At 63.7% G+C, this 54,994-nt stretch carries 58 protein-coding genes and 1 pseudogene; 40 read left to right on the forward strand and 19 right to left on the reverse strand.

Going from position 1 to position 54,994, the window contains the following annotated elements; genetic code table 11:
• Positions 1–187: pseudogene (locus tag AC0L14_RS23005) on the forward strand (hypothetical protein); the annotation flags it as partial.
• A 247-nt stretch (positions 188–434) separates the two neighbouring features.
• Positions 435–722: a GIY-YIG nuclease family protein gene (locus AC0L14_RS23010; protein WP_473529685.1), complete on the forward strand. Its 288-nt coding sequence runs from the start codon at positions 435–437 to the stop codon at positions 720–722.
• 281 nt (positions 723–1,003) lie between these two features.
• Here AC0L14_RS23010 and AC0L14_RS23015 read toward each other — a convergent pair whose 3' ends face one another.
• Positions 1,004–1,150: a hypothetical protein gene (locus AC0L14_RS23015; RefSeq protein WP_473529684.1), complete on the reverse strand. Its 147-nt coding sequence runs from the start codon at positions 1,148–1,150 to the stop codon at positions 1,004–1,006.
• 228 nt (positions 1,151–1,378) lie between these two features.
• Here AC0L14_RS23015 and AC0L14_RS23020 point away from each other — a divergent pair, with 228 nt between their 5' ends.
• The 4 genes from AC0L14_RS23020 to AC0L14_RS23035 all read left to right on the forward strand — a co-directional run bounded on the left by AC0L14_RS23020 (position 1,379) and on the right by AC0L14_RS23035 (position 3,047).
• On the forward strand, positions 1,379–1,711 hold the full coding sequence (locus AC0L14_RS23020) for a hypothetical protein (protein WP_473488162.1): 333 nt from the start codon (positions 1,379–1,381) through the stop codon (positions 1,709–1,711).
• A gap of 357 nt (positions 1,712–2,068) precedes the next feature.
• Positions 2,069–2,374 carry a DUF1236 domain-containing protein gene (locus AC0L14_RS23025; RefSeq protein ID WP_473529683.1) on the forward strand — a complete coding sequence of 102 codons (306 nt, stop codon included), beginning with the start codon at positions 2,069–2,071 and terminating at the stop codon, positions 2,372–2,374.
• A 99-nt stretch (positions 2,375–2,473) separates the two neighbouring features.
• Positions 2,474–2,674, forward strand: a complete 201-nt coding sequence (locus AC0L14_RS23030; RefSeq protein ID WP_473529682.1) for a hypothetical protein — start codon at positions 2,474–2,476, stop codon at positions 2,672–2,674.
• Positions 2,675–2,795: 121 nt separating this feature from the next.
• A complete protein-coding gene (locus AC0L14_RS23035) occupies positions 2,796–3,047 on the forward strand; it encodes a DUF2934 domain-containing protein (protein WP_473529681.1) in 252 nt (83 codons plus the stop codon).
• A 74-nt stretch (positions 3,048–3,121) separates the two neighbouring features.
• Here AC0L14_RS23035 and AC0L14_RS23040 read toward each other — a convergent pair whose 3' ends face one another.
• On the reverse strand, positions 3,122–3,454 hold the full coding sequence (locus tag AC0L14_RS23040) for a hypothetical protein (protein WP_473529680.1): 333 nt from the start codon (positions 3,452–3,454) through the stop codon (positions 3,122–3,124).
• Between the two features lie 241 nt (positions 3,455–3,695).
• On the opposite strand from AC0L14_RS23040, the gene AC0L14_RS23045 reads away from it, so the two are divergent.
• The 9 genes from AC0L14_RS23045 to AC0L14_RS23085 all read left to right on the forward strand — a co-directional run bounded on the left by AC0L14_RS23045 (position 3,696) and on the right by AC0L14_RS23085 (position 12,050).
• Positions 3,696–4,421 carry a GntR family transcriptional regulator gene (locus tag AC0L14_RS23045; RefSeq protein WP_095493143.1) on the forward strand — a complete coding sequence of 242 codons (726 nt, stop codon included), beginning with the start codon at positions 3,696–3,698 and terminating at the stop codon, positions 4,419–4,421.
• Positions 4,422–4,423: 2 nt separating this feature from the next.
• Positions 4,424–5,473, forward strand: a complete 1,050-nt coding sequence (locus AC0L14_RS23050) for an ADP-ribosylglycohydrolase family protein (RefSeq protein WP_473529679.1) — start codon at positions 4,424–4,426, stop codon at positions 5,471–5,473.
• Positions 5,470–6,438 carry a PfkB family carbohydrate kinase gene (locus tag AC0L14_RS23055; RefSeq protein ID WP_473750861.1) on the forward strand — a complete coding sequence of 323 codons (969 nt, stop codon included), beginning with the start codon at positions 5,470–5,472 and terminating at the stop codon, positions 6,436–6,438. Before AC0L14_RS23050 ends, AC0L14_RS23055 begins: the two co-directional genes overlap by 4 nt.
• Positions 6,439–6,493: 55 nt before the next feature.
• Complete coding sequence (locus AC0L14_RS23060) at positions 6,494–7,555, forward strand: ABC transporter substrate-binding protein (protein WP_473488156.1); 1,062 nt, start codon at positions 6,494–6,496, stop codon at positions 7,553–7,555.
• Positions 7,556–7,579: 24 nt separating this feature from the next.
• Positions 7,580–8,449: an ABC transporter permease gene (locus tag AC0L14_RS23065; protein ID WP_473750862.1), complete on the forward strand. Its 870-nt coding sequence runs from the start codon at positions 7,580–7,582 to the stop codon at positions 8,447–8,449.
• Positions 8,449–9,237 carry an ABC transporter permease gene (locus tag AC0L14_RS23070; RefSeq protein ID WP_473750863.1) on the forward strand — a complete coding sequence of 263 codons (789 nt, stop codon included), beginning with the start codon at positions 8,449–8,451 and terminating at the stop codon, positions 9,235–9,237. Before AC0L14_RS23065 ends, AC0L14_RS23070 begins: the two co-directional genes overlap by 1 nt.
• Positions 9,237–10,304, forward strand: a complete 1,068-nt coding sequence (locus tag AC0L14_RS23075; RefSeq protein WP_473750864.1) for an ABC transporter ATP-binding protein — start codon at positions 9,237–9,239, stop codon at positions 10,302–10,304. The genes AC0L14_RS23070 and AC0L14_RS23075 overlap by 1 nt, the downstream gene beginning before the upstream one ends.
• A gap of 64 nt (positions 10,305–10,368) precedes the next feature.
• Positions 10,369–11,616, forward strand: a complete 1,248-nt coding sequence (locus tag AC0L14_RS23080; protein ID WP_473750865.1) for an aconitase X — start codon at positions 10,369–10,371, stop codon at positions 11,614–11,616.
• A complete protein-coding gene (locus AC0L14_RS23085) occupies positions 11,613–12,050 on the forward strand; it encodes an aconitase X swivel domain-containing protein (protein WP_473636574.1) in 438 nt (145 codons plus the stop codon). Before AC0L14_RS23080 ends, AC0L14_RS23085 begins: the two co-directional genes overlap by 4 nt.
• On the opposite strand, the gene AC0L14_RS23090 is transcribed toward AC0L14_RS23085, so the two are convergent.
• Complete coding sequence (locus AC0L14_RS23090) at positions 12,047–12,202, reverse strand: SIP domain-containing protein (RefSeq protein ID WP_473750866.1); 156 nt, start codon at positions 12,200–12,202, stop codon at positions 12,047–12,049. The two genes, AC0L14_RS23085 and AC0L14_RS23090, sit on opposite strands and share 4 nt — an antisense overlap.
• A gap of 135 nt (positions 12,203–12,337) precedes the next feature.
• Positions 12,338–13,369, reverse strand: coding sequence for a LacI family DNA-binding transcriptional regulator (locus AC0L14_RS23095; RefSeq protein ID WP_473529674.1), 1,032 nt, complete (start codon positions 13,367–13,369; stop codon positions 12,338–12,340).
• Positions 13,370–13,740: 371 nt separating this feature from the next.
• Here AC0L14_RS23095 and AC0L14_RS23100 point away from each other — a divergent pair, with 371 nt between their 5' ends.
• From AC0L14_RS23100 to AC0L14_RS23165, 14 genes are all read left to right on the forward strand, one after another.
• Positions 13,741–15,354, forward strand: a complete 1,614-nt coding sequence (locus AC0L14_RS23100; protein WP_473529673.1) for an extracellular solute-binding protein — start codon at positions 13,741–13,743, stop codon at positions 15,352–15,354.
• A 78-nt stretch (positions 15,355–15,432) separates the two neighbouring features.
• Positions 15,433–16,293 carry a carbohydrate ABC transporter permease gene (locus tag AC0L14_RS23105; RefSeq protein ID WP_473529672.1) on the forward strand — a complete coding sequence of 287 codons (861 nt, stop codon included), beginning with the start codon at positions 15,433–15,435 and terminating at the stop codon, positions 16,291–16,293.
• Positions 16,290–17,249: a carbohydrate ABC transporter permease gene (locus AC0L14_RS23110; protein WP_473488147.1), complete on the forward strand. Its 960-nt coding sequence runs from the start codon at positions 16,290–16,292 to the stop codon at positions 17,247–17,249. The genes AC0L14_RS23105 and AC0L14_RS23110 overlap by 4 nt, the downstream gene beginning before the upstream one ends.
• Positions 17,246–18,331 carry an ABC transporter ATP-binding protein gene (locus AC0L14_RS23115; RefSeq protein ID WP_473529670.1) on the forward strand — a complete coding sequence of 362 codons (1,086 nt, stop codon included), beginning with the start codon at positions 17,246–17,248 and terminating at the stop codon, positions 18,329–18,331. Before AC0L14_RS23110 ends, AC0L14_RS23115 begins: the two co-directional genes overlap by 4 nt.
• 4 nt (positions 18,332–18,335) lie before the next feature.
• Positions 18,336–19,415, forward strand: a complete 1,080-nt coding sequence (locus AC0L14_RS23120) for an ABC transporter ATP-binding protein (protein WP_473750867.1) — start codon at positions 18,336–18,338, stop codon at positions 19,413–19,415.
• 35 nt (positions 19,416–19,450) lie between these two features.
• Entirely contained in the window at positions 19,451–20,563 is a 1,113-nt protein-coding gene (locus AC0L14_RS23125) for a Gfo/Idh/MocA family protein (RefSeq protein ID WP_473529668.1), read from the forward strand.
• 26 nt (positions 20,564–20,589) lie between these two features.
• Positions 20,590–21,504: a sugar phosphate isomerase/epimerase family protein gene (locus AC0L14_RS23130; protein WP_473529667.1), complete on the forward strand. Its 915-nt coding sequence runs from the start codon at positions 20,590–20,592 to the stop codon at positions 21,502–21,504.
• 63 nt (positions 21,505–21,567) lie between these two features.
• Entirely contained in the window at positions 21,568–22,503 is a 936-nt protein-coding gene (locus AC0L14_RS23135) for a sugar ABC transporter substrate-binding protein (protein ID WP_473488143.1), read from the forward strand.
• Between the two features lie 85 nt (positions 22,504–22,588).
• Complete coding sequence (locus AC0L14_RS23140) at positions 22,589–23,569, forward strand: ABC transporter permease (RefSeq protein ID WP_244603137.1); 981 nt, start codon at positions 22,589–22,591, stop codon at positions 23,567–23,569.
• A complete protein-coding gene (locus AC0L14_RS23145; RefSeq protein WP_473488227.1) occupies positions 23,566–24,348 on the forward strand; it encodes an ATP-binding cassette domain-containing protein in 783 nt (260 codons plus the stop codon). The genes AC0L14_RS23140 and AC0L14_RS23145 overlap by 4 nt, the downstream gene beginning before the upstream one ends.
• A gap of 16 nt (positions 24,349–24,364) precedes the next feature.
• Positions 24,365–25,546: an aldose 1-epimerase family protein gene (locus AC0L14_RS23150; protein WP_473488141.1), complete on the forward strand. Its 1,182-nt coding sequence runs from the start codon at positions 24,365–24,367 to the stop codon at positions 25,544–25,546.
• Positions 25,547–25,637: 91 nt separating this feature from the next.
• Positions 25,638–26,726, forward strand: coding sequence for a fatty acid desaturase family protein (locus AC0L14_RS23155; protein WP_473529665.1), 1,089 nt, complete (start codon positions 25,638–25,640; stop codon positions 26,724–26,726).
• A gap of 44 nt (positions 26,727–26,770) precedes the next feature.
• Positions 26,771–27,082, forward strand: a complete 312-nt coding sequence (locus AC0L14_RS23160; RefSeq protein ID WP_473529664.1) for a MocE family 2Fe-2S type ferredoxin — start codon at positions 26,771–26,773, stop codon at positions 27,080–27,082.
• A 95-nt stretch (positions 27,083–27,177) separates the two neighbouring features.
• Positions 27,178–27,981, forward strand: a complete 804-nt coding sequence (locus tag AC0L14_RS23165; RefSeq protein ID WP_473488139.1) for a 3-methyl-2-oxobutanoate hydroxymethyltransferase — start codon at positions 27,178–27,180, stop codon at positions 27,979–27,981.
• 19 nt (positions 27,982–28,000) lie between these two features.
• Here the strand turns inward: AC0L14_RS23165 and AC0L14_RS23170 are convergent, their stop codons facing one another.
• The gene (locus AC0L14_RS23170; protein WP_473750870.1) at positions 28,001–29,482 is read right to left on the reverse strand and encodes an HAL/PAL/TAL family ammonia-lyase; all 1,482 of its coding nucleotides are present in this window, start codon (positions 29,480–29,482) and stop codon (positions 28,001–28,003) included.
• Positions 29,479–30,480, reverse strand: a complete 1,002-nt coding sequence (locus tag AC0L14_RS23175; RefSeq protein WP_473529663.1) for an ornithine cyclodeaminase family protein — start codon at positions 30,478–30,480, stop codon at positions 29,479–29,481. The genes AC0L14_RS23170 and AC0L14_RS23175 overlap by 4 nt, the downstream gene beginning before the upstream one ends.
• Before the next feature lie 243 nt (positions 30,481–30,723).
• On the opposite strand from AC0L14_RS23175, the gene AC0L14_RS23180 reads away from it, so the two are divergent.
• Positions 30,724–32,166, forward strand: a complete 1,443-nt coding sequence (locus tag AC0L14_RS23180; RefSeq protein WP_473750872.1) for a DHA2 family efflux MFS transporter permease subunit — start codon at positions 30,724–30,726, stop codon at positions 32,164–32,166.
• Positions 32,167–32,216: 50 nt separating this feature from the next.
• On the opposite strand, the gene AC0L14_RS23185 is transcribed toward AC0L14_RS23180, so the two are convergent.
• From AC0L14_RS23185 to AC0L14_RS23235, 11 genes are all read right to left on the reverse strand, one after another.
• On the reverse strand, positions 32,217–33,107 hold the full coding sequence (locus tag AC0L14_RS23185) for an amidohydrolase family protein (protein ID WP_473750873.1): 891 nt from the start codon (positions 33,105–33,107) through the stop codon (positions 32,217–32,219).
• Positions 33,104–34,180, reverse strand: a complete 1,077-nt coding sequence (locus AC0L14_RS23190) for a vWA domain-containing protein (RefSeq protein WP_473750887.1) — start codon at positions 34,178–34,180, stop codon at positions 33,104–33,106. Before AC0L14_RS23190 ends, AC0L14_RS23185 begins: the two co-directional genes overlap by 4 nt.
• Before the next feature lie 53 nt (positions 34,181–34,233).
• Positions 34,234–35,115, reverse strand: coding sequence for an AAA family ATPase (locus AC0L14_RS23195; protein ID WP_473750874.1), 882 nt, complete (start codon positions 35,113–35,115; stop codon positions 34,234–34,236).
• A gap of 9 nt (positions 35,116–35,124) precedes the next feature.
• A complete protein-coding gene (locus tag AC0L14_RS23200) occupies positions 35,125–36,129 on the reverse strand; it encodes a xanthine dehydrogenase family protein molybdopterin-binding subunit (RefSeq protein WP_473636583.1) in 1,005 nt (334 codons plus the stop codon).
• Position 36,130: 1 nt separating this feature from the next.
• A complete protein-coding gene (locus tag AC0L14_RS23205) occupies positions 36,131–37,498 on the reverse strand; it encodes a xanthine dehydrogenase family protein molybdopterin-binding subunit (RefSeq protein ID WP_473636584.1) in 1,368 nt (455 codons plus the stop codon).
• A 14-nt stretch (positions 37,499–37,512) separates the two neighbouring features.
• Positions 37,513–37,995, reverse strand: a complete 483-nt coding sequence (locus tag AC0L14_RS23210) for a (2Fe-2S)-binding protein (RefSeq protein WP_192359772.1) — start codon at positions 37,993–37,995, stop codon at positions 37,513–37,515.
• 50 nt (positions 37,996–38,045) lie between these two features.
• Positions 38,046–38,840, reverse strand: coding sequence for an FAD binding domain-containing protein (locus AC0L14_RS23215; protein ID WP_473526521.1), 795 nt, complete (start codon positions 38,838–38,840; stop codon positions 38,046–38,048).
• A 31-nt stretch (positions 38,841–38,871) separates the two neighbouring features.
• A complete protein-coding gene (locus tag AC0L14_RS23220; RefSeq protein ID WP_473526522.1) occupies positions 38,872–39,315 on the reverse strand; it encodes an SRPBCC family protein in 444 nt (147 codons plus the stop codon).
• A 121-nt stretch (positions 39,316–39,436) separates the two neighbouring features.
• Positions 39,437–40,264, reverse strand: a complete 828-nt coding sequence (locus AC0L14_RS23225; RefSeq protein WP_473485154.1) for an AraC family transcriptional regulator — start codon at positions 40,262–40,264, stop codon at positions 39,437–39,439.
• A 175-nt stretch (positions 40,265–40,439) separates the two neighbouring features.
• Positions 40,440–41,438, reverse strand: coding sequence for an ABC transporter permease (locus tag AC0L14_RS23230; protein ID WP_473485155.1), 999 nt, complete (start codon positions 41,436–41,438; stop codon positions 40,440–40,442).
• 40 nt (positions 41,439–41,478) lie between these two features.
• Positions 41,479–42,219 carry an ATP-binding cassette domain-containing protein gene (locus AC0L14_RS23235; protein WP_029351636.1) on the reverse strand — a complete coding sequence of 247 codons (741 nt, stop codon included), beginning with the start codon at positions 42,217–42,219 and terminating at the stop codon, positions 41,479–41,481.
• 426 nt (positions 42,220–42,645) lie between these two features.
• On the opposite strand from AC0L14_RS23235, the gene AC0L14_RS23240 reads away from it, so the two are divergent.
• From AC0L14_RS23240 to AC0L14_RS23255, 4 genes are all read left to right on the forward strand, one after another.
• Positions 42,646–43,635 (forward strand): sugar-binding protein, encoded by a 990-nt coding sequence (locus AC0L14_RS23240; protein WP_473485156.1) that lies wholly within the window; start codon positions 42,646–42,648, stop codon positions 43,633–43,635.
• Between the two features lie 134 nt (positions 43,636–43,769).
• On the forward strand, positions 43,770–44,567 hold the full coding sequence (locus AC0L14_RS23245) for a FadR/GntR family transcriptional regulator (protein WP_473485157.1): 798 nt from the start codon (positions 43,770–43,772) through the stop codon (positions 44,565–44,567).
• Positions 44,568–44,933: 366 nt separating this feature from the next.
• A complete protein-coding gene (locus AC0L14_RS23250) occupies positions 44,934–46,031 on the forward strand; it encodes a branched-chain amino acid ABC transporter substrate-binding protein (protein WP_473485158.1) in 1,098 nt (365 codons plus the stop codon).
• A 72-nt stretch (positions 46,032–46,103) separates the two neighbouring features.
• Entirely contained in the window at positions 46,104–48,569 is a 2,466-nt protein-coding gene (locus AC0L14_RS23255) for a PAS-domain containing protein (protein ID WP_473750876.1), read from the forward strand.
• Positions 48,570–48,926: 357 nt separating this feature from the next.
• Here AC0L14_RS23255 and AC0L14_RS23260 read toward each other — a convergent pair whose 3' ends face one another.
• Positions 48,927–49,859, reverse strand: coding sequence for an NAD(P)-dependent oxidoreductase (locus AC0L14_RS23260; RefSeq protein ID WP_473485160.1), 933 nt, complete (start codon positions 49,857–49,859; stop codon positions 48,927–48,929).
• Between the two features lie 155 nt (positions 49,860–50,014).
• On the opposite strand from AC0L14_RS23260, the gene AC0L14_RS23265 reads away from it, so the two are divergent.
• Together AC0L14_RS23265 and AC0L14_RS23270 are read left to right on the forward strand one after the other, a co-directional pair.
• Positions 50,015–50,911 (forward strand): NAD-dependent epimerase/dehydratase family protein, encoded by an 897-nt coding sequence (locus AC0L14_RS23265; protein WP_473485161.1) that lies wholly within the window; start codon positions 50,015–50,017, stop codon positions 50,909–50,911.
• 102 nt (positions 50,912–51,013) lie between these two features.
• Positions 51,014–51,790, forward strand: a complete 777-nt coding sequence (locus tag AC0L14_RS23270) for a FadR/GntR family transcriptional regulator (RefSeq protein WP_473485162.1) — start codon at positions 51,014–51,016, stop codon at positions 51,788–51,790.
• A 10-nt stretch (positions 51,791–51,800) separates the two neighbouring features.
• Here the strand turns inward: AC0L14_RS23270 and AC0L14_RS23275 are convergent, their stop codons facing one another.
• Positions 51,801–52,088 (reverse strand): DUF3175 domain-containing protein, encoded by a 288-nt coding sequence (locus AC0L14_RS23275; protein ID WP_123152037.1) that lies wholly within the window; start codon positions 52,086–52,088, stop codon positions 51,801–51,803.
• Between the two features lie 235 nt (positions 52,089–52,323).
• On the opposite strand from AC0L14_RS23275, the gene AC0L14_RS23280 reads away from it, so the two are divergent.
• From AC0L14_RS23280 to AC0L14_RS23295, 4 genes are all read left to right on the forward strand, one after another.
• Positions 52,324–53,496, forward strand: coding sequence for an MFS transporter (locus AC0L14_RS23280; RefSeq protein ID WP_473750888.1), 1,173 nt, complete (start codon positions 52,324–52,326; stop codon positions 53,494–53,496).
• Between the two features lie 193 nt (positions 53,497–53,689).
• Positions 53,690–54,013, forward strand: a complete 324-nt coding sequence (locus tag AC0L14_RS23285) for an ArsR/SmtB family transcription factor (protein ID WP_473485163.1) — start codon at positions 53,690–53,692, stop codon at positions 54,011–54,013.
• Positions 54,010–54,420, forward strand: coding sequence for an SRPBCC family protein (locus tag AC0L14_RS23290; RefSeq protein ID WP_473485164.1), 411 nt, complete (start codon positions 54,010–54,012; stop codon positions 54,418–54,420). Before AC0L14_RS23285 ends, AC0L14_RS23290 begins: the two co-directional genes overlap by 4 nt.
• Before the next feature lie 121 nt (positions 54,421–54,541).
• The gene (locus AC0L14_RS23295) at positions 54,542–54,763 is read left to right on the forward strand and encodes a hypothetical protein (RefSeq protein ID WP_027154326.1); all 222 of its coding nucleotides are present in this window, start codon (positions 54,542–54,544) and stop codon (positions 54,761–54,763) included.
• Positions 54,764–54,994 lie beyond the last annotated feature (231 nt).

Genomic DNA, 54,994 nt, shown 5'->3' on the forward strand with positions numbered 1-54,994 from the left:
GCAGCTGATCCAGAGCCGGCGCGCGATCGTCCTGACCACCGGCCGCAACACCTATGATCGATATGTCCGCCAATACGGCAATGAGTGCGACTGGCCCGAAGTGCCTGTCGCCTCCTATGTGATGACGCTTGACGGTCAATGCCGGGTCCATCGATGCGAGGAACCGGTTTTCGATTTCCCGGACTAGTTCCTCTGTGCCGAGATTTGGTTCTTTGGCTGAGCCCTGTGGACGGTCGCTGCCCGACCAGACTGCAACCGCCAGTCTCCAACGTCTGCGATTAGCCGTAAGCCCCCGCGCCTTCGTCATCCCAGGGCGAAGCAAGGAGCGAAGCGACGCGGCGCAGACCCTGGGATCCATTCCGTGACATCAGCCGAAGAATGCAGCGGCCAAGAACGGTGCTTGCATCCGCAACGGTGCCAGCTACCCTTCCACCATGACCGGCTATGCCTATATGACCGCGAGCCAGAAGCGTGGCACGATCTACATCGCTGTCACCAACGATCTCGGCCGCCGCATGCCGGAGCACAAATCTGGCGAAGGCTCGCGCTTCACCAGCCGCTACGGCGTGCAGCGTCTGGTCTGGTACGAGGAGCACTTCGACATTCGAGACGCCATCCAGCGCGAGAAGTCGCTGAAGCGTTGGCCACGCCAGTGGAAGATCGACCTGATCGAGAAGAGCAATCCAGAGTGGTTCGAGCACTTTCGCGGAACGGGGTGGTAGCGTTCGGTTCTGGTCCGCTGCATTCTTCGGCTTGGGTAACGGCATGGATCCTAGGGTCTGCGCCGCGTCGCTTCGCTCCTTGCTTCGCCCTAGGAAGACGAAGGCGCGGGGCTTACGGCTAATCGCAGACGTTGGAGATTGTGCAGCTGGACCGTCCGCAGTCCCTTTCAGGCTCAGTCAAAGACCAAATCCTCTGTGCAGAGGAATTAGAAGCAGCCGGCGCCTGATCCAAGATCTCTTCGCGCGACGTCTTTTCGCGCGGCACCGAGGCGGCCGATGCTCTAAAAGCCGAAGAATTGCCAGCCGACCAGATAGCTAAGCGCGACGACCACCAGGGGAAACAGGGCCGGCGCCAGCTGGCTGAAGACGGAACGCCTTGCCGGTTCCTTTGGGGCATTCCTTTCGGCGTTTCCGAGATTTTTGGTCATGGTCCAATACAGTAGCAATCGCTGATTAACGATTCACCAACATGCTGCGCCCGCCCCGGAAACGGGGCGGTTTTTTGCGTGTTCAACGGAAGTCGCCCCATTGCCGCCCAAAACTGTCGTGCCGGTCGATTGAACCTGCACATGGAGCCGGGCGCGCGTTTGCCGCATGCGGGAACCAATCGCCGCCCACCTGCTTTGGCAAGGAGGTTCGCGGGAAAGGAGTTCGACATGAAACCTTTCGCATTCCTGCCGAGCGCGTTGATCATCGGCGTGCTCGGCGCACTGGCGTTGGCGGCGCCGGCTGCCGCCCAGACGGATGACCAGACACAAGACCAGGCGCCTGCCGGCCCCTGCCAGGCCCAGCCGCAGAACGGCCAGCAGCAGGAGCCGCCCGCCAACAACGGTGCCGGCGACAGCCTGACCGACACGCTTGATCCCTGCAACGGCGTGCTGCTGCCGCCGCCGACCGGCGATCAGGGCATGGCCGCACCGCCGCCGGACGAAGGCAGGACACCGGTGCTCAAGCCCGGCGAGGTGCCGGCGCAGCCGCCGAAACAATAGGTTGGCGCATTTGCCGCCTCGGCGCCTGACGGGAGCCCGACGCCGGCAGGCTTTTTTGCTGGGGGGCGGAACATTAGTTCTCGCTAAATGTTCCTTTCGAAGCAGTCGATATCACCCCCTCCGGTATCGCTGCTGATCGGGCAAACCGATCGGCCCGCGTGCCTGTGAAAGGAACGCGGGCCACTGCGGTCGGTCGCAGCAACGCATCCGGGCGGCGCCACTGCGGCGCCGATTAGCCGCCGCTCACGGAACAAGAAGGTTGCGTGAGCGTTTCCAAAGAGGGCCCGCCGTCCCGATTGTGATCTACTGTTGCCACCCGTGGAAGGCGAAGTCCGCCAACAAGAACAGGAGAAGACGATGAAGATCCACCTTGTTCCTGCCGCCGCCGGGCTGGTTCTGCTCACCGGTGTCGGCGTGGCCACCGCAGACCAGGTGATTGTCACGCCCGAGCAGCAGACGGTCATTCGCGAATATGTGGACAGGCACCCGCTGGCGTCGATCAGCCTTCTGGGAGTGGAGCTCAACATCGGTTCCACCGTGCCCGACACGGTTGAGCTTCACCCGATCGACGTTCCCGACGTGCAATACAGATACGTGGTCGTCGACGATCGCACCGTGCTGGTCGATCCCGGCACGCGCAGGATCGTGAAGGTCATTGACTGACCTTCACCCGCCGCTCTCTCGGGAAGACGCGAGAGGAGCGGCGGCTCGCCGGCAGGCAGCCGGCTGCTGATCGTCTTGTCGCGGGAAGGAGCCATTTCCATGTTGCCGCATGTCGAGTCACGCAATGTGGCCGCATCTGTCGACAAGCTGCTTGCTGAACGGGGCACTGCCCTGTTGTCGATGAAGGAGTTGATTGCAGCCGTGCGTGAGCAAACTGGAACGGATCGCTCGGACGCGGATCTGGCGGGGCTGATCACCAAGAAGGCGGCACTCCTCGGTGTCGCGGTTCTGTCCGAATAGGGCTGAAGCCCCAAGACTTTGATCCGAACTCATGACGTCGATCCGAACTCATGACGCCGATGAGAACTTGGGCTAAGACAGCTGTTGCCCAAGGCCTTGAACCGAACCGATGGAGGCAACAGTGACGGACGACAGGCAGGAACGCATTCGCCGGCGGGCTCACGCGATCTGGGAACAAGCCGGCCGGCCCGACGGTGCGCATCAGCAGCACTGGGACCAGGCCACTGCCGAGGTCGACGGTGAGAAGAGCAGGCCGAAAGCTAAGGCGGCTCGACCGAAGGAGCCGGCCGCCGCCAAGGCCAAGCCAAAGGACACCAAGCCAAAGGACACCAAGCCAAAGACTGCTCGGCCGCGCAAAGGTTCAGCGAGCTAGAACAATAACGCTTCGGCCGCGGGACGAAGCTCTGTCCCGCGGCCGAAAGCGTGAGTTCCCGAAATCGATCTCGGCTACATGCCGCAGTGCCTGTCGTTGACGGTCGGTGAGACCGTGCCGGGAGCCTTGTGCGTGGCATCAGGCAGCGCGCCCTGCGGGCCTATAGGACAGTTCCGATCGGCATTGGAATTCGTGCCGTCGGGGCCCGCAATAATGCTACCGGTAATCCCGCGATCGACAGCATCCGGCTCATCGGCCAGGTTCGGATCGATCGGGGCCGGGTCGATTACGACGCTTCTGTCGCTGCCGGTACCCATTTCAGCGTCGGGGTCGCTGGCAGTCTGGGCCATCGCAGACGTGGCCAGACCAGCGGCGAGTACGGACGCCGCGAGAATCTTCGTAAGCATGGTTTGCCTCCATTTGTCTCCATTTTTTCGGTTGTCGCCGCATCGCGACTACAGAAAAAACCGCTCGGGGCTGGTGAAGGTTCCCATAAAATTCCAGCCTGCGACGAACCGTCGTGATCAGCAGCGCAAACTTGCCCGGCAAATGCCGGGGACCCGAAAGCGTGCTGGCAGCGAGCCGTTGACATGGCTGCCATGTCACGATATTGAACAGGACTATACAGGTTTACTGAACAGGTATTCCATGGCGCGTCGCACGACTCCGTCGTCTCCCGGAACGGGCAAGCCCGAACGGATCGCCACCGTCCTCGAACACGAGATACGCTCCGGCGTGCTCGGCTTCGGCGACCGCCTGCAGAGCGAGAACGAGCTCGTCCAGCGCTTCTCGGTCAGCCGCAACACCATCCGCAAGGGTCTCGAGGAATTGTCGAGCCGCGGGCTGATCACCACCAAGGTCGGCATCGGCTCGTTCGTCACCTTCGACGGCATGCCGGTCGACGACGCCGTCGGCTGGTCGCGGGCGCTGGCCAATGCCGGCGCCAATGCCGACACGCGCACGCTCAGGCTCGAAGTCATGCAGGATGCCGAGCTCGCCGCCAGGCTCGGCGTCGAAAGCCCGTTCTTCATCGCCGTCGACCGGGTGCGCTCCAACGCCGATGACGGCCATGCCATCTCGATCGAGCGCAGCCGCTTGCCGCTGTCGCCGGAGTTGGAGGACGTGCCGCTGCGCGGCCTGCGCGAGGGCTCGCTGCACCAGACGCTGCGCGCGGCGGGGCTCGTCCCCGATCACGGCGAGGAGTGGGCCGACATCGAGATGCTGAGCGCCGAGGACGCGGCCATACTCGACTGCGCGCCCGGCGCGCCGTTCCTGCGCACGCGGCGCCTGACGCGCGCCGCCGACGGCCGCGCCATCGAATTTGTCACCAGCCTGCTCAATCCGGCGCATTTCGCGCTGCACCTGGAGTTCTGAGCATGGACACGCTGAGAATGGAGACGGGCGAGGCGATCGACCGCGCGATGGGTGCGCTTATCGGCGGTGCGCTGGGCGATGCGCTCGGCATGCCGACGCAGCTTTTGTCGCCGGCCCGCATCGCCGAGCTCTACGGCCATGTCGAGGATTTCGTCGCGCCTGTCGCCGACCATCCGGTGTCGAAGGGCCTGGTCGCCGGCACTGTTACCGACGACACCGAACAGGCGCTGCTGCTCGGTCGTGTCCTGGTTGGTTCAGGCGACAGCTTCGATCACACACGCTGGGTCAGCGCGCTGCTCGACTGGGAGCGCGAGGTCAAGGCGCGCGGCAGCTACGACCTGCTCGGACCTTCGACCAAACGCGCCATCGACGCCATCAATCGCGGCGTGCCGGCCGCGGAAGCGGGACGCAGCGGCGATACCAATGGCGCGGCGATGCGCATCGCGCCGGTCGGCATCATGATGCCGCTGGAGCCGCTCGACGGGTTGGTCGCCAAGGTGGCGGAAACCTGCCGCGCCACGCACAACACCTCGATCGCCATTGCCTCGGCCGCAGCCGTCGCTGCCGCCGTCAGCTGCGGTGTTGCCGGCGGCGATTGGCGAGCAGCCTCGGACCGTGCGGTTGTGGCGGCAAGGCAAGGGGCGGCACTCGGACACTGGGTCACCGGCGGCGATATCGCCGCGCGGATCGACTGGGCGAGGAGCCTCGTCCGCGGCAAGGCTGTCACTGACGGCATCCGGCTGATCATCGACCTGGTCGGCACCGGCGTCGCCAGCCAGGAATCGATTCCGGCGGCCTTCGCGGTGCTGGAAATAGCCGGTGGCGATCCCTGGCAGGCGGCCGTCATCAGCGCCAATCTCGGCGGCGACACCGACACGATCGGCGCCATTGCCGCCGGCATGGCAGGCGCCTGCACCGGCTTTTCCCGATTGCCGCAGGAACACATCGCCCGGCTCCAAGGGCTCGACATGGCGCAGGTGCGCGCGCTCGCCGCCGATCTGGTCGCGGTGCGGATGGCGAAACGCGGTTCAGGCAAGGATGCGGCGGCATGAGCGGGCGTCTCGTCCATATCGGCAGCGCGGTGGTCGACTATGTCTACCGCATCGACGCCTTGCCGGCGCCCGGCACCGAAAAGACCGCATCGAGCTTTGCCCAGGTCGCCGGCGGCGGCCTCAACATGATGGTCGCGGCCAGCCGCACCGGCATGAAGGTCGTCTTCGGCGGCCAGCTCGGCAGCGGACCGAATGGCGACTTCCTGCGCGCCGCCTTGGCCGCCGAGGGCATCGCAACGCTGACCCCGCCATCACCCGTGATGGACAGCGGCAATTGCGTCGCCATGATCAGCGGCGACGCCGAGCGCACCTTCGTGTCATGGCCTGGTGCCGAGAGTGTGCTCAGCCTCGGCATGATGGCGCCCGTCCGGGTTGCGCCGGGGGATTGGGTGTTCGTCTCCGGCTATACGCTGAGCTATGTCGGGAGCCGCGACGCGCTGGCCGACTGGATCGAGGCGCTGCCGGCGGAAATTCCCTTCGTCTTCGATCCGACGCCTGTCATATCGGAGATTCCGCGCGCCATTCTCGACCGGGTGCTGGCGCGCACGAACTGGCTGAGCTGCAACACAACGGAAGCGGCCGAGATTGCCGGCCCCGGCGCTGTCGAGGCCATTGCTGCCCGGCTTCTTTCCAATCACTGCCCGACCGCCGAGGGGGTCATCATCCGCGCCGGGGCGAAAGGCTGCTTCGTGCGGCTGGCTGACGGCACCGCGCAGGCCGTGCCCGGTTTCAAGGTTGCCGCCGTCGATACCAACGGCGCCGGCGACACGCATATCGGCGCCTTCGTCAGCGCGCTGTCGCGCGGCGTGCCGCCCTTCGAAGCGGCAAGTTACGCCAATGCGGCGGCGGCGCTCTCGGTCACCCGCCATGGCGGGTCGTCGGCGCCGACCGACGAGGAGATCCAGACATTCCTCAGCCATGACGATCGATCCGTGCACGGCCGGAAGCAAAAGGCCCATTTATGACAGAATAAATGACGCCACAAGCCCGCCAACCGGGCAAACAATGAGAGGAACGAACATGCGCATGCCAAAATTGACTGCATTTGTGACAGCAACCGCCGTCTTCGCTTCGGCACTCACGCTGGCCGCCAGGGCCGACGAGGTGCATGTGCTCAACTGGAAGGGCTACGGCGCCGACGAGCCCTGGGCCATTGCCGCCTTCGAGAAGGCGACCGGCAACAAGGTCGTCAACGACTTCTTCAATTCCGAACAGGAAATGCTGACCAAGCTGAGGACCAATCCCGGCCTCTACGACGTCGTCATGATCAACGCGGCCTTCAACGACCAGGCGATGGCGGAAAAGCTGATCCAGCCGATCGACGTCTCGAAGATTCCCAACTATGCCGACATCAGCCCGGACAAGGCAGGCTCGCCGATGCTCGCCCGCGATGGCAAGGTCTATGGCGTGCCATGGGTGTGGGGCTTGACCGCGCTCGCCATCAACGAGAAATCCTTCGAGACGCCGCCGACCAGCATCACCGAGATGTGGAACGAGGCGCATAAGGGCCGCGTAGTCATTCGCGACGATGCCGTCGAAGCGGTCCAGTTCGGCGCCATCGCCACCGGCCAGAACATAAACGACATCAAGGATATGGAAGCGGTCAAGGCGAAGCTGACCTCGCTGATGCCGCAGATCAAGACATTCTGGAGCTCGGAAAACGACTGGAACCAGATGGTCGCCTCCAACCAGATCGACATCGGCACCTATTGGAGCGGTTCGGCCGACCGGGCCAAGACGCATTTCAAGCTGCCGGTCGCGCTGGTCATCCCAAGGGAAGGCGCCGTCGCCTGGCTCGACGCTTTTTCCATTCCGGTCGGTGCCAAGAACGTCGCCGGCGCCGAGGCCTTCATCAACTACATGATTGATCCCGGCTTCTACGTTGAATGGGTCACCAAGGTCGGCGCGCCGGTCTCGGCCAACACCAAGGCGGTTGCCGCCCTTCCCGAAGATGCGTTCAACCGCAAGGTGATGGGCGACCCTGATGTCGCCAAACGCATCCAGTTCCAGGCGCCGATCACCGATGCGCAGCGCGAGGCCTATCTGGCGCTGTGGCAGGAGATCAAGGTCAACGTTAAGTAACGGCCGGCTTTTCGGGAGGAGCATATGGCTGGACAGGTCGCGACCGGTTCGAGGAGCGGATTGCGATCGGCGTTGCCGTTGCTCCTGCCTGCCTATCTCTGGCTGACGGTGGCGATCTTTTTGCCGCTGTCGGCCATGGTCTTCTTCTCCTTCATGACCGAATTGCCCCTGGCGGGGAAGGTGTGGGCGTTCACGCTCGACAACTACACGACCTTTTTCTCGCAAGGGCTTTACTGGAGGCTGCTGCTGGCGTCGCTCAGGCTCGGGCTCGAGGTGACGCTATGGTGTGTCGTCATCGGCTATCCCGCAGCCTATGTGCTGGCCAAGGTGCTGAAGGGGCGCAGCCGCGAGGCGATCTTTTTGCTCGTCATCCTGCCGTTCTGGTCGAACGGGCTGGTGCGCATCTTCTCCTGGGCGATGGTGCTGCGCGAAGGCGGCATTCTCGACACCGCGCTCAACGCCGTGCTGCCGTTCAAGATCAACATCGACCTGATGTATTCCTATCCGGCCGTCATCATCGGGCTGGTGCACTCCTACGTGCCCTATATGGTGCTGACCTGTTATCTCACGCTGCAGGCGATCGACGATTCTCTGATCGAGGCAGGACGTTCGCTCGGCGCCTCAAGACTGCAAATGCTGAAACGGGTGATCATCCCGCTGTCCATGCCTGGGCTGGTCGCCGGAGCGGCGCTGATCTTTGTTCCCGTCGTCGGCTCCTTCATGGAACCGCGCATTCTCGGCGGCCGCATCGGCACCTTCTACGGCACGGTCATCGAGGATCAGTTCGTCGCCGTCTTCAACTGGCCGCTGGGTGCTGCCTTGTCCTTTATCCTGCTGGCCGTCGTGCTGGTCATCCTGGCGTTGGCGTCGCCGGTGCTCAGGAGGCCTGCGTGATGGCGACGACCCGCATCCTGGAATGGTGTGGGCGCCTTTACATCTGGCTGCTGCTCGCCTTCCTCTACCTCCCTGTTATCATCATGGCGCTGATGTCGTTCAACGTCTCGCCCTTCTACCAATTGCCGCTCGAATGGACGACGGAGTGGTACGCTTCGTTGTGGCAGAACGATCAACTGATCTCCGCCACCTGGAACAGCATAGAGATCGCCATCATCACCACCATCATCTCCACGGTGCTCGGCTCGGCGGCTTCGCTGGCGCTCTACCGCTATGAATTCCGCGGCAAGAAAGTCCTGCAAGCGCTGCTGTTTCCACCGATCGCCATTCCGTGGCTGATCACCGGCACGGCGATGCTGATCTTCTTCTTCGGCGTCGGCATCGGGCGTGGGCTGTTCGCAATCCTGCTCGGCCATGTGGCGCTGGCGCTGCCCTATGTCATCGTCGTCGTCTCGGCCCGGCTGCAGACATTTGCGCCGGAACTGGAAGAGGCGGCGCGTTCGCTCGGCGCCAACCAGTGGCAGGTGACTTCGCGCGTGACGCTGCCCTGGATCATGCCGGGCGTCATCGCCGGCGGGCTGTTCGCCTTTGCCGTGTCGTTCGACCAGTTCGTGGTGTCCTACTTCCTGTCGACGCCGGGCCAGACAACGTTGCCGGTCGAAATCTACTCCGCGATCCGCAAGGGTTTTACGCCCGAGATCAATGCCGTCTCGACGATCATCATCGTCGTCTCAATGGCGCTGATGTTGCTTACGGCACGGTTCTTCAAATTCGGCGGAGAGAAATAATGGCCGGCGTGCAGGTATCGAATTTGTCGCGCAGCTTCGGCGCGCATAAGGCACTGGACGACGTGTCCATCGATTTCGCCGACGGTGGTTTCTATGCACTGCTTGGGCCGTCGGGCAGCGGCAAGACCACGCTGCTGCGGCAGATTGCCGGTTTCGATTTTCCCGACTCCGGCCGAATCGCCATCGGCGGCGAGAGCGTCGAGCGGGTGCCGGTCGAGAAGCGGCGCATCGGCATGGTGTTCCAGAATTATGCGCTGTTTCCCAATATGGGCGTGGCCGACAATGTCGCCTTCGGCCTGTCGGTGCGTGGCGAGGCCAAGGCAACGATAGCCAGCGAGGTGCAGCGCGCGCTCGACCTGGTGCAGCTCGGCAAGCTCGGCGGCCGCCGGCCGCACCAACTGTCGGGCGGCCAGCGCCAACGGGTGGCGCTCGCCCGCGCGATCGTCACCAAGCCGCGCGTGCTTTTGCTCGACGAGCCGCTGGGCGCGCTCGACAAAGCGCTGCGCGTCGACATGCAGATCGAGCTGAAACGCATCCAGCGCGAGATCGGCATCACCACCATCTTCGTCACCCACGACCAGGAGGAAGCGCTGACGATGAGCGACCGCATCGGCATCCTGCGCGACGGTCGGCTGGTGCAGGAAGGACCGCCGGAGGAGATCTACGACAGCCCGAAGAGCGAGTTCGCCGCCACCTTCCTCGGCGACGCCAACATCTTTCGCGGCGAGACCACCGGCACCGGCATCCGCTTGCCCGACGGCACGGCGATCGCCGCCGGGGCAGGCGCGGCGCTTGCCGCCGGCGCCAAGGCCAGCTGCGCGGTGCGGCCCGAACGCATCCGCATCGCCACCGATTGCGGAAGCGCGGACCAGGCCCATGCTAACATGCTCAAGGGGCGGGTCTCCAAGCGTATCTTTGCCGGGAACAGCAGCACGTATTTCGTCGATCGCGACGGGCAGACCATCAAGGTCATCGTGCAAAACACTGGCATCGAAAGGTTGGCGGAAGGACAAGAGGTGGTGCTGCACTGGTCGCCGGAGAGTACGGTGCTGATCGCTGGGAACTGAATCGAAAGTTGGCGATCCGTCCCACCCCCCTCTGCCGAGCAAAATGGGGCACCGGAGCATGCCGATGACGCTTGAACTCAGTGCGGGCGACCAGTCCATGCTCGATGGCGAGCAGGGCCCGGCCGTGGCCGCCGCGATGAAGATACTGGTCGCCTTTTCCAACGCAGTCGGCGCGCGCAAGTTGTTGGACATTGCCGGGGCCCATATCGATGGCTGCCTCTATCACGGCCAGGCCAGCCTCGATTTCGTCGAAAGGCTGGTCGAGGGCGGCGGCCGCGTTCGGGTACCGACAACACTCAATGTCGGCTCGTTCGACCTCATCCATCCGGGGCTGGTGAAGATGCCGGCCGCCGAAGAAGTGCCGGCGCGGCGACTGATGAAGGCGCATCTGGAACTCGGCTGCCAGGCGACCTTCACCTGCGCGCCCTATCAGACCCGGTTCCGCCCGGCTTTCGGCGAGCAGATCGCCTGGGGCGAGTCCAACGCGATCGTCTTCGCCAATTCGGTGATCGGCGCGCGGACCAACCGCTATGGCGATTTCATCGATTTGTGCTGCGCGATGACCGGGCGCGCGCCGGCCTGGGGCCTGCATTTGAGCGATAATCGACGCGGCCAGATCCTGTACGAGCTGACCGGTTGTTTCGAGCCTACCGACGCCCTGTTCGTTGGCGTGGGGCTGATCATCGGGCAGGCGAGTGGCAACCGCATTCCTGTGATATCGGGCCTGCCGCAGCCGCGCGACGAGGACCAGCTGAAGGCGCTGGGGGCGGCGGCGGCAACGGCGGGCGCCGTGGCGCTGTTTCATGCGGTGGGCATCACGCCGGAAGCAAAGACGCTCGACGAGGCAATTCGCGGCATGGCGCCGGAGACGACGATCCGGATCTCTCGCGCCGACATCGACCATGCGCTGGCCAGGCTGTCGAGCCTCCCCGACGGCGCGCCGCTTGCAGCCGTGTCGCTCGGCACGCCGCATTTTTCCCATGACGAGTGGATGCGCCTGCTGCAGATGCTGCGCGAAATCGCGCCGGGCAGGGGCGTTCCGATCTATGTCAGCACCGGACGCGCCACGTTGAAGAGATTGCAGGATGAGGGCGAGCTGGACGATGCGCAAAAGTTCAGCCTCATTCCGGTGACCGATACCTGCACCTATGTCACCACCATCCTCGAGCGTCTCGACGGCGTGGTGATGACCAATTCCGGCAAATGGGCACATTACGCGCCCGGCAATATCGGCGTGTCAGTGGTGTTCGGCGATATGGAAGATTGCGTCCGCTCGGCAGCGGCCGGGCATGTCGTGCGGAGCGCGCCATGAAAGGGCTGGAAAAGTCGGTCTTGAAGAGAGTTGGCACGTTCCAGCTTGCCGGCGAAGCGCAAGGCACGGCGATGGTGCTTTCGCACGTGCTCAGCTTCTGGGGCGGGATCGACGTCGAAACAGGCGAAATCATCGACCACTCGCATCCTGGTCTTGGCCAAAATGTCGCCGGCAAGATCCTGGTGATGGCATCCGGGCGCGGATCGTCGTCCTCGTCTTCGGTTCTCGCCGAGGCCATCCGCAGGGGCACCGCGCCGGCCGGCATCCTGCTGGAGCGGCCGGACCCGATCCTTGCCGTCGGCGCCATCGTCGCCGAGTTCCTCTACGACATCAGCATGCCGCTGGTCGTCTGCGACATATCAGGCATTGCCTCCGGCGACCGGATCGCGATCGGCCTGGGCGAGAATGCGCAAGCGATGGTGAGCAAGATCTAGCCGGCCATCGGTCCCGCCGCGGCCCGCCGCCAATAGGCCGCAGCGAGCGTCTCGTCGCGGCCAAGCCCGAGCGTGTCGCGCCAGTGCTCGCGAACGATCCTCGCGGCAGCCGCTTCCGCCGCGAACCAGCCGAAGGACGAATCGTTCGGCATGCGGAGGCGATCCCGGTCCTAATCGTCCCCGAAGACAATAGCCCGCACGGCATCGAGCTCAAGATTAGCCTGATCGCCGCAGCGCCACAGCCCGCGCTTGCTGGCGCGGCCTCTCTTAATCCCGGGAGCTTCCGTTCAGATCTCCGGGATGCTTTCCCTGAAGATTACCTGCAGCCTCGGCTGGTGCAACTCGTAGGGCAAGTCCCTGATCGCATGGCTCAAGGTGTTGAGCGCTTCGCGGGCCTCGACGCGCGGGTTCTGGTCGATGACGGCGTCGAGCGTGCCGTCGAGCAGAAGATCCTTGGTGCCCTCCGTCACCTCATGGCCGAGGAAGACCGTCGACAGCGCGCGGCCGCGCTCCTTGAGCGCCCGGGCGATGCCGGTGTTGCCGGCACCGACATTGTAGATCGCGGCCAGGTCCGGGTGCCGGTCCAGCAGGGCCGAGGCCTCCGCATAGGCCTTTTCCCGATCGTCGAGCATTTCGCGCATTTCGACGATCTCGAGATTGGGCGATTCTTCCGTCAGAATGTGGCGGAAGCCCATCTCGCGCTCCTCATGGCCGCGATAGGAGAGCGAGCCGGCGAACAGCGCGACCTTGCCCGGACGATCGGCGGCCATGAAGCGGTTGAGCAGGTAGCCGGCGAGCCGGCCGGCGGCGCGGTTGTCGATGCCGATATAGGCGACCCTCGGCACGTGCAGGATATCGGATGCGATGGTGACGACCTTGACGCCGCTGGCCGATAGCGAGCGGATCGCCTCGCGGACCGTCGGATGGTCGAGCGCGATGACGCCGACGCCTTGCGTCTGGCCGCGCAATTCCTGCAGCAGGCGGGCAAGCCGGTCGGGATTGAAGCCTTCGATCGTGGCAACGCGCACATCGAGGTCCGGTCTTGACTGCGCCTGCGCCTCGATGTGCCGGTGCAGCATCTTGATGAAGGAATTGGTGCCGGCGGGCAGGGCGAAGTCGAGCCGTATGACATCGCCGCGCGGTGCATTGCGCGGGATCGGGCCGTTCGAATTTTCAGCGATGTAGCCTAGCCGCTGCGCCGTTTCCAGCACGACCTCGCGGGTGCGCGCCCTGACCCCGGCGCGGTTGTTGAGCACACGGTCGACCGTCGCGGCTGAAACGCCGGCTTCCCGGGCTATGTCTGTCAGGGTGGACCGCACAGTCGATCACCTCATTGCTGGTGCGCTACAGGCGCATCAAAATCGCGGATTAGCGGATCGGATGGCGGACGACGATTTCATTGTCATCCGCGATTCTGATGGGAAATGATGTATCCGGCCTTAGCCGATGCGCAAGCCGGCGCGCTACACCAAATCGTCGAGCCGGGCCGAAAAGGATCGGCGCGGCGCTCGGTTCCCTCAAATTCAAGCACTAGGTGCCGTGGGCTGACCTCGCTGGACTGCATCCTCTGCCTCATTTGCGATGTTATGACGTGTTTTGATTATTTATGATGTTGACAGCCTTCCTATAGTGCCGTCAATATCCATCATGAGGGCCGTGGAGGAACAAGGCCCTCGAGGGAGGACTTCCAATGTCTGATATGATCCGCATGTCGCGGCGCCGTTTGCTGGCGTCCGGTGGAAAGGCGGCCGTGCTTGTTGCCGCCGCAGGTATCGCACCGAAATTCATCCGTCCCAGCCGCGCCTATGCGGCCGACGCGCTGGCGCCGGGCATGATCGGCGGCCCGACGGGCTTCGACGGCTCGGAGCGCTATCAGTATGGTCCCGACACGCCGGAAGGCCGCGCCATCGAGGCGGCCAAGGCGATGAAGGGTGCCGGCAAGGCGCCGGCCAAGATCGTGCTCGGCCTGTCCGACGGCTCGATCGGGCAGTTGACGCAGCCGTTTCCCACCGGCGCGCCCTCGATCAAGGATCTGTGGGAGAAGGAAACCGGCATTCCGCTCGAGATCGTCGGCGTGCCGAACGGCCAGGAATTCACCAAGACGATGCAGGACATCTCCACCAAGGGTGGAGCCTATGACATCTACGCGGTCGAATGGAACCGTCTCGGCGACCTAGCCGAAACCGGCGGCATCCTGAAGCTCGACGACTTCGTCGCCCAGTACAAGCCGGAATGGGACGATCCCGAGCGCGGCTATGTCAACGGCGCCAAGGGCGTCTCGCTGCTCAACCAGTATCGCGGCTCGACCTATGGCGTGTCGCTGGATGGCGATTTCCAGACCTGGGTCTATCGCACCGATCTGTTCGGCGACGCGGCCGAGAAGAAAGCCTTCTCCGACAAGCATGGCTACGAACTGGCGCCGCCAAGGACCTGGAAGCAGCATGACGAGATCGCGGCCTTCTTCCAGCGCCCCGACAAGGGCCTGTTCGGCTCAACCGATCTGCGCAACCAGGGCTGGGGCTACACCAACTGGTATCAGCGTTATGTCTCAATGGCTTCGCCCAATGAGTTCCTGTTCGACGACACCGGCAAGCCGCTGATCAATTCGGAGCAAGGCATAGCTGCTACCAACGAGTACATCGCATCGCTGGCCCATCATTCGCCGGATGCGATCTCGTGGGGCTGGCCGGAGCAGTATGGCAATTTCGCTAAGGGCGGCGCCGCCATGACCTGCGCTTTCTCCAACCTGCCGAAATTCCTCGACAATGCCGGCAACAAGGATTCGCAGGTCACCGGCAAGATCGGCTCGATGCTGCCGCCGGGCCGCGAGATCGACGGCAAGCTGATCAGCCGTTCGGTGCTGTGGCTCAATTTATCGGCTTCGGTCTCCTCGCAGGCCAAGAATCCGGAGGCCTGCTACCTGTTCCTGCAGTGGCTCGGATCGAGCCGCATCTATGCTTGGATGACCGCCAATCCGGGCGGCTATTTCGATCCGTTCCGGCTGTCGGATTTCTCCGACCCGCTGGTCCGCCAGACCTATCACGCCTATCACATGGATGTGGTGCGCGAGACGGTCGCCCGCACCGTGCCGACCATCAACTATCCCGGCGCCACCGCCTTCCACAATGCGCTGGACGAGAACCTCGTTGCCGCGCTGACCAAGGCCAAGACCGCCGAGCAGGCGATGGTCGACACCGAGGCCGAATGGAAGAAGATCGCCCGCCGCACCGGCGAGGAGAAGCTTCTCGAAGCCATCAAGACCAACAAGGAGGCCTGGCCCACCGTTCTCGATCCGATCAGCTGATCCTCCTCCCAGCATACGAATGTAGGGGAGGAGTTTGCTCTTCCCCTCCGCAAACGATGGTACCAGCAAAGCTGCAAAATGAAGCGTTCCGTTCCTTTCGAAATATTCCGCTATGCAGCGATCCTTGCTGCTATGGCGGTGACGCTGGTGCCGATCCTGTGGATGGTCTCGATGGCCTTCAAGCCGATCGCCGAATGGTCGGCGACCGGCGCCGACCTGACCTGGTGGCCGAAGAACCCGACGCTCAGCAATTTCCGCTTCGTCTTCGGTGAATCGACCAACAACCTGATCGCCGCGCTCGACCGTACCGCCCTGAAACCGATCCTGTCATCGCTGCTGTCGGCGGTGTTCGGAACGGCGATCGCCATGTCGGCGGGCACCGCGGCGGCCTACGGGCTGTCGCGCTTCGGCTCGGGCCAGAACCTGCCGCTGGCGCTGATCCAGCTCCGCCTGTTTCCGCCGATGGCGGTGATGACCCCGGTGATGATCATGTGGGCCTTTCTCAACTTTACCGACAGCTGGTGGGGGCTGTCGCTGATCTACGGCATCGTCACGCTGCCCTTTGCGTTCTGGCTGATGAAGACGTTCTTCGACGACATGCCGCGCGAGATCGAGGAAGCGGCGCTGGTCGAGGGCTGCTCGCGATTGCGCGTCTTCACCCGCATCACGCTGCCGATGATGCGCGCGCCGCTGGCCAGTGCCGCGCTGTTCGTCTTCATCCTCAACTGGTCGGACTATCTGATCGCGCTGCTTTTGACGACACGCGAATGGGTGACGGTGCCGGTCTACATGGCCTCGCTGTCGTCTTCGATGACCGGCCAGCTCTACGGTGCCAAGGCGGCACTCGGCCTGATCGCGGCGGTGCCGCCTGTCATCATGGGCATCGCGATCCAGCGCCATCTGGTGCGCGGGCTGACCTTCGGGGCGCTCAAGCAATGAGCGCGGTCACTGCCACGATTCCGGAGGACGTGATGAAAACCGTCCAGGCAAAGCCGACCCTTCGGGACGAAGGGGTAAAGCTCGGTTTCCGGCTGACACTGCCGGCGCAGATCCTGGTGCTGTTCATCGCGGTGTTTCCGCTGTTGATGCAGCTCTATATCAGCCTGACCGACTGGTCGCCGCTGTCCGGCCTCGGCTGGTGGAGCGCCTGGTCGCTGTGGAACAACTTCGCCAACTACACCGACCTTGCCGCCGACGCGCGCTTCTGGAGCGCGCTCAAGAGAACGGCCATCGTCATGATCGTCTGCGTGCCAGCGGAATTCCTGCTCGGCTTGGCACTCGCCACGCTGTTTGCCGACGAGTTCCCGGGCAAGCGGATCTTCTATTCGATCCTGCTGATGCCGATGATGGTGGTGCCGGCGGTGGCCGGCTACATGTTCTTCATGCTGTTCCAGTCAGGCGGACCGGTCAACGACATCCTGTCGGCGCTATCAGGCTTTCCCGTCACCATCGCCTGGCTGTCGGACCCGACGTTGGCGCTCATCGCCGTCATGCTCGCCGACATCTGGCAATGGACGCCGCTGATGTTCCTCATCCTGCTTGCCGGCCTGGTCGGCGTGCCCGAGGACCAGATCAAAGCGGCGACGCTGCTTGGCGCCAATCCCTGGCAGCGCTTCGTAACCATCGTGCTGCCGAAGATGAAGACGATCATCATCATCGCACTGGCAATCAGGGTCATCGAGAACTTCAAGATCTTCGACACGCTCTACATCATGACGGGCGGCGGTCCCGGCGTCGCCACCGAGACCATCTCCGTCTACATCTACAAGCTCACCACCCAGGACCTGATCTGGGGCTATGTCGCGGCGATCGCGCTGGCCATCCTGATCGTGCTGTCCATCGCCGCGGTGTTTGCGATGAAGCGCATGGCCCGGGTACGCGAGGTGCCGGCATGAGCGCGATCCATCTGCAGAACCTGGTCAAGAAGTTTGGCGACTCCACCGCCTTGAAGACGATGGATCTCGCCATCGCCGACGGCGAGTTCATGGCGCTGCTCGGGCCGTCGGGCTGCGGCAAGTCGACGACGATGAACATGATCGCCGGTATGGAAGAGCCGACCAGCGGCAAGATACTGTTCGGCGAGCGCGACATGGCCGGCGTGCCGATGGGACGGCGCGGCGTCGGCTTCGTCTTCCAGAACTATGCGATCTTCACCCATATGAGCGTGCGACAGAACCTTGCCTACGGCCCAAAAATGCGTGGCGCGCCAAAGGCCGAGATCGACCGCCGCGTCGGCGCGATTGCCGAGATGCTGCAGCTGACTCCGCTGCTCGACCGCAAGGCCGACAGGCTGTCGGTCAACATATTGCAGCGCGTGGCGATCGGCCGTTCGGCGATCACGGAGCCGGCGATTTTCCTGCTCGACGAGCCGCTGTCCAATGTCGACGCCGCCTTCCGGGCGGTGATGCGGACCGAACTGAAACAGCTGCAGCGTCAGTTCCGGCAGACCATGGTCTATGTCACCCACGACCAGCTCGAAGCGATGACCATGGCTGATCGCATCGCGGTGATGGACCATGGCGTGCTGCAGCAGGTCGGCACGCCGCTCGAGGTCTACAACGATCCGGCCAATGTCTTTGTCGCCCGCTTCATCGGTGCGCCGGGCATGAACCTGCTCAAGGGCAGGCCGGCGGAAAGCGACCGTGGCCTGGTCATCGATCTCGGGCCGCTCGGTGTCACGCCGCCGCTGCCGGACAATCTCGCCCCGGCGGTGAGGGCCGCGCGCGAAGATGTGCTCTACGGCTTTCGGCCTGAGCAGGTGATTCTCTCAGACCGCGGCCTGTCGATGCCGGTAACGTTCATCGAGCGCATCGGCGCGCGCACCATCGTCCATTTCGGCCAGGGCGAGAGCACGGTGAAGGCGATGTTCGACAATGACGTCGGGCTGGCGATCGGGCAGACAGCGGTTGTCGCGCCGGCCCAGGCGTCCGTGCGTGTGTTCGACGCCGCCACCGGCCTTGCCATGAAGGCGGGCTGAGACCATGGCCGATATCGTCTTCCGCAATATGACGAAACGCTATGGCGACACGCTCGCCGTCGACGACGCCTCGTTCACTGTCAACGACAATGAGTTCTTCTGCTTCTTCGGCCCGCCGCTGTCGGGCAAGTCGACGGTGCTGCGTCTGGTGCTCGGGCTGGAGACGCCGGACGCCGGCGAAATCCTGATCGGCGGCAGACCGGTCAACACGGTGTCGCCGGCCGAACGCAATGTCGCCATGGTGTTCCAGAACCTGGCGCTGTTTCCGCATATGAGCGCGCGCGACAATGTCCGCTTTCCCCTGGTCGAACGCCGGGTCGCCGAGGCCGAAATCGAAAAGCGTGTCGCAGACGTCGCGGCCAAGCTGCATATCGGCCACATCCTGCATAAGCCGCCGGCGCAGCTTTCGGGCGGCGAGCGGCAGCGCGTGGCGATCGCTCGGGCGCTGGTGCGCGACCCCAATGCCTATCTAATGGACGATCCAATCTCGGCGCTCGACGCCAGGCTGCGCGAGGAGACGCGCGTCGAGCTGAAACGTATCCAGCGTGAGCTCGGCAAGACGCTGATCTATGTCACGCACGACCAGGAAGAGGCGATGTCGGTCGCCGACCGTATTGCCATCCTGGAGAATGGCAAGATCAGGCAGATCGGCGCGCCGGCCGAGATCTATGACCGGCCGGCCAGCACCTATGTGGCGCGGCTGCTCGGTTCGCCGATGATGAACATCTTGAAGTTGCTACGCGGCGAGGGCGGCGTCGAGGCAGCCGAAGGCACGATCCGCATCGCAGATAAGGCCGCGCCGGCCGATGCCGTCGAGATCGGGCTCAGGCCTGAAGACATCAAGGTCCGGCCCTGGCTGGATCGGGATGGAACATCGGATGGGCGCGCGGGCCGCCCGGCGCGAGTGTTCGAGGTCGAGCCGCTCGGCGGCTATACCGTCGTGACACTCGCTGCCGGGCAGGCGCGCCTGAGGGCGCTGCTGCGCGGCCAGCCGGACATCAGGCCGGATGCCATGGTGGCGATATCCTGCGAGCCGGGCAGGGTGCATTATTTCGGGCAAAGCGGGGGAGCGCTGGCAAGATGACGGCGGCTGCAAGGAACGAGCTTCGGGAGGAACATATGGCAAGCGAAGAAATAGCGGGAAACGGCTTCGAGCCGGACGTTAAAGTCCGCACCAGGGAATTCAGGATCGGCTGCGTCGGCGCCGGCATGATCATGGCCGAGTGCCATCTTGCCGCCTATCACGAAGCTGGGTTTCCCGTGGTGGCGATCGCCTCGCGGACCAAGGCCAGTGCTGAGAAGGTCGCCAAGCGCTGGGAGATCCCGACCGTCCACGATACGCCGGAACAGCTTATCGAGGACGAAAATGTCGAGATCATCGACCTTGCGTTTCCGCCCGACCAGCAGCCGGCGCTGATCCGCCATGCGCTGAAGCAGACGCACATCAAGGCGATCCTGGCGCAGAAGCCGCTGGCGCTGTCGCTCAAGGATGCGATCGAGTTGCGCGACGAGGCGGCCAGGGCTGGCAAGATCCTCTCGGTCAACCAGAACATGCGCTACGACCAGTCGATGCGCGTGCTGAAGCAGATCATGGATAGCGGCGCGCTCGGTGACATCGTCTTCGCGCAGATCGACATGCATGCGATCCCGCACTGGCAGACATTCCTCGAGGACTATGACCGGCTGACGCTTGCCAATATGAGCGTCCACCATCTCGACGTGCTGCGCTTCCTGTTCGGTGATCCCGACGAGATTACGACGCTGACGCGTAAGGATCCGCGCACGAAGTTCGACCATTCCGACGGCATCACCGTTTCGACGCTGCGGTTTCCGTCCGGGGTGCTCGCAGTGTCGCTGGAGGATGTCTGGTCCGGCCCGCGCCAGGAGGGTTACAAGGACGACCAGCACATCAACTGGCGCGTCGACGGCACCAAGGGCGTCGCCAAGGGCACGATCGGCTGGCCGACGGGTTCTGCCTCGACGCTGACCTATGCCTCGACCGCGACCACCGGCGGCGAATGGGTGACACCCAGCTGGGAGACAATGTGGTTCCCGCATGCCTTCATCGGCGTGATGGAGCAGCTCCAGCACGCAGTGAAGACGGGTGAGCCGCCCGCACTTTCCGTCGCCGACAACGTCAAGACCATGGCGCTGATCGAAGCGGGCTATCGCTCGATCGATGAGGGTCGCACGGTCAAGCTTTCCGAAATCTCGACAAACTCAATCAACTGAATCGCTTACAGGGAGGACTTCACATCATGATGCAGGCAGGTATCTTCACGGGCTATTTCCCGTACGGCCTCAAGGAAACCGCGCAAAAGATCCGCGCGCTCGATTTCAACACGGTGCAGCTCGATCTGCATTTTAAGGATGTTGACCTGTCGGCCGGGCAGATCACCAAGGACAAGGCCACGACGGTTCGCGACACCTTCCGCGACCACAATCTGCCGATCTGCTGTGTGTCGGGTTACACCAACATCATCCATCCCGACATGGGCGAGCGCGAGAGGCGCGTCGGCTATCTGAAGGAGATCATCCGCAATGCGCGCCATTTCGGCACGCCTTACGTGATCTCGGAAACCGGCACCTACAACACCGAGTCCGACTGGGTGCACCATCCGAAGAACAAGACCGAGGAAGGTTTCGAGCAATGCCGCAAGGTCATCGCCGACCTTGCCCAGACGGCCTACGACCACGGCGCGGTCTTCCTGCTCGAAACCTATGTCAACAACGTCGTCGGCTCGGTCGAGGAGACGGTGAAGATGTTCGCGCAGGTCGACCATCCGGGCCTCGGCCTTTTGATGGACCCGACCAACTATTTCGAGACGCACAACATCGACAGGATGGACCAGATCCTCAACCAGGTGTTCGACACGCTGACCGACAAAATCAAAATAGCCCACGCCAAGGACGTCAAGCGCTCGGGCGGTGATAAGTCGGAGAAGCACGCCGACATCGGCGACGAGGACGCGCTGGAGAGCCACACTTTCCGCGGTGTAGGCGAGATCGAGCTGCCGGCGCCCGGCCTCGGTTCGCTGAACTACGATCTCTATCTCAAGCGGCTTGCCGAAAAGCACCCGAACATCCCGGTCATCATCGAGCATCTCTCGGAAGATGACGTGCCGCGGGCCAAGAAATTCCTCGACGGCAAGTTCCGCGCCAACGGGCTCTGACAGGAGTCCTGCGTCGCCGCGGCGGCGCTTTCCGCCGGGAGGAAATATAATGGAGGAAGAGAAATGTTGAAATTCGGATTGAAACTGGCGGCGGCCGCGACGGTGCTCGCCGGTCTCGCATTCAGCTCGCAGGCATTGGCGCAGGAGAAGACGTTCTATCTGCTGTCGCATGGCGGCCCGTCGGATGCATTCTGGCTCGACTGGAATGCCGGTGCCACCAAGGCCTGCGACCAGCTCAAGGTGACCTGCAAGATCTCCTTCAGCGGCGGCGACATGGCGGCGCAGAAGGAAGCTTTCAGCTCAGCACTCGCCGCCAAGCCGGACGGTATCGCCACCACTTCGGCGCAGCCCGGGCTGTGGACGGAAGAGGTGAAGGCAGCCAAGGCTGCCGGCATCCCGATCGTGTTCTTCAACACCGACGATCCGGCAACCGGGAGGCAGGCCTATGTCGGCGCCGATCTCAAGGAGGCCGGTGCCATCTGGGCCAAGTACCTGGTCGACCACAAGATGGTGAAGCAGGGCGACAAGGTGTTCCTGCCGGTGGAAGTGCCTGGAGCCAGCTACCAGCAGCTCGAGACCGAAGGCATCGCCAGCGTCTTCGATCCGCTCGGCATCAAATATGATGTGGTCGATTGCGGCACCGATCCGGCCGGCATCATCGCCAAGATGACCGACTATATGGTCGCCAACAATCCGCCGGCGATCATCGCGCTCGGCGATTCCGTCGCGGCCAGCATCAAGCGGGTGTTCGACGGCGCCGGCGTGCCGGCCGGCAAGATCCCGGTCGTCGGCTGGGGGAATTCCCGGGAAACCGCCGAAGCCGTCAAGGCCGGCTTCGTCAACGCGGCTGCCTGGCAGTTCCCGTCGGCGCAAGGCTTCATGCCGGTGGCGCTGCTCGGGCTTGCCGCCTCGGGTGAACCGATCGGCTACGACATTCACACCTTCAGCCTCTACGACGCGACAAGCGTCGAGCCGATCCTGAAACTCTACGACAAGTGATGGAAACTGACGCCCGCCGCGCAGGCGGCGGGCGCCGCCTTGAAGTATGGTCCGATCCGTCATGACAATTGCCGCAGAAGAGGAAATGCCTGACGTGAAACGCAGGTCGAGCCTGATTCGCTCACCGCAATTCTCCTCGCTCGTCATCCTTATGGTGCTGCTGGCGGTGTTCGCCATCGCCGACGCCAACTTCCTGTCGCCGCTCAACATCTCCAACATGATGGCCTTCCTGCCCGAGCTCGGCATCATCGCGCTCGGCATGACGCTGCTTTTGACAGCAGGCGAGTTCGACCTTTCGGTCGGCGCCGTTTTCGGGCTGGCGCCGGTCATCGTCATGCTGCTGGTGCAGAGCGGCCAGGTTGATATCGGTGTGGCGCTGCTTGCCGGGCTGCTGCTGTGCGTGGCGATCGGCGCCATCAACGGGCTGATCGTCACCAAGATTGGCATCTCCTCCTTCCTGGTGACGCTGTCGATGCTGCTCGTCGTGCGGGGTGCTGCGCTCTACATCACGCAAGGCTTTCCGCTAAAATCCTGGGACCAGCCAGGCTTTTTCGTGACGCTGCTGGCCGGCAGCTTCAATATCGGAACGTTCCGTTTCTATACGTCCTTGTGGTGGTTCATCGCCCTGTCGCTGCTGGCGATCTACGTGCTGCACTACGCCAAGCTCGGCAACTGGATCAGCGCCATCGGCTCCAACCGCAACGCCGCGGTGGCGCGCGGCGTGCCGGCCGATGCGGTCAAGATCTGGCTGTTCATCCTGACCTCGGTGCTGGCTGGTCTGGCCGGCATGATCAGCGCCTTCCGCATCTCTGCCGCCTCGCCGGTGGCCGGCACCGGCTACGAGCTCGAAGTGATCGCAATGGTGGTGGTTGGCGGCACGGCGCTGACCGGCGGGCGCGGCACCATCCTGGGCACGATCGTCGGTGCGCTGATGCTGCGCAGCATCCGCAACGGCATCGTGCTGATCGGCGTGCCCGGGCTCGCCTACAACATCTTCGTCGGCGTCATCATCCTCGCCATGCTCATCCTGCACGCGTTGCTGCAGAAGAACGCCGCCAGGAGCTGACCATGGAAGTGCTTCGGCTTCAGAACCTGCAAAAGTCCTTCGGCAGCGTCCGCGCCCTGAAGAGCGCCTCCTTCACACTTAATGAGGGCGAAGTGGTGGCCTTGCTCGGCGACAATGGCGCCGGCAAATCCACGCTGATCAAGGCGATCTCCGGCGTGTTTCCCGTCGACCGCGGCGACATCTATGTGCGCGGCCAAAAAGTCTCGATCCGCTCGACGCGCGACGCCATGGATCTCGGCATCGAGACCATTCACCAGGATACGTCGCTGGCGCCGGACCTCAGCATCGCGCGCAATCTCTTTCTCGGTCGCGAGCCGGTCAACTTGAAATGGCTGGGCGTGTTCGCGCCGCTCGACCTCGCCAAGCTGCGCGATGCCGCCGCGGCACTTTTGAAGCGCGTCGGCATCTCGAAAAAGCTCGATGCCGATGCGCTGGTCAGCACGCTGTCGGGTGGTGAACGCCAGTCGATTGCCATTTCGCGCGCCATGCAGTTCGCCGCCAAGGTCATCATCCTCGACGAGCCGACCAACAATCTCGGCGTCGAGGAAACACACGGCGTGCTGCGCTTCGTCAAGGAGGTGCGCGCCGCCGGTCATTCCGTGCTTTTGATCACCCACAACATCCATCACGTCTTTCAGGTCGCCGACCGCATCATCGTCATGCGCCGCGGCGAGATCGTCGCCGAGCAGACGGTCGCCGATACCGACCTGCTGACGGTGGAGAGCATCATCACCGGCGCCGACATGTCGGCCCTGCTCAAGGAGACGAGAGCAAAGTGAAGGAACTGGCCGTCACATGGTAGAGCTTTACGGCAAGACGCTTTCGCGCCGGCAGGTCTCGGAGCGGTCCGGCATGCTGTCGCAATTCGCCGGCGTGCGGCTGATGACGCTTGGCGACGGGGTGGAGCGCGGCATACGGATGCTCGAATTCCGCACCGGCTCCGGCCTGCGTTTCACCGCGCTGGTCGACCGGGCGCTTGATGTCGCCGATTGCGACTTCAAGGGCCAGGCGATCGGCTGGCATTCGCCGAGCGGCTTTCGCCATCCCGGCCTGCACGAGTATGAAGGCGAGGAGGGGCTGGCCTGGGCACGGTCGTTTTCGGGCCTGCTGCTGACCTGCGGCCTCGACCATATCCTGTTCATGGACGAGGTTCCGGCCGACAGCTACAACTATCCGCCGAAAAAGACGGTGCGCCATTCGCTGCATGGCCGCGTCAGCACCATCCCGGCGCGGTTGGTCGGCTACGGCGAAGCGTGGGACAGCGACCGCTGTGTGCTGTGGGCCGAGGCGATCGTCCAGCAATCGACGGTGTTCGGCGAGGATCTGCATCTGCTGCGGCGGATCGAGGCCGATGTCGGCGGCAACGAGATCCGGCTGTCGGACCGTGTCGTCAATCACGGCTTCAACCGCACGCCGCATATGTACTTTTATCACATCAACGTCAGCCATCCGGTGCTCGACGAAGGCTCGCGCTATCTGGCGCCGATTCGCGACGTTGTCTGGGCGGGCCATGCCGGCGAGCGCTACGAGGCGCAAAAGGTCGGCTATCGCACAGTGCCGGCGCCGCAACTGGGTTTCATGGAACAGGTCTGGCAGCACGAACTCGGCGCCGACGCCAAGGGTGAGGTGCCGGTGGCCGTGGTCAACGACCGTCTTGGCCTTGGCCTGGAAGTCGTCACGCGCAAAGACCAACTGCCTTGCGCCTATGAATGGCAGAATTTCCAGGCGGGACAGTATGCGCTGGGCATAGAGCCGTCGACGCATCACGTGCTCGGCAATCTGTCGGCGCGCGAGCGCGGCGAGATGATCTGGCTGGAGCATGGCGAAAGCCGCTCCTACAATGCGGTGTTCCGGGTTCTCGACGGCGCCGGCGACATCGCCGCCGCTGAAAGCCGGATCGCTGACATCGCCAGGCAGCCGCAGCAGGATTATCCGCGGCCGTCAGGCAATTTTCCGGTGCTCGGAGGCAGATCGTGATGATGGCGAGGACGACGCGAAGCACCAGTTGGGAGGCTCGCTCCGGTTGGAGCGGGGAGGGTTCGCGGCCCACCAGGAATTGGAGGTCACAATGGCTGGCACAATGAAGCGCGACTACAGCCTGGTTGGCGAAAGCACGCGCAGGGCGATCGAGACGGGACTGGCCTCGGCCGAATGGTACCATACCGACGTCCCGCGCAAGGTCATCAAGGAGTTGATGCAACGTTCCGACGGCCCGGCGATCCGCGACACGATCATCTGGATCGCCGCCATCCTGGGTTCCGCTGCCGGCGGCGTTTATTTCTGGGGCACCTGGTGGTGCGTGCCGTTCTTCTTCGTCTATGGCGTGCTCTACGGCTCCTCCAGCGACTCGCGCTGGCACGAATGCGGCCATGGCACCGCCTTCCGGACGCGCTGGATGAATGATGTGGTCTACCAAATCGCCAGCTTCATGCTGATGCGCAATCCGGTGACCTGGCGCTGGAGCCATGCCCGCCACCACACCGACACCATCATCGTCGGACGCGATGCCGAGATCGCCGTGATGCGCCCGCCGGACCTTTTGCGTGCGGCGCTCGCTTTCACCGGCATCCTTGATTTTCGCTATTCGCTTCCGGCGCTGGTACGTCAAGCGTTCGGCAAGCTGACGCCCGACGAGAAAAGCTACGTTCCCGAGATGGAACAGCACAAGGCCGTCATCGCCGCGCGCTGGCATGTCGCCATCTACGTCGCCACGATTGCGCTCGCCCTCACTATGCGGTCATGGGTGCCGCTGGTGCTCATCGGCGTACCGCGCCTCTACGGCACCTGGCACATGGTGCTGACAGGGCTGCTGCAGCACATCGGTCTCGCCGACAATGTGGTCGATCATCGGCTCAACAGCCGGACCGTCTACATGAATCGGATCAGCCGGTTCATCTATTGGAATATGAACTACCACGTCGAGCATCACATGTTCCCGATGGTGCCCTATCACGCGCTGCCCAGGCTGCACGAACTGATCAAGCACGATTTGCCGGAGCCGAACCCGTCGATGTGGCATGCCTATCGCGAGGTCTGGCCGGTCCTGCTCAGGCAACTCAAATACGAGGACTATTTCCTCAAGCGCGAACTGCCTCCGACGGCACGGCCCTATCGCGGCGAGTTCCACGAAGTGAACATGTCGGCAGCAGCTGAATAGGCACCGCGCGCCGCCGCAATGCAGGAATTTCGGGAGAAACAGAGATGGCCGATTGGGTCGAAGCGTGCGCCGCGGACGACGTCGACGAAGAGGATGTCATCCGCTTCGACCATGGCGGCCGCACCTTCGCGATCTATCGTTCCCCTGATGACGAATTCTTTGCCACCGACGGGTTTTGCACGCATGAGAAGGCCCACCTGGCCGACGGGCTTGTCATGGACGACATCATCGAATGCCCCAAGCACAATGGCCGCTTCAATTACAAGACCGGCCAGGCCAAAGGGGCTCCCGTCTGTGTCAATCTGCAGACCTATCCGGTCAAGGTCGAAGCTGGCAAGGTGATGATCCAGATCTAAAGCATGATCCCGAAAAGTGGGACCCGGTTTTCGGAAATATCATGCAAATTGAATCCTGACTGGCCTGCCGTATACGCAACAAGGAACCAAAATCGATGAGCCGTAAAAGACCCACGATCGCCGACCTGCGCGCCATGAAGGGCAAGCGGCAGCTGACCATGCTGCGCGTGTTGACGATGGACGAGGCCGAGGCCGCCGAAAGAGCCGGGGTGGACATCGTCTCGGTACCGCCGGAGCTCGTGCTCAACCCGCAATACCGCGATGCCGCACCCAGCCTGTTCACCATGCCGGGCGACAATTTCTATGAGATCGGCACAGCCGACGATTTCGTGCGCTGGGCATTCCGGCTTTACAAGGCAAGCGCCGACGCGGTCTATTGCAGCGCCGGCTTCGCCACCGTCAAGCGCCTTGCCGACGACGCGATCCCGGTGATCGGCCATGTCGGCCTGATCCCATCGCGCGCCACCTGGACCGGCGGCTTCAAGGCCGTCGGCAAAACCGCCGACAGCGCCATGCAGATTTTCGAAGCGGTCAAACAGTACGAGGCCGCCGGCGCGATCGGTGCCGAGATCGAAGTCGTGCCGGTCGAGGTGGCCAAGGCAATTTCGGAACGGACCTCGCTGATCATGCTGTCGATGGGGGCGGGCACCGGCTGTGACGCGCAATATCTATTCGCCGACGATATCCTTGGGCAGAACCGCGGCCACATGCCCCGCCATTCCAAGGTCTACCGCAATTTTGCCGCCGAATATGACCGCCTGCAGGCGGAACGCGTTGCCGCCTTTTCCGAATATGTCGCCGACGTGAACAGCCTGGCCTATCCCGAAGACAAGCATGTGGTGCACATGGACCCGGACCAACTCGGTCTGTTCATGAAAAGGGTCGACAGCGCGGCTTGAGCAGGGCGGCGCAAACTAGCTAGGCCTGCCAGCTTCCACCAGCGAGTGCGGCGTAGAGCGCCTCGGCGTCGATGCCCTGGGGCCTGTCCTCCCTGAGCGGCAGGACGAGCGCGCGCACCGCGGCATGAATCGCGGCGGTCGCCGGCGCCAGCGTCAGCCCATCGCGCAGGTCGACGGCCTGTGCGGCCGCTATCAGCTCGAAGGCAATCAGCCGCTGCCACAGCTCGATCATGTCGGCGCATTTCGAGACGGCCAGTGGTGCCTGGGTCGCATGGTCCTCGACGCCTTCCGAGACGGCTAGGAAGTCGAGCATCACCGGGTTTGCCTTGTGGCGGATGGCGGCGAGAATCGCGCTCACTGTCTTTTGCAGCGGCACGAAGCCGGCCGAAGCGCCGCCGACCGGCGACAGATATTTGGGCAGGCCGTTGCGGCCTGAGCCGGTGAGCTGGATGAAGCGGGCGGCACAGGCAGCCGCACATTGAGCTATGGCAAGGCCAAGCGTCTCGAAGGCCAGCGACAGCGAAGGGGTGTGGAAATTGCCGGTCGACAGCACCATGTCTTCGTCGCCCAGCACCAGCGGGTTGTCGGCGGCGGCGTTGAGCTCGATCTCGACGGCTTGCCTGGCCCGATCGATTGCCTGCAGCAGCGCACCATGGATCGACGGCATGCAGCGGATCGACAGCGGGTCCTGCAAGGTCGTCGGTGACGGCGCCTTGTCGCGTGCCAGCAGATCGCGCAAGCCTTTTGCCGCCTGCTGCTGGCCGGTTGCTGGTCGCGCCGCCTGCAAGCGTGGGTCGAGGATCGTTTGGTTGGCGCCGATGCCTTCCATGGTCAGCGCGCCCGCCTGCTGTTGTTGCGCGAAGGCGGTCAGTGCGTCGGCCACCGCCAGCGCGCCGCTGCCGGCGGACACCGCCGAGGCGCTTATAAGCGACAGCCCGTCCTTGGGGGCGAGGCTGACAGGCGCAAGGCGCGCCAATGCCAGCGCCCTGGCCGCCGGCATGCGCCGGCCCTGAAAGTCGGCTTCGCCGTCGCCGGTCAGCATGCGACCGAGCGTTGCCATCAGCAGCAGGTCGCTGTCGCCGATCGAGCCCAGCGACGGCATCACCGGATGCACGCCGGCATTGAGCGCGTCGATGAGTGCGACGAAAACCTCTGACGAAATGCCCGACCCACCGGCCGAAAGCATCGCCGCACGGGCAAGCATCGTCGCGCGCACGATGTCTTGCGGCAGCGCGTCACCCACCGCGCCGCTGCGCCCTTCGAGCAACTGGCGCTGGAAGGCGCTGGCGTCGCCGCTGACCGACGTGCCGAGATTGGCGCCGAGACCGGTGTTGACCCCATAGATTGGCTGCCCAGAAGCGGCGGCGCGGTCGAGCACTTTTCGCGCCCTGTCCAGCCTCTCCATGACCGCGGGGGCTACTTCCACCCTGCGTCCGTCGCGGGCAACCGCCGCGACATCCTCGACGCGAATGCCGGCCCCGGTGAGGACGAGCGCACTCATGCGAAGCGCAGCCGCTGGCCGATGCCTTGGGCCTGCGCCTTGGCCAGCATCGCCTTGCCCAGCGCGATATCGGAGAGCGACAGGCCGCGATGCCAGAACAGGATCGTCTCGTCGTCGCTCTGGCGTCCTGGCTTTAGACCGGCGGCGATCTGGCCAAGTTCGGCGTGCAGCGTCTGTTCGCTCAGGCGTCCGGTCTCGACATGGGCGCGCAGCGAGCCGAATTTGCCGGCCTTGCACTGGCCCCAGTCGTCGACGACGATCTTTTGCATGATGTCGGTCAACGACAGCTCCACCGCGCTCATCGTCCCGTAGGGCATCACCAGCGCGCCGGGCCTGATCCATTCGGTCTTCAGCAGCGGCTGCGGTTCCGGCAGCCGCGAGGCCTCGACGACGATGTCGGCGCCCTCGACGCAAGCGCGCCAGTCGGCGACCGCCGTGACCTTCTTGCCGAGATCGGTGGACAGCTTGGCGGCAAAGCCGTCACGGCTTTCCGGCCGGCGCGAATGCACGCGGATCTCGTCAAAGTCGAAAAGGTGGTCGAGGAGGCGCACGTTCCAGTAGGCGGTGCCGCGCGCGCCGATATGGCCGAGGATCTTCGACGTCTTTTTCGCCAGATGTTTTGCGCCGATGGCAGTGACGGCACCGGTGCGCATGTCGGTGATCCCAGTGGCGTCGAGAATACCGCGCGGCGTGCCGGTGCGCGGATCGAAGAGATTGAGGATGCCGAATTCTGATGGCAGGCCGTGCAGGTAATTGTCGACATAGTCACCGACAATCTTGACGCCGGCCGCATCGAGCGGCGCGACGTAGCCGCGCAGGACATTGAAATGGCCGTTGAAGGACGGGTCCGGCTCGAGATGGACGCGCGGCTCGATCACCGTCTGGCCGTTGCCCTGCGCCATCAGGCCGGCCTCGACCGCTTCGATGATTTCGGCATCGGTCATATCAAGCGCTTCGATGTCGAGGGCGTTGAGATAATCGATGTAGATGGGCTTCATGCGCAGATTGGTCCTGATGAAGGGGGCGTTCCTAGTCAGAAGAGCCGAAACGAAATCGCGAAGCGTCAAAGTTCGATGGCGAGGTTCAGTCATCGCATAACAGGTTGCGATACGACACGAAAGTTTGTTGGTCCATGTCTGGACGGCGCCGCCCAAATGCTGTTCAAACCGGTGCGTCATCGATTTGCCGGACAATTGCCTGGTTCCCAGTGGCGCGGGAAAAACTTTCGTACAGTTCTGCGCATGACCGCCATTCCCGAAAACAAAGCCTTGGTCGAGACCGCGACGACGGCGCGGCAGGCGCGGCGCGTGGCGCTGATCGTCGCCGTCGCCTTCTTCATGCAGCTTCTGGATTCGACGATCATCTCGACATCGCTGCCGCAGATGGGAGAATCCTTCGGCGTGCCGGCGGTGGCGATGAGCATCGGCATCACCGTCTATATGCTGACCATGGCGGTGTTCGTGCCGCTGTCGGGCTGGCTCGCCGACCGTTTCGGCGCGCGCAACATCTTCCTCGTGGCGATCGCGCTGTTCACGCTGGCCTCGATCGCCTGCGGCATCTCGCAGAACCTGACTCAGTTCGTCGCCGCGCGTGCCGTGCAGGGCCTGGGTAGTGCGCTGATGACGCCGGTCGGCCGAATCCTGGTGCTGCGCAACGCCTCGAAGTCCGAGCTGCTCAACGCCACCGCGCTGATCACCTGGCCGGCGCTGTTCGCGCCGGTGATCGGGCCGGTGCTTGGCGGCTTTATCACCACGTATCTCTCCTGGCACTGGAATTTATTCATCAACATTCCGCTCGGCGCAGCGGGACTAGCGCTGGTCGCCCGCTTCATTCCCGGCGACCGCGACTCCGAAACCAGGCCGCTCGACTGGCCGGGCTTCCTTCTGACCTCGGTCGGGCTCGCGTCAATGCTCTACGGCCTCGAGCGCATCGCCCATCCGGAAGACGGCGCCATGCCGACCGTAGCGCTGCTTGTCGCCGGCACCTTGGTCGGCTGGCTGGCCGTGCGGCATCTGGCGCGCGCAAAAAATCCGCTGCTCGACCTCACGGCATTCAAGGTACAGACTTTCGCCATCTCGACGCTGTCGGCCGGCACCATTTTCCGGGTCGCCATCAACGCCACGCCGTTTCTGCTGCCGCTGCTGTTCCAGGTCGGATTCGGCCTGAGACCCGTCGATGCCGGCATGCTGATCCTGGCCTATTTTCTGGGCAATCTCGGCATGAAGACGGTGACGACACCGACGCTGAAGCGCTTCGGTTTCCGTTCGGTGCTGGTCGTCAACGGGGTGATCGCATCGCTGTCGATCATGGCCTGTGCGGCGATATCGCCGCAGACCCCGCAAGCGCTGGTGGTGGCGCTGATGCTGATTGCCGGGCTGTCGCGTTCGATGCAGTTCACCGCGCTCAACACGCTGGCCTTCGCCGATGTGGCCTCACCGCAGCGGAGCTCGGCAGCGACGTTGTCCAGCATGCTGCAGCAAGTGGCGATGCTGTTCGGCGTAGCGGTCGCCGCGGCGCTGCTCAACTTGTCGCAGATCGCGAGAAGCGGGCCGGTGCTCGACCTCTTCGACTTCCGCCTCGCCTTCCTGGCGATCGGCGCTATCGGGCTCGCGGCCTCGTTCCGCTTTTTGGCGCTGCCGCCGACGGCGGGCGCCGAGGTTTCGGGCCACTTTCCGCGGAACTGAGGTCGGGCTTGACCTTCTCCCACAAGGGGAGAAGGAAAGGGCGCTGCTCGCTACACCGGCCGATATACCTTCTCCGCCGTGTTCCAAAAAATGTCCGCCTTTGCCGCCGCACCATGCTTGGCCATCGCCTCCCGGTGCGCCTTGATCAGTTCGGCATGGCTGGTCCACAGCTTTTCGATCGGGAAGTTCGAGCCGAACATCAGATGATCGCTGCCGAGGATGTCGATTGCGTTGTCGACGACGTAGGCGATCAGCGCCGGGTCGTTGCGGTGGACGAAGGTGCCGAGGCCGGACAGCTTGGCGTAGAGGTTTGGCGCTGCTGAAAGCGTGCGCAGACCGGCTTTCCAGACTTGCGTGGTTTCCTCCGACATGTCGGTCAGCATGCCGGCATGCGTGAGGATGAAATTGGTCTCAGGATTCTCGCCGACAAGCGTCAGGCCGTCCTTCATCTGAGCCGGGAAAAGCTGCAGGTCGAAAGACAGGCCGTAGTCCTTCAGCCGCGCCACATTAGCCCGCACCTTCGGGTCGATGACCTGATCGGGCGCGGCGGCGAAGCGAAACGCCGGCGTTTCGTGCCAGTGGAGCTGCATGCGCACGCCGCGCAGCAGCTTGTATTTTACCAGCCGGTCGATCTGCGGCCTGATATCGTCCACCGTCATGTCGGCATAGCCGACGATGGCATGCGGCCAGCCGGTTTCGTTAGCCGTCTTCTGCAGGAAGGCGACCTCGGTCTCGAAATCCTCCTTCGCCCAGTTGGTCTGCACATAGACCGCCTTCTCGACGCCGGAGCCTTGCTGGTCGGCGAGGAATTCCTCGATCGGATAGTCGCGGCGGATCGGCTCGTAGGGTCCGAAGATGCGCGGCACCATCGGCCCGCGCAACCAGGGTTGATCTTCTCGGCGCCAGATGTGGAAATGCGCGTCGATCGCCTTTTGGGTCATGAAACCCTCTTCCAGATTGCTGCAGCCGCAGGGGCGGGGCGGGCGAGCGACAGGATGAAATCGGTGAGGCCCGAGATCGACGAGCCATCGACGAGATCGTCGAGCACCGGCAGGATGGCGCGAAGAGCTGCCGTCGCCGGCAGAAAGCGCGGGTCGCCGGCCAGAGGCGTCGCCAGCGAAAGCCGGAAGGCGCGTGCGCTCAGCCGGCGCATCGCCATTTCCAGCTCGGCATGGTCGCCGCGCTCCAACGCATCCGACAGGATGACGACCGCAGCGCCGCGCGCGAAAGCGGAGAAGCGCGGCACTGACAGGAGGGCGAGCAGCGTCGGTCCCATGCGGGTGCCGCCGTCCCAGTCGTCGACCAGTGCTGCCACGCGGGCCAGCGCCTGGTCGCGGTCGCGAATGCGCAGCGCCGCGGTGATGCGGGTCAGCCGCGTGCCGAAGGTGAAAATTTCGGCCCGGTCCGCGCCTTGCACCGCCGCATGCGCCATTTTGAGATAGTCCGATGTGTAGAGCTTCATCGAGCCCGACACGTCGATCAGCAACAAAAGCTTGCGCGGCACCATTTGCCGGCGGCGCAGCAGCGGCGACGGCACGTCGCCGTCGGCACTGACGATTTCGCGGAGCGAACGGCGCAGATCGAGCTTGCCGCGCGCGTGCGTTCGCACGGTGCGGAAGGAGCGACGGACGGGCAGGGCGGTAGCGAGCTTGCGGCGGAAGGCGGCAAACCCGTCGCCGTCACGCTGGAAGTCGCGGGCGCTCAGCTGTTCGGCGCCGGACGACAGCTCGCCGCCTTTCTCCTGGCGCGCCACCTCGATCTCTTCATCGCTGGCGCCGCCGTCGTCTTTGACACGGGTTTCCTCGTCGGCCTCGCCTTCGACGAGGGCAGCCGTGTTGCCGTAGAAATGGCTTTGGAAATGCGCCTCGAATTCGTCGCGGCGGTCGGGCGGCGGCGCCAGCGTGGCAAGGGCCGCTTCGTGGATATCGGCCATCGACCGCGGGCCAAGCAGCGTCACCGCCTGCATGAAGCCTGACACCTGCTCGGGCGCCACCGGGAAGCCATAGCGGCGCAGCAGCCGGCCAAAGCCGAGCAAGGGCGCTGCCGCGCGTGGTAAGGCTGTGGCGCTCACGCCAATGCCTCCTCGACGATCCGGCCAAGCTCAGGCGCGATGTAGGATAGGTCCTCCTCGTCCTTGATCAGCACTCCGATGGCGCGGCGAAAAGCTTCCGGCCACGGGCTGCCGCCTTTTTCGAGGATCGTCGCGGCATTGGCCCATTCGACCGCCTCGGCAATGCCGGGCGGCTTCGCCAGCGGCCGGGCGCGGATGTCGCGCACGGCAGATGCCACGGCGCGTGCGGTCGCCTCGGCGACGTCACCGGCGCGCAGCATGATGATGGCGGCCTCGCGCCCGGCGTCGGGGTAGGTAATCCAGTGGTAGACGCAGCGGCGCCGCAGCGCCTCGGCCAGTTCGCGGGTGCGGTTCGAGGTCAGGATGACGATCGGCTGCGATTTGGTGCGAATAGTGCCGCGCTCGGGAATGCTGATCTGGAAATCGGACAGGAACTCCAGGAGCAGCGCTTCGAACTCATGATCCGAACGGTCGATCTCGTCGACCAGCAGCACGCGCTTTTCCGGCGCCTTCAGCACCTGCAGCAGCGGCCGCGCGATCAGGAAACGGTCGTCATAGATGTCGACCTCATGCTCGCCGGCATGGCGGATGGCGAGCAACTGGCGCTGATAGTTCCATTCGTAGAGCGCATGCGCTGCGTCGATACCCTCATAGCATTGCAGCCGTACCAGGTCGCGCCTGAGCACTTCGGCGATTGCTTTTGCGGCCTCCGTCTTGCCGACACCGGGCGCGCCCTCGAGTAGCAGCGGCTTGCCCAGCCTGATCGCCAGAAAGATGGCGGTCGCCAGGCTTTCATCGGCCAGATAGCGCGAGGCGGCGAGGCGGGATGCCACCGCCTCCGGCGAGATCGCGACAGTCTCGGCGCTTCTCTTGGGCATTTCCAGCACTCAGTTCGAAGCTTGCGCCCTCAACGCGCGCAGGATGCGTTCCGGCGTGATCGGCAGCGTGTCGATGCGCACGCCGACGGCGTCGAAGACGGCATTGGCGACCGCGGGAATCTGTGGGTTGGCGCACATTTCGCCTGGCCCCTTGGCGCCGTACGGGCCGTCGGCCGAGGGTCGTTCCAGCACGATGATCTCAGTTTGCGCAAGATCGCCAGGTCCCGGCATCAGATATTGGTTGAAGTCGGTGCCGCCATGATTGCGGTTGGGGTAGTAGGGTTCGGTCGTCTCGTAGAGTGCGTGGCTGATGCCCATCCACGAGCCGCCGACGAGCTGCTGCTCGACCATTTTCGGGTTCAGCGCGCGGCCAATCTCGAAGACATTCTTCACCGTCAGCACGGTGACCTCGCCGGTTTCGTCATCGACCTCGACCTCGGCCACGGTGCAGGCGTGCGCATAGCAGGTCGACGGTTTCATCGCGCCGGTTTCTTTCTCGGGATATGAGCGCGGGATCAAAAACATGCCGCGGCCGGAAATCGAGCGGCCGCGCTTGAAATGCGCCGACAGCGCGACATCGAAGATCGAGATCGATTTTTGCGGGGCGCCCTTGACCAGGATGTTGCCCTGGCCGTCGGTCTCGAGGTCCGAGGCATTCACCTCCAACTCCTCGGCCGCCACTTCCAGCATCACCTGGCGGGCTTCCCTGGCCGCCTGGATGACCGCGTTGCCGGCGCGGTGCGTGCCGCGCGAGGCGAAGGTGCCCATGCAGTGCGGGCCAGTGTCGGTGTCGGCGGTGTCGACGACGACGCGGTCGGTCGGCACGCCGATCGTCTCGGCGCAGATCTGCGCCATGATCTGCTTCATGCCCTGGCCGAGATCGACGCTCGACAGCGTCACCATGAAATTGCCGGTCGGCGTCGAATGGACCAACGCCTGGGTCGGGTCGCCGCCGAGATTCATGCCGGTCGGATAATTGATCGCGGCGACGCCGCGTCCGCGCCTGATCGCCATCTCAAGCTCCCTTCGCGTAGGACGACATCGCCATGAACTTCTCCGCCACCGGCCAGTTGGCGGCGCGCGAAGCTTCCTGCATGCACTCGATCAGCGCGGCTCCTTCGGTCGGCTGGCGGTGCGCCTTCATGTCGCCGTCGCGGTAGGCGTTGATGAAGCGGAATTCGAGCGGGTCCATGCCGATCAGCCGGGCGAGCTTGTCCATCTGCACTTCCAGCGCGAAATCGCCGATGGTGACACCGAAGCCGCGCATGGCGGAGGAGGGGGTGCGGTTGGTGTAGACGCAGTAGGTGTCGATCCAGACATTCGGGATCGTGTAGGGGCCGGGATAGTGGCCGGCGCCCTTCTGCGCGCCGTAGGGCGAGTGGCGCGAATAGGCGCCGGCATCGGTGTAGCCGGTGACTTTTCTGGCGACGATGCGGCCGTCCTTCATGACGCCGTCCTTGATGACGACCTTTTCCGCCGCGCGCGGCGAGGAGATCTGCATCTCCTCCGCGCGGCTGTAGATGAAGGAGACAGGACGACCGGTCAGCTTGGCGCCGAGGATCGCAATCGGCTCGACAATGACGTCGACCTTGCCGCCAAAACCGCCGCCGACGGTACCGCCGACGAAATGCAGTCTGTTGCCGGGCATCTGCAGGATGATCGAGGCATTATCGAGCGTGAAGAACATCGCCTGCGTGTTGGTGTAGCAGGTGAAGCGATCGTTGCCCTCGGGGGCGACGATGCAGCCGGTCGTCTCGGTCGGCGCATGCTCGATCGGCGACGATTGGTAGGTCTGTTCGAGCACGTGATCGGCGCTGGCGAAGCCGGCCTCGACATCGCCGAAGCGCACCTTGCGGCATTCACCGCTGTCATAGAGATAGTAGTTCCGGCCGTGATATTCGTTGACTATCGGCGCGCCGGGCTTCAGCGCTTCCTCCATGTCGAAGACCGCCGGCAGCACCTCGTAATCGACCTTGACCTTGGCCGCCGCCTCCTGCGCGGCACGCTCGGTCTCGGCCAGCACCGCCACCACCGCCTCGCCCTTCCAGCGCACCTTGCCGTCGGCCAGCACCGTCTCGTCCTCCGGCCCGATCTGGATCAGGATCAGGATGGTGTAGACATTGTGCGGCACGTCCTTGGCGGTCAGGATTTTCACCACGCCCGGATGCTTCTCGGCCTCTGAAATGTCGATGCCGCGGATGCGGGCGTGATGATGCGGGCTGCGCACGATCTTCAGATGCAGCATGCCGGGGAAATTGCGGTCGGCGAAATAAGCGGTCTTGCCGGTGACGTGACCGGGTGAATCCGAACGCGGCCGCGGTTGGCCGATCTCGTGCAGATCGTCCTTGCGCTGGTCGGCGAAATAGCTCTTGCGGAGTTCCATCTTTTTGACTCCCGTCAGGCCGCATTCTGCGAATTGGACCGCGCGGCGGTCAGCACCGCCTGGATGATCGGCTCGTAGCCGGTGCAGCGGCAGATATTGCCCGACAGCGCCTCGACCACCTCGTCGCGGCTGGGGTTCGGCGTGTGGTCGAGCAGCACCTTGGCGGCCATGATCATGCCCGGCGTGCAGAAGCCGCATTGGGTGGCGAAGGCGTCGAGGAAGGCGCGCTGCAAAGGATGCAGCACGCCGCCTTCCGAAAGACCTGACGTCGTGGTGATGGCGGCGCCGCTGCAGGTCTCGGCCAGCGTCAGGCAGGAAAGCCGCAGCTCGCCGTCGATGATGACCGAGCAGGCGCCGCATGTGCCCTGATGGCAGCCGCCCTTCGGCGAGGTGTCGCCGATCTTGTCGCGCAGCGCATGAAGCAGCGTCGTGCCGCTGTCGATGAATTCGGCCTTCTCCGCGCCGTTGAGCGTGAACTGAACCGGGACCTTTGCCATCTTTTCTACTCCTTGCGCCGCAGCCAGGCGGACTTACCCGCCATTGGCTTTCAGGCGAGCAAAAGCCGGCCGAGATGGACCGGCAGGACTTCGTTGCGATACCAGGCACTGGCGATCGGATCGGTGATCGGCGCGGTGCCGTCGCTCGCAACGGCCAGCGCCGGCGCGATGCCGTCGCTGCTGAGTATTCTGCCGAGCAGCGCCTTCTCCGCCGCCGTCGCGCGCATCGGACGGTCGGCCATGCAGCCAAGCGCGATCCGCGCCGAAGACACGGTGCCGTCCGGCGCCTGTTCCAGCACGGCGGCGATGCTCAGCACCGAGACGCCCTTCGGCTTGATCCGCGACACTTTCAGGAAGCGAAAGCCGCCTTCCACTGGCAAGCTGAAGCCGACCGAAGTGACGATGGCGTGATTGCTTTCGCGCTTTGCCAGGAAGGTTTCGATCGGCATCTCGCCGCCATCGATGCTGACTGTTGCGTCCAGCGCCAGCAGCGCCACGGTGAAATCGCCATAGGGCGCCGGGGCGAAGAGATTGCCGCCGATCGTCGCCATGTTGCGGATCGCCGGGCCGCCGACGGCGCGCGCGGCGCCGGCAAGCGGAGCGAGATCCAGGTGACGGGTGATCGCCGCCATGGTCACCGAGGCGCCGATGCGAACCTCACTGCCGGAAACAGTGATGGCCGACAGCGCCGGTTCGGTCGACCTGATAAGACTGGAGACCGAGACATCGCCTTCATTGGCGGCGCGCACGGCCAGCGTGCCGCCGCCGAGATAGCGGGTGCCGGCGGCTTTCAGCGCCGCGGTCGCGTCCTTCACCGTCGAGAAAGTCTGCAATGCAAGCGCCATGGAACGCTCCTGTTTGTCAGCCCCATTCAGTTCAACCTTGGTCGGCGAAATGACTTTTCAAAGCGTTGAAGCCGCCCTGGAAGACGTTGGCGCCCATGCCTTCGGCCAGCTTGTCGGCTTCCTCGGGAGCAGCGTCGAAGCTGGCGGTCCATTCGGCATAGGTGCGGTCGCCATCGGTCACCCGCCGCAGCTGCAGCGTCGCCTTGTGGTTGGTGAGCGGTTGCGGCGTCTCCAGGATGGAGTAGCTGACGAGGAAATTGTCGTCGGAGAAGTCGAGCAGCTTTTCGCGGATGCGGGCGCCGCTGGCGAGCTCGAAATTGCGCACGCAGCCGATCGTGCCGGCATCCTTGCCGTCCTCGATATGGCTTTCGACCATGCGCGGGTGCCAGCTCGGCAGACCGTTGAAGTCGCGTATGCGCGCCCAGACCTTTTCGATCGGTGCGTCGATGACGCTGGAGATGGTGACTTTCGCCATATGATCGTTCCCTTGCAAATATCTGTGTCGCGAGGGTAGGGCGGCGAGCCCGACGGCGCTTATCAATGCGTCTTGAATGCCTATCAATAAGTCTGAAAAAACGGGCAGTCTGAAAATGGCTTCAGGAGATGGCCCGCGCCGCCTCGCGATAGAGTGTCGGCGGAACGCCGACATGGTCGCGGAAGAAGCGCGAGAAATTGCCCTGCGTGGTGAAGCCGAGATTGCAGGCGACCGAGATCAGCGGCTCCTGTGACCATTGCAACTGCCGCACTGCTTCCTCCATGCGCAGCGTGTTCCAGTAGACGTTGGGCGTCAGATTGGTCTGCTCCTTGAACAGCGCGAAGAAATGCGGCCGCGACAGGCCGACGCTGCGCGCCACATCATCGAAGCAGATGCGTTCGCAGACATTAGCCTTCATCAGCTGGATCGCCTTGCGGACACGGAAGTCCTGCATGGTGTGGACGCGGGCGCGTGCCACTTGCGGTGCCGAGGCGTCAGCGGCGTCGAGCACGCTGTCGATGAAGCGCTCGATCTCGTAATTGGCGATGTCGTCGATGCTCTCATTGTCGCTGAGATGATCGAGAAGGTTGGCCGCTGCCTTGTGCAGCCACGGCTCCAGCACGATCGCTGGTGTCGAGAACAGTGGTGCAGCGGACGGCAGATCTCGGCGCCGTCGCGCCCAGTCCGGATCGATGTAGAAGGCGAGGAACAGGCCGGGGCGGCCGTCGCGGGACAAAGCGTGGCTGTGCGGCTGGAAGGAATTGATGCCGGCGGCGGTGCCGGGTCCAAGCCGCACCGTCTCGCGGCCGATGGTCATCTCGCCGGCCGTGCCTTCCAGCCAGATGATGATATGCGCCTCGACATGGGCATGGGTGACGAAGTCGCTGGCGACGTTCAGGACAGAAACATGTCCGAACCGGCCCCAGTAGAGCCTGATCGCTTCCGTCATGGGTATATCCTCCCGCAGGCGACTGGCCTCCCTTCGCCTGCAATGGGGATAGTGCGGCTCGTTCCGGGCCTGCGTCAAGGTACATGCGCACGCCTGGCGCCCGCTATGGACCGTGCCGACCGATTTTCAGACTGAGCGATTGCAAGGGAAACGAATAGCGCTTGTGACCTGCGGTCTATTCGTTGCGCCTGAAATTGCGGAGCCGATCGAACAGAACGGCCAGCAGAATGGCGCCGCCGATGAACACTCCCTGCCAGAAGGCGTTGATGCCGAGCAGGCCGAGGCTGTTGCGGATCACTTCGATCAGCGCCGCGCCGACGACGGCGCCAAAGGCTGTGCCCATGCCGCCGGCGAGGTTGGCGCCGCCGATGACGGTGGCGGCGATGACCTGGAGCTCCATGCCGTTGCCGAGATTGGTGGTGACGGCGCCCAGCCAGCCGGTCTGGATGATGCCGGCAAGGCCCGCCGCCAGCGCCGAGATCATGTAGACAACGACCTTGATCTGGCGCACCGGAACGCCGGTCAGCGTCGCCGCATGCTCGTTGCCGCCGATGGCGAAGATGTGCCGGCCGAATTTCGTCCAGCGCAGGACGAAGCCGGTGATCAGCGCCAGCACGATCATGTAGAGCACCGGATTGGCGATGCCGAACACAAAGGCGCCGCCACCCAGCGCCAGAAGCTTGTCGTGGTCGGGCCCGAACTGGAAGACGACGGTGTTGTTGGAGGCGACCATGGCCAGGCTGCGCGCGATCGATAGCATGCCGAGCGTCACCACGAACGGCGGAAAGCCGAGATAGGCGATCAGGATGCCGTTGAAGGCGCCGATGATCAGCGCCGTCGCGATCGCAGCGGCAATGCCGACCTCGATGCCGTAGCCGGCATGCATGGTCACGGCCAGCACCATCGAACACAGGCAAAGCACCGAGCCGACCGAAAGGTCGATGCCGCCGGTGATGATGACGAAGGTCATGCCGAGCGCGACGATCGCGACGAAGGTGACATTGCGCGTGATGTTATAGAGGTTCTTCGACGTGGCGAAGGAATCGGTTGCCACGGACAAGAACAGGCAGGCGAGGATGACGGCGATCACCACCCAGAAGGTCTGGCTGGCAAACACCCTGGTCAGCAAAGTGTGCTGTTTCTGCGCGATCGTCTGGTCAAGAGTTACTGCCATCGTCGACCTTTATCTGCTTGCGTGGTGAAACCGGCTGGCATCAAACCTGTTCGATGGCGCCAGTGATAAGCCCGGTGACTTCCTCGGGCGAACTCGACGCGATCGTCTTATCGGCGACCTTGCGGCCGCGTCGCATGACGATGACGCGGTCGGCAACGTCAAAAACGTCGGGCATGCGGTGACTGATCAGCACGACCGCTATGCCCTGGTCGCGCAGATGGCGGATCAGGTTCAGCACCTCGGCGACCTGCCGGACCGAGATCGCCGCCGTCGGCTCGTCCATCAGCACGATCTTGGCTTGCGAAAGCATGGTGCGGGCGATCGCCACCGCCTGCCGCTGGCCGCCCGACATCTGCTTGACCAGATCGCGCGGGCGGGTTTCGGATTTCAGCACGGCAAAAATCTGGCCGGCGCGCTTGTACATCGCGGCGTAGTCGAGGATGCGAAACGGCCCGACGCCGCGGCGCAGCTCGCGGCCGAGATAGACATTGGCGGCAGCCGTCAGATTGTTGCAAAGCGCCAGATCCTGATGGACGATCTCGATGCCGTGCTGGCGCGCCTCCACCGGCTTGTGCAGGATCAGCTCCTTGCCGTCCATTTGCATCGTGCCATGGCTCGGGCGGAAATTGCCGGCGATCATCTTGACCAGCGTCGACTTGCCGGCGCCGTTGTCGCCCATCAGCCCGACCACCTGTCCGGCCTCGATCGACAGCGAAACGTCGTTGACGGCCTGGATGGCGCCGAAATGTTTTGAGATGTTGGCGAGTTCGAGAACCGACACCAGACTGCTTCCTCCGTGCTTTCGGCCTGTGGTCCTGCCGCGGCCTCGCTCTTCCCAGCTCCTCCCGGGAACCGCGCTTTCGCCCATTTACGCATATGCCCCCTTGCCGTCAACAGCGGCTTCTTTCGAAAAATCCGTTTTGTAGGACAAATAGCAATTGACGTCCGTAGCAAGCCGATATTAGCTAAGCGTCGGAGGAGATTATGCCGATCTCCTGCCCCGGCGCGCCGGGGCGAAGTAGGCGGAGGTTTATCGGTCGAGGATCTGGCAGCGTCCATATCGCGCTGGTCTGTGATCGCATCTGGAAATACTTATCGGCCCGGCTTGGCGACACGAGCGCTCGCGAAACGAACCTCTGTCATCGCGCATCCGGGCTGGTCTGTGTGGCGGGCACGCCGTGTCCGTCTGTTTCAAGGGAGGACTGAAATGAGGAAATCACTATTGCTCGCTGCCGTCGCCATGCTGGCGTTGGGCGCCGGGCCGGCTATGGCCAAGAAACAGCTCGTCATCGTGGTGAAGGGGCTCGACAATCCGTTCTTCGAGGCCATTAACCAGGGTTGCCAGAAATGGAACTCGGAAAACGCCAACTCGGAATATGAATGCTTCTACACCGGTCCGGCGTCGACTTCGGACGAGGCCGGCGAAGCCCAGATCGTTCAGGACATGCTGAGCAAGCCAGACACGGTGGCGATGGCCATTTCGCCGTCCAACGCGCCGCTGATCGCGCAGACGATCAAAAGCGCCAATCCGTCGATCCCGATCATGACGCTCGACGCCGACCTCAGCAAGGAAGATGCGGCGCTGCGCAAGACCTATCTTGGCACCGACAACTATCTGATGGGCTACAAGATCGGCGAGTATATCAAGAAGGCCAAGCCGGACGGCGGCAAGATCTGCACCATCGAAGGCAATCCGGCGGCCGACAACATCCTGCGCCGCGCTCAGGGCATGCGCGACGCGCTTACAGGCCAGAAGGATCTCCCGGCGCTCGCCGGCGAGGGCGGCTGGACCGAGGTCGCCGGCTGCCCGGTGTTCACCAACGACGACGGCGCCAAGGGCGTGCAGGCGATGACCGATATCCTCGCCGCCAATCCCGATCTCGACGCCTTCGGCATCATGGGCGGCTGGCCGCTGTTCGGTGCGCCGCAGCCCTATCGCGACCTGTTCAAGCCGATGGCCGAGAAGATCGCCAGCAACGAGTTCGTCATCGGCGCGGCCGATACGATCGGTGACGAGGTGGCCATTGCCAAGGAGGGTCTGGTGACCGCACTGGTCGGCCAGCGGCCGTTCGAGATGGGCTACAAGGCACCCTCGGTGATGATCGACCTGATCGAAGGCAAGCCGGTCGCCGATCCGGTCTTCACCGGTCTCGACGAGTGCACCAAGGATACGGTCGATACCTGCATCCAGAAGTAGGTTCGCAGGTTTCGGGGCGTCCGCTGGCCGGGCGCCCCGTCACACCGGTTCACGAAACGTGCGAGGTGACAGTGCTGGGGCGAACCGCTCCTGCTTTGCCGCGCCTTGAGTTCAGCCTGTGCCGGGGAACATGGATGTCGGACGCAAGATTGAAAAAGCGACCTACAACGGTCAAGGCACGGGCCAAGGTCAAGGCACAGGCTGCCCGTCCGCCCGGCGCGCGCCGTACCGACGCGGCGCTGATCCCCGGATCGAGCGTGCATGCGTCGCTGGCCAACGAAATCGGCCTCAGGATCGTGCGCGGCGACTATCCGCCGGGAACCATCCTGCCCAACGAGGCCAAATGGTCCGAGACTTTCAACGTCAGCCGCTCGGCGGTTCGCGAAGCGATCAAAATGCTTATGGCCAAGAGCCTGCTGGCATCACGCCCCAAAATCGGCAGCTGGGTCGAGCCGAAGGAGCGCTGGAACCTGCTCGATCGCGACGTGCTCGCCTGGTACGCGACGGCGCCCGATCGCGAAATGTTCCTGCGCACCGTCCAGGAATTCCGCCACATCATCGAGCCGGAAGCCAGCGCCTTTGCCGCGATGCGGCGCACAGACGAGCAGATGGCCGAGATCAGCCAGGCCTGCCGGGAGATGGGCGAGGCGGCGACGCTGCCCGAGCGCACCCGCGCCGATACGCGATTTCATCTCGCCATCCTGCGGGCGTCGGGCAACGACCTCCTGGTGCCGCTCGGCGTGCTGATCGAATCCGCGCTCGACCACCTGTTCGTCTTCGTCACCCGCGAGACCAGCGATCAGCGGCGGGCACAGTCACTGCACGAGGCGATCGAGAAGAACATCCGGCTCCAGCGGCCGGCTGCAGCCCGCACCGCGGTGCACAGACTGCTCGCCAACACCGACGACGTTATCGGGCGGTCGCGGCGGTAAGGTCAAACCCAATCGCTCTGAACGGAAAGTTCGGCTCTAAGCGGAAACTCGTTCGCGCTCGGCCGAACTCCCGCCCATGACCCGAAGGCGACGTTCGTAGGTCGGGCCGGAATGTCTGCAAAGGGGGCAATCCACTTCGTAGCACGCGATGGCAACAACCGCTTAGGCCCGATTTTGTTGAGAACCTCGGCAAGCGCGAGCGCTTTAGCCGTCAACTAACCCGCGCAGGGATATGGCAAATCCAGGTAGAAGCCTAATCAACGACGAGACGAGTGCGCTGCAGGAACAGCCAAGATATCCACGTTCGCGGAAAGGACTGTCGGCGTTGACGAGATTGGCGTAAACTACACGCTTGGGGTGTCATCCATGCACCGTATCATCACAGTGGCTTTTGTGGCGCTCGCGGCGTTGTTCATCTGCCCCGCGCGCGCGGAGGTATTGGTCGGGGTTTCGGCCGCGATGACGGGGCGGCTCGCCTGGATTGGCGAGCAGGGGCAGCGTGGGGCAGAGATGGCTGTTGCCGACTTCAATGCGGCGGGCGGCGTTCTCGGCCAGCAGGTGGGGTTAATCGCGGTCGACGATTTCTGCGATCCCGAACAGGCGGTGGTGGCAGCCCGGAAGCTGGTCGCTGATGGCGTGGTGCTCGTCATCGGTCACTACTGCTCCGGAGCCTCGATCCCGGCATCGAAGGTGTACGAGGCGGCGGGAGTTCTGCAGATTTCGCCGGGATCGACCAATCCGCAGCTGACCGAACAGGGTCGGGCCAACGTCTTCCGCGTCATTGGTCGCGACGATACGCAAGGAATCGTGGCCGGCAACCACCTAGCCGATCACTGGAGCGACAAGAAGGTCGCGATCCTTCACGACAGCACGACATATGGGAAAGGTCTCGCCGATGAGACCAGAAAGCAGCTGAACAAGCGGGGCGTGACCGAAGCTGTCTACGACGCGTACACCCCAGGCAAGGACGACTATTCGGCCGAGGTCGCTGCACTACAGGCCGCTGGCATCGCCGTGCTGTATGTCGGTGGGTATCATGCCGAGGTTGCGCTGATTGTTCGCGCCGCACGCGACCGCGGCTACGCGGTTCAGATCATCTCCGGCGATGCCCTGGCGACCGAGGAATTTGCCCTGATCGCCGGCCCCGCGGCCGAGGGGACCCTCTTCACGTTCTCCGCGGACCCACGGCGAAACCCCGAAGCGGCTCCGGTAGTGGAGCGATTCCGTGCCGAAAACTTCGAGCCCGCAGGCTACACGCTGCTGAGCTACGCTGCCGTCCAGGTCTGGGCGCAGGCGGTCGAGAAGGCAGGTTCGCTGGAGCTGGCGACGGTCATCGCGACCCTGCGCGGGCAGGAGTTCGACACTGTCCTGGGCTCGATCGATTTCGACGACAAGGGCGATCTCTCGACCCAGAACTGGGTATGGTACGTCTGGCGAAGTGGAGAGTACGTGCCGGTCGAGTAAGGGCGGTGCGCCGCTTGAGATATCTGATGCAGACCACGTTAGCGGGTTCATTCGGATCAAAGCGTTGCCGCGATGCTTGAACGCCTCGGCATACGCGGCCGCCTGCTGCTGGCTTTTTTCGGGATCAGCGCCTTCGCAGTGCTGGCAACAGCGGCTGCCCTGTATGCCTTTCTCCAGGTCGGCGACGTCGTCGACCGCATCACCAGGGATCGGGTGCCGTCGGCGCTTGCCTCCCTCCAGCTGTCGCGCCAGGCCGAGCGGGTCGCGGCCATTGCGCCGGCCGTGCTGACGTCGACTAGCAAAGCCCGGCACAACGAAGTCTCGGCCGCGATCGGGGTCGAGATGACGCGACTCGAGGAGCTGCTGGCCGCGCTCAAGGGTGCCGCGCTTGGAACGCCAGCGGTGGCTGAGATCGAGGCTGCGGTGCTCGGTCTCAGGCGCAACCTCGACGCTCTCGACGACCTTGTTGCCACGCGCCTCGCCGTGGTCGCGCGCAAGGAAGAGCTGCTGCGCCGCTTGTCGGCGACGACAATTGCAGGCCAGCGTCTCGTGGCCCCCGGCATCCTGGTGATGAATTCCAGGCTCGCGCAGTGGCGGGCGGCCGCGGCCGACGCATCGCTCGCGCCGGATCGAAGCGCGGCGGTCATGGCCGATCTCGTCCAGGCGATTGCAGCCTACGTCCCCCAACAGAGGGCGCACCAGGAGATGTCGGCGGTCAACGACGCTCTGATCAGGACGGCGGACGCGTCGACTCCGGGCGATCTGGCGTTGATCCTGTTTCCGCTGCGCCGGTCCCTTGCCGCTCTGGAAACGATCTCAGCCGAGATCGACGAGAAGCTGCAGGTCCGCTTCCGACAACGGGTGGACGAGTTTAAGGCGCTGATCGATGGCGAAAAGAGCATCCCCAAGGCCCGCCAGGACGAGCTCGCCGTCCTGGCGCAGGGCGAAAAGCTTCTCGGCGAAAACAATCGGCTGTCGCGCAGCCTCACCGCTGCCGTTGATCGGCTGGTCGTCGCGGCGGACCGCGAGATCACCGCGTCCGGTCTCGAAGCCGCGGTCGTCCAGCGCTACGGCACCGGAGTTGTCCTTGGCTCCGCCTTCCTCAGCCTTCTGAGTTCGGTTCTGGTGGTCTGGCTCTATGTTGACCGAAGCCTTCTCGCCCGGCTGGGGGCGGTGAGCCAAGGCATGTTCGCGATCGCTGGCGGCAATCTTCGAGCGCACCTACCTGCCGCCGGCCGAGACGAAATCGGCCGCATGGCCGAGGCGCTCAGGCTGTTCCGGGACACCGCGGTCGAGGTCGAGGAAAAGAACCTGCGCGAGGTCGCCGAGGCGCGCCAGCGGCTCGTCGACGCCATCGAGAGCATCTCTGAGGGTTTCGCGCTGTATGACCGGGAGGACCGGCTCGTCCTCAGCAACAGCCGCTATCGCGAACTGCTCTACGCCGGCCTGGAGGAAATGACGCCCGGCACGATATTCGAGCAGATCATCCGCCGGTCCGCTGAGCGCGGCTACATCAAGGATGCCGAGGGGCGGGTCGAGGAATGGGTCGCCGAGCGGCTCTCCCGGCACCGCAACCCTGGCGACCCCTGGGTGCAACGGCGCGGCGATGGACGATGGATCATGATAGGCGAGCGGCGGATCACCGGCGGCGGAACGGTCGCCGTCTACTCGGACATCACGGAGCTGAAGCAACGGGAGGAAAACCTCGCCGAGAAGTCCGCGGCTCTCGAGGCGCTTTCCAACAAGCTGGCCAAGTATCTCGCGCCGCAGGTGTACAAATCGATATTTTCCGGCCGTCAGGACGTCAGGATCGCCAGCCAGCGCAAGAAGCTGACCATATGCTTCTCAGACATCGCTGGCTTTACCGAGACCACTGACAAGATGGAGTCCGAGGATCTCACCCAGCTCCTCAACCACTATCTGACGGAAATGTCGAAAATTGCTTCGGATCACGGCGCGACGATCGATAAGTATGTCGGTGACGCGATTTTGATGTTTTTCGGCGATCCGGAGACTCGCGGTGTCAAGGAGGACGCGCTCGCCTGCGTCGAGATGGCCCTCGCCATGCAGAAGCGGATGACCGACCTTGCCGAAATCTGGCGTGACATCGGCATCGAAACGCCGCTGCGCTGCCGCATCGGCATCCATACCGACTACTGCACCGTCGGCAACTTCGGCAGCGAAGACCGGATGGACTACACGATCATCGGCGGCGCCGTGAATCTCGCCTCACGCCTCGAGCAGGAGGCGCCGCCGGGCGCCGTGCTCATTTCCTATGAGACATTTGCGCAAGTGAAGGACACTATCGCCTGCGTGGAACTGGGACACATCCAGGTCAGGGGCATCGCCTATCCCGTCGCCACCTATCGCGTCCTCGATCTGAAGGCCAATATGGTCGCCGCCCGCAGCGCCGTTCGAACCGTGCTGCCGCATCTCAGCCTGGAGGCTGAACCCGAGCTGATGTCTGCTGACGAGCGTGAGCAAGCCGCTAATGCGCTTCGAGACGTGCTCAATCGACTTTGTCACAAGCTTGGGTAGTGGGGCTCGCGCCCGCACCCGGTTCGTCGCCTTCCACAGCGCTCACCTTGTCGACCAACGCAGGGATGGTTCCTTCGCCAGCGCCTCCTTGGGGCCGAGACTTTACCTTCCCGGCGTCGCTGGCAAGGTCGGCAATTGGCGCCACTTGCTCGTTCTCATCGTCGAGATGAATGGCAACATTCTACCCATCTTGGCCATTTGCGCTGGCTGATCGGGTTTGCCCATAGATGATAGTCCTAAAGGTTCGGTTCGGAAGATGATGATCAAACAGGAGCATAGCGCCTGGTTCTATTGCAATGAATCAGGCTTTGGGCTCATGAAAATTCCATGTCGGCTCTGCAGCCTTCATTGCGCGTCTTATCGTCCGCGTGGCGCTGTAGGCGGCGTCAGGTCGACGCCGTTGATCTTGCCGATATGCGTGGCGAGCATCGGCACATATTGATCGGCCGGCCCGGCGGCGAATGCGCCGGCGAAGGCGTTCTTGGTGGCATTACCGAGCGGGTTGGCGATGCCTGCGGCACCCGCCATCGATTCGAGATAAGTGAGATCCTTAAAGGCGTTGGCGATGGTGAATTTGTGCGCATCGCGGTCGCCTTCCAGCGTCCAGCGCATAAAGGTCTGGTAGAAGCCGCAATCCATGCGGCCGTTGCGGATGACGCTGTCGAAGCGCGGCGGCGAGATGCCGACCTTCTGCGCCAGCGCCAGCGCCTCGGAATAGATCGCCGCATAGCCCAGCGAGATGAAATTGTTGAGCAGCTTCATACGGTGGCCGTCGCCGGTGTCGCCGATATGGACGATACGTCCGGCCCAGGTGTCGAGCACCGGCTTCAGCCGGGCAAAGACCGCGTCCGACGCGCCGACCATGGCGTCGAGCGTGCCTTCCCACGCCTCCTTCGGCGTGCGGCTCAGCGGGGCATCGACATAGTCGACGCCGAGCGCCTTGAGTTCGGCGGCAAGCGTTACCGTCGAGGTCGGATCCGAGGTCGAGCAATCGACGACCACCGAACCCTTCTTCAGGCCTTCCTTGAGGCCGCCGGGCCCGCGTATGATAGCTTCGACCTCGCGCGAGCCGGTGACGCAGATGAAGACGATATCAGATGCCACTGCCACGTCGCGCGAGGTCGCGGCTTCCTCCGCACCCCGGCCAAGCAGGTCTTCCGCCGGCGCGCGGTTCTTGCGGCCGAGAAACGTCAGGGAATAGCCCTTATCGACGATGTTCTTCGCGATCCCGTGGCCCATCAAGCCAAGTCCGATGAAGCCGATCTTTTCGCTCGCGGCAGTCGTATTCATGTCGTGTCGTCCTGTGTTGCTGATATCGATGACGGCGCTGCACTTTGGCAGGCGAATTGTTGAAGCCGGTTTTCGCCGCAGGCGGTTGGCAGGCGATTGCGGAATGCCATATTGTCTGACAATACACATGTATTCCAGGGAATGTGGAGAGCAAAATGACGAAGCGGATCATGTTCACCGGCGGCAGCGGCAAGGCTGGGCGTCATGTCGTGCAGTATCTGGTCGAGCAGGGCTGTCAGGTGCTCAACATCGACACCAAGCCGCTCGACAATCCCAAGGTGCGCACGCTGGTCACCGACATCACCGACAGCGGGCAGGTGTTCAATGCGCTGTCGAGCTATATGGGCCTGCATGAATTCGACCCGTCGTTGCGGGCGCAGCCGGTCGATGCCGTGGTGCACTTCGCGGCGATCCCGCGCATCATGATCACGCCCGACAACGAGGTGTTCCGCATCAACGCGCTCGGCACCTACAATGTCATCGAGGCGGCGGTGAAGCTCGGCATCCGCAAGGTGGTGATCGCTTCCAGCGAGACGACCTATGGGCTGGTCTTCGCCAACGAGCCGCGCGACCCGACACATTTCCCGCTCGACGAGGAGTACGATGTCGATCCGATGGATAGCTACGCGCTGTCGAAGATCGTCAACGAGAAGACGGCGCGCGCCTTCGCGCTGCGCAGCGGCATCGACATCTACGCTTTGCGCATCGGCAACGTCATCGAGCCGCATGAATATTCGCTGTTTCCGAAATGGTTCGCCGATCCGGGTTTCCGCAAGCGGATCGCCTGGAGTTATGTCGACGCGCGCGACCTCGGCCAGATCACGTTGCGCGCCATCGAAAAGGACGGGCTCGGCTATCAGGTGTTCAATGCCGCCAATGACGACACCTCGTCCGACCTGCCGACGGCCGAATTGCTGAAGCGGTTTTATCCCGGCGTGCCGGTCAAGGGCGAACTTGGTGAATACGAAACGCTGCTCTCCAACCGCAAGGCGCGGGATATGCTCGGATTCCGCCCGGAACACAGCTGGCGGAAATACGTCAAGACGACATGACGAGGTCGATGCATCCGGGCTGATCTGTGCACAGAAGCAGGCATTGCAGCCCGAGGCTTTCCCCGTGCTTGACAGCTTTCGGAATCCGGACTTTGTGAACGCATGCGGGACGGCAAGCCGAATAAGAGAAAAACACCGGCCAAGGCGGCGTCCGCCGAGCGCCCGGCAGTCGTGCGTCGCGCTGACGCGGCGCGTATGCCTGGGTCGAGCGTGCATGCGTCGCTGGCCAACGAAATCGGTCTCAGGATCGTGCGCGGCGACTATCCGCCGGGAACCATCCTGCCCAATGAAGCCAAATGGTCCGAGACCTTCGACGTCAGCCGCTCGGCGGTGCGCGAAGCGATCAAGATGCTGATGGCCAAGAGCCTGCTGGCCTCGCGCCCGAAGATCGGCAGCTGGGTCGAGCCGAAAGAGCGCTGGAACCTGCTCGATCGCGATGTGCTCGCCTGGTACGCGACATCGCCCGACCGCGAGGTGTTCCTGAAAACGGTGCAGGAGTTCCGCCACATCATCGAGCCGGAAGCGACCGCCTTTGCCGCCATGCGGCGCACAGACGAGCAGATGGCCGAGATCAGCCAGGCCTGCCGGGAGATGGGGGAGGCGACGACGCTGCAGGAGCGCACGCGCGCCGATACGCGTTTTCATCTGGCCATCCTGCGTGCATCCGGCAACGATCTTCTGGTGCCGCTCGGCGTGCTGATCGAATCGGCGTTCGATCATCTGTTCGCCTATACGACGCGGGAACTGGACGATTTGCAGCACGCGCAGAAGCTGCACGAAGCGATCGAAAAGAACATCCGCCTGCAGCGGCCGGATGCGGCGCGCAACGCGGTACGCAAGCTCCTGGCCAACACCGACGGCGTCATCAAGTCGAGGTAAAGTCGATCCTCTAATCTTGTTTCGGGCGCCCGAACGCGGCGCGCAGCTCGTCCTTGGCGTCCTCCAGCACTTTCTTCTGCTCGGCCGGCAGGTTTTTGCCGGCACGGTTGATGTAGAAATTCAGCATTGACATGGCGGACTGGAACGGCTCGGCCTTGCGCCGCTCGCTGTGTTCGGCCGATCGCTTCAGCGAGGCTGCGATCTTCTTGGGATCGTGGGATTCGAAGATATGTTCCTCGAGGTCCAGCGCGTCGCTGTGCTCGGTGACCTCGGCCGACCATTTCCTTTTCGCGGTCATGACAAACTCCTTCCATTGGTGCGTTGATAAAACTCCGGGACGGCAGCCACTGTTCCACCGCAGCTCGAATCCCTGGAGCCACGGATTTGCCTGTCGTGGCGCTGCACGGCGCCGCCAATGCACCGATAGTGGTGTCGAACCGGTCGATTTTGCAGAATCGCGGACAGGAAACGCCTTGACCACAACCGTCTCCAGCCAGGCAAGCAGCCGCGGCATCGACAGCGCCTATGCCTGGATGCGGCTCGGCATTTCCGTGCTGCTGGCGACGATCGGCGGCGTCGGCATGTGGGCGGTGGTCGTGGTGCTGCCCGCCGTGCAGGCGGAATTCGGCGTCGATCGCGCCGCCGCGTCGATGCCCTATACCGCGACCATGGTCGGTTTCGCCGCCGGCAATGTGCTGGTCGGCCGCGCCATCGACCGCATGGGCTACTGGATCCCGGCGCTCATTGCCTCGGTGGCGCTCGGTACCGGTTTCCTGCTGGCGTCGCTGACCACTTCGATCCTGCAGTTCACTCTTGTCCAGGGACTTTTGATCGGCCTCGGCACCTCGGCGATTTTCGGGCCGCTGATCGCCGACATCTCGCACTGGTTCAACCGCCGCCGCGGCGTCGCGGTGACGGCTGCCGCCGCCGGCAACTATCTCGCCGGGGCGATCTGGCCGTTGGCGATGCCCTTTGTCATGCAGGCCGAAGGCTGGCGTTTCACCTATGCCGGGATCGGCGTCGTCTGCCTCGCGACCATGGTGCCGCTGATCCTGCTGCTCAGGCGCGGCGCACCACATGCCGCCGCTCCCGGTTCTCCCGGCAGCCGGCCCGTCCAGCCGATCTCACTGTCACCGGCAGCCCTGCAGGTGCTGCTCGTCGTCGCCGGCCTTGGCTGCTGCGTGGCGATGTCGATGCCGCAGGTCCATATCGTCGCCTATTGCATGGACCTCGGCTACGGCGTGGCGCGTGGCGCCGACATGCTGTCGATCATGCTGGCGGCGGGCGTCGTCAGCCGGCTGGCGTCCGGCTTCCTTGCCGATCGCATCGGCGGCGTGAAAACCCTGTTGATCGGCTCGGTGCTGCAAGCCCTGTCGCTGTTGTTCTACATCCGCTTCGACGGGCTAGCGTCGCTTTACGTCGTCTCGCTGGTCTTCGGCCTGTCGCAGGGTGGCATCGTGCCTTGCTATGCCATCATCGTGCGCGAATACATGCCCGCCAAGGAGGCCGGCCAGCGCGTCGGCATGGTCATGATGGCGACCATCTTCGGCATGGCGATCGGCGGCTGGATGTCGGGCTGGATCTACGATCTGACCGGCTCCTACGCCGCCGCGTTCCTCAACGGCATCGCCTGGAACCTGCTGAACATAGCGGCCATGGTGCTGTTGCTGTGGAAAGCGCGGCGCAGCGCCGCGGCGATGGCCTGAGCACTGACCCTTTGAATTTCGGCTCACGACCCCGAGCGGAAATTCGCTGACTAGTCGATGACAGTCCGCAATCGGTGGTAGCAAGACATGGGCGGTGGCTCCTGAGACGCGGATTCCGGTCCACGTTCCTGCTTGACTTACACATATCTCGGTGGTTATTGGTTTATAAATAGCCAGCGAGTTATCGATCACGATGCCACAGCCCCACGAGATCCTCTTTAAAACGCTTGCCGATCCGACGCGACGGGCCATCTTCGAGCGGCTGTGTCGCGACGGAGACCAGACCGTCGCGGCCCTGACCGCTCGGGCCGGCGTCTCGCAACCGGCCGTGTCAAAGCATCTTGGGGTGCTGAAGCAGGCCGGGTTGGTGCGCGACCGTCATGAAGGCCGCAACACGCATTATAGCGCGGAGCTCGGCGCCTTGGCGCCGCTGATAGACTGGACGAACCAAATGGCTGGGTTCTGGCGAAGCCGGTTCGACAACCTCGAAGATTTGCTCAAAAGGATGGACCAATGACCAATACTGAGACCAAAACGCGCGCCGTCGTCGTCGAACGGGAGGTCGCTTTTCCGCCGGAAAAGATCTGGCGCGCGCTCACGCAATCACACCTGATCGAGGAGTGGCTGATGAAGAACGATTTCAAGCCAGACGAGGGGCACCGTTTCAATCTTAGCGCGGACTGGGGCGCGGTCGACTGTCAGGTCCAGGCAGTCGAGCCCAACAAGACGCTGTCTTACACGTGGGATACCAAGGATCTCAAAAGTGTCGTCACGTGGACGCTCACCCCTACGAGCACGGGGACCCATCTGCGCATGGAGCAGTTGGGCTTCCGGCCGGATCAGCAGCAGTACTACCAGGGTGCCCAATACGGATGGCAGCGGTTCCTAGCGAACCTGGAGCAGGTCCTGGCGCGGATAGAGTAAGGCGTGCCGGCGCCAACGGGCATGGCCAACGAGACGTCATCAAATCAAACAAGCTTGCAAAGAAGGCTGGCGCCAAGCGGGTCACCCGATCCGCTTCAGCTCGTCTTCAGAGGAGGTGCTCATGAACTGGAACACGTGGATTCGGCAATTCCACCGCTGGCTGTCGATCATTTTTACGGCGGTCGTCGCTGCCATCTTCATCACCTTGGGCGTAGGTGTCGAGCCCGCCTACTGGGTGTACCTCATGCCGCTGATCCCGCTCGGCTTGCTCATGCTCAGCGGTCTCTACTTGTTCGCGTTGCCCTATGCCACGAGGTGGCGCAGCGGACGACGCACGGCGTAGAAGCCTGAGCACGGTGGACGACAAGACGCCCGCGAACCCACCCACAGCCGAAATTCCAACTGTGGCGCTACCCGAGTTCGGGTAGCTGTCCTGGCCGGTTCGCTTGACAATGGGGTAAGGCTGCGCGACGCCAGACGGGTGCGGCAAGTCGGGTTGGCATGGCGACAGTGGCAAAGACGCTGAACAGCATTTCGCGGCCGCGCTTCGGCGAAGGCGCCGCGTTCGGGACAA

This window comes from Mesorhizobium sp. WSM4841 (assembly GCF_055811515.1).

Bases quoted from the DNA above. Each gene is read 5' to 3' on its own strand.
- AC0L14_RS23010 (WP_473529685.1), top strand. From the start codon at position 435: ATGACCGGCTATGCCTATATGACCGCGAGCCAGAAGCGTGGCACGATC.
- AC0L14_RS23015 (WP_473529684.1), bottom strand. From the start codon at position 1,150: ATGACCAAAAATCTCGGAAACGCCGAAAGGAATGCCCCAAAGGAACCG.
- AC0L14_RS23020 (WP_473488162.1), top strand. From the start codon at position 1,379: ATGAAACCTTTCGCATTCCTGCCGAGCGCGTTGATCATCGGCGTGCTC.
- AC0L14_RS23025 (WP_473529683.1), top strand. From the start codon at position 2,069: ATGAAGATCCACCTTGTTCCTGCCGCCGCCGGGCTGGTTCTGCTCACC.
- AC0L14_RS23030 (WP_473529682.1), top strand. From the start codon at position 2,474: ATGTTGCCGCATGTCGAGTCACGCAATGTGGCCGCATCTGTCGACAAG.
- AC0L14_RS23040 (WP_473529680.1), bottom strand. From the start codon at position 3,454: ATGCTTACGAAGATTCTCGCGGCGTCCGTACTCGCCGCTGGTCTGGCC.
- AC0L14_RS23045 (WP_095493143.1), top strand. From the start codon at position 3,696: ATGGCGCGTCGCACGACTCCGTCGTCTCCCGGAACGGGCAAGCCCGAA.
- AC0L14_RS23050 (WP_473529679.1), top strand. From the start codon at position 4,424: ATGGACACGCTGAGAATGGAGACGGGCGAGGCGATCGACCGCGCGATG.
- AC0L14_RS23055 (WP_473750861.1), top strand. From the start codon at position 5,470: ATGAGCGGGCGTCTCGTCCATATCGGCAGCGCGGTGGTCGACTATGTC.
- AC0L14_RS23060 (WP_473488156.1), top strand. From the start codon at position 6,494: ATGCGCATGCCAAAATTGACTGCATTTGTGACAGCAACCGCCGTCTTC.
- AC0L14_RS23065 (WP_473750862.1), top strand. From the start codon at position 7,580: ATGGCTGGACAGGTCGCGACCGGTTCGAGGAGCGGATTGCGATCGGCG.
- AC0L14_RS23070 (WP_473750863.1), top strand. From the start codon at position 8,449: ATGGCGACGACCCGCATCCTGGAATGGTGTGGGCGCCTTTACATCTGG.
- AC0L14_RS23075 (WP_473750864.1), top strand. From the start codon at position 9,237: ATGGCCGGCGTGCAGGTATCGAATTTGTCGCGCAGCTTCGGCGCGCAT.
- AC0L14_RS23080 (WP_473750865.1), top strand. From the start codon at position 10,369: ATGACGCTTGAACTCAGTGCGGGCGACCAGTCCATGCTCGATGGCGAG.
- AC0L14_RS23085 (WP_473636574.1), top strand. From the start codon at position 11,613: ATGAAAGGGCTGGAAAAGTCGGTCTTGAAGAGAGTTGGCACGTTCCAG.
- AC0L14_RS23090 (WP_473750866.1), bottom strand. From the start codon at position 12,202: ATGCCGAACGATTCGTCCTTCGGCTGGTTCGCGGCGGAAGCGGCTGCC.
- AC0L14_RS23100 (WP_473529673.1), top strand. From the start codon at position 13,741: ATGTCTGATATGATCCGCATGTCGCGGCGCCGTTTGCTGGCGTCCGGT.
- AC0L14_RS23105 (WP_473529672.1), top strand. From the start codon at position 15,433: ATGAAGCGTTCCGTTCCTTTCGAAATATTCCGCTATGCAGCGATCCTT.
- AC0L14_RS23110 (WP_473488147.1), top strand. From the start codon at position 16,290: ATGAGCGCGGTCACTGCCACGATTCCGGAGGACGTGATGAAAACCGTC.
- AC0L14_RS23115 (WP_473529670.1), top strand. From the start codon at position 17,246: ATGAGCGCGATCCATCTGCAGAACCTGGTCAAGAAGTTTGGCGACTCC.
- AC0L14_RS23120 (WP_473750867.1), top strand. From the start codon at position 18,336: ATGGCCGATATCGTCTTCCGCAATATGACGAAACGCTATGGCGACACG.
- AC0L14_RS23125 (WP_473529668.1), top strand. From the start codon at position 19,451: ATGGCAAGCGAAGAAATAGCGGGAAACGGCTTCGAGCCGGACGTTAAA.
- AC0L14_RS23130 (WP_473529667.1), top strand. From the start codon at position 20,590: ATGATGCAGGCAGGTATCTTCACGGGCTATTTCCCGTACGGCCTCAAG.
- AC0L14_RS23135 (WP_473488143.1), top strand. From the start codon at position 21,568: ATGTTGAAATTCGGATTGAAACTGGCGGCGGCCGCGACGGTGCTCGCC.
- AC0L14_RS23140 (WP_244603137.1), top strand. From the start codon at position 22,589: ATGCCTGACGTGAAACGCAGGTCGAGCCTGATTCGCTCACCGCAATTC.
- AC0L14_RS23150 (WP_473488141.1), top strand. From the start codon at position 24,365: ATGGTAGAGCTTTACGGCAAGACGCTTTCGCGCCGGCAGGTCTCGGAG.
- AC0L14_RS23155 (WP_473529665.1), top strand. From the start codon at position 25,638: ATGGCTGGCACAATGAAGCGCGACTACAGCCTGGTTGGCGAAAGCACG.
- AC0L14_RS23160 (WP_473529664.1), top strand. From the start codon at position 26,771: ATGGCCGATTGGGTCGAAGCGTGCGCCGCGGACGACGTCGACGAAGAG.
- AC0L14_RS23165 (WP_473488139.1), top strand. From the start codon at position 27,178: ATGAGCCGTAAAAGACCCACGATCGCCGACCTGCGCGCCATGAAGGGC.
- AC0L14_RS23170 (WP_473750870.1), bottom strand. From the start codon at position 29,482: ATGAGTGCGCTCGTCCTCACCGGGGCCGGCATTCGCGTCGAGGATGTC.
- AC0L14_RS23175 (WP_473529663.1), bottom strand. From the start codon at position 30,480: ATGAAGCCCATCTACATCGATTATCTCAACGCCCTCGACATCGAAGCG.
- AC0L14_RS23180 (WP_473750872.1), top strand. From the start codon at position 30,724: ATGACCGCCATTCCCGAAAACAAAGCCTTGGTCGAGACCGCGACGACG.
- AC0L14_RS23185 (WP_473750873.1), bottom strand. From the start codon at position 33,107: ATGACCCAAAAGGCGATCGACGCGCATTTCCACATCTGGCGCCGAGAA.
- AC0L14_RS23195 (WP_473750874.1), bottom strand. From the start codon at position 35,115: ATGCCCAAGAGAAGCGCCGAGACTGTCGCGATCTCGCCGGAGGCGGTG.
- AC0L14_RS23200 (WP_473636583.1), bottom strand. From the start codon at position 36,129: ATGGCGATCAGGCGCGGACGCGGCGTCGCCGCGATCAATTATCCGACC.
- AC0L14_RS23205 (WP_473636584.1), bottom strand. From the start codon at position 37,498: ATGGAACTCCGCAAGAGCTATTTCGCCGACCAGCGCAAGGACGATCTG.
- AC0L14_RS23210 (WP_192359772.1), bottom strand. From the start codon at position 37,995: ATGGCAAAGGTCCCGGTTCAGTTCACGCTCAACGGCGCGGAGAAGGCC.
- AC0L14_RS23215 (WP_473526521.1), bottom strand. From the start codon at position 38,840: ATGGCGCTTGCATTGCAGACTTTCTCGACGGTGAAGGACGCGACCGCG.
- AC0L14_RS23220 (WP_473526522.1), bottom strand. From the start codon at position 39,315: ATGGCGAAAGTCACCATCTCCAGCGTCATCGACGCACCGATCGAAAAG.
- AC0L14_RS23225 (WP_473485154.1), bottom strand. From the start codon at position 40,264: ATGACGGAAGCGATCAGGCTCTACTGGGGCCGGTTCGGACATGTTTCT.
- AC0L14_RS23230 (WP_473485155.1), bottom strand. From the start codon at position 41,438: ATGGCAGTAACTCTTGACCAGACGATCGCGCAGAAACAGCACACTTTG.
- AC0L14_RS23240 (WP_473485156.1), top strand. From the start codon at position 42,646: ATGAGGAAATCACTATTGCTCGCTGCCGTCGCCATGCTGGCGTTGGGC.
- AC0L14_RS23245 (WP_473485157.1), top strand. From the start codon at position 43,770: ATGTCGGACGCAAGATTGAAAAAGCGACCTACAACGGTCAAGGCACGG.
- AC0L14_RS23250 (WP_473485158.1), top strand. From the start codon at position 44,934: ATGCACCGTATCATCACAGTGGCTTTTGTGGCGCTCGCGGCGTTGTTC.
- AC0L14_RS23255 (WP_473750876.1), top strand. From the start codon at position 46,104: ATGCTTGAACGCCTCGGCATACGCGGCCGCCTGCTGCTGGCTTTTTTC.
- AC0L14_RS23260 (WP_473485160.1), bottom strand. From the start codon at position 49,859: ATGAATACGACTGCCGCGAGCGAAAAGATCGGCTTCATCGGACTTGGC.
- AC0L14_RS23265 (WP_473485161.1), top strand. From the start codon at position 50,015: ATGACGAAGCGGATCATGTTCACCGGCGGCAGCGGCAAGGCTGGGCGT.
- AC0L14_RS23270 (WP_473485162.1), top strand. From the start codon at position 51,014: ATGCGGGACGGCAAGCCGAATAAGAGAAAAACACCGGCCAAGGCGGCG.
- AC0L14_RS23275 (WP_123152037.1), bottom strand. From the start codon at position 52,088: ATGACCGCGAAAAGGAAATGGTCGGCCGAGGTCACCGAGCACAGCGAC.
- AC0L14_RS23280 (WP_473750888.1), top strand. From the start codon at position 52,324: ATGCGGCTCGGCATTTCCGTGCTGCTGGCGACGATCGGCGGCGTCGGC.
- AC0L14_RS23285 (WP_473485163.1), top strand. From the start codon at position 53,690: ATGCCACAGCCCCACGAGATCCTCTTTAAAACGCTTGCCGATCCGACG.
- AC0L14_RS23290 (WP_473485164.1), top strand. From the start codon at position 54,010: ATGACCAATACTGAGACCAAAACGCGCGCCGTCGTCGTCGAACGGGAG.
- AC0L14_RS23295 (WP_027154326.1), top strand. From the start codon at position 54,542: ATGAACTGGAACACGTGGATTCGGCAATTCCACCGCTGGCTGTCGATC.